Here is a 57,671-nt window from a genome sequence, read left to right as displayed (position 1 = left end):
CGATGTCGCGTTGAACCACATCTTCTTTAAACTTACGGCCAATCAAACGTTTGATACCGTACAGTGTATTGTTTGGATTAGTAACGGCCTGACGTTTAGCAGACTGACCGACCAATACTTCATCATCTTTTGTAAAAGCAATGATTGATGGCGTAGTGCGATCGCCTTCGCTGTTTTCGATAACGCGAGCTTTACCATCTTCCATCACTGCGACACAGGAGTTTGTTGTTCCTAAGTCAATACCAATAATTTTTCCCATTTTTATACTCCATCAATCTTGTATCTTGCTGGCTATTTAAGCCGCCTTCGGATAAGTAATTGGGGGATAAAATTAAAATTTCAAGCCCCGAATCTATTTTTATTGAGAGACCACAACCATTGCCGGTCGAAGTAAACGGCCATTAAAACTGTAACCTTTCTGCATCACGCTAATAACATGATTGGCTTCAATGCCATCGGCTGGCTGCATTGACACGGCTTGATGTAACTCAGGATCAAAAGGTTGCCCGACCGGATCAACCTGCTCCAGCCCAAGCTTGCCAATGTTATCGAGTAGCATTTTCATCGTCATACTCATACCATCACGAACCGCTTCTAATGAGGCTGATTCTGACTTGGCCGCGTTAAGACCCAACTCAAGGCTGTCACAAATAGGTAAAAGCTCATTCACAAACTTATCTAAGGCGTGTTTATGGGCATTTTCCAGGTCCCGAGCATGACGGCGGCGAACATTCTCCAGATCAGCACGAGCCAATAACACTTGATTCCAATTTTCTTCGGCTTGCTGTTGTGCTTCTTCCAGTAACTGCTCTGTCGTCTTTTCTGTTTCTGATGATGCCTCAGTTTCAGCCTGCTCATTCGCTTCTACTTCTGGCTTTTCGATTTCTTCATTGCTCATGATGATAGTATTCCGCTTTGCTTCTAACAGAACGTCAATCTGGGGGTGAAAAATTTGATTTCAAGGAGAACTTTGGAATTTATTGATTTTTTGTGATTCTACTTGTATTCAAAGCGTTATCTAATATCTGAGCTTTGAGGTTTCGGGTTAAGCCCGAATTCATTTATTTTGCTTGTCCAAAATAAACGCACGCCCAAACGACAACGTATAAAAAACAAACCATCATCAATACACAGAGGTTTATCTTCAGAGTTATCAGTCATTAGTTTCGCCTTGATGGCGAGTCAGGGAAATGCTTGCCCATTTCCCTAACAACCCTAGGGCACCCCACCGTGCTGGCCTGCGGCTCCACTGCGTTGCTCACTTTGTCTGGCGTCTGGTTAAAACTCGCTACGCTCACAAATTTGTCTGGAACAAATTTGGACGCCGGAGGCGCCCAAAGGGTGAGTGGCATGGATGCCACGAATCAAACACTAACCAGCCGTTATCCAGACAAAGTTGTGCTACTCGTCAGCACAAACGGGGATTTGAAAAGCTTCCACTCTTCCCGTCTATTGCCGCTAAAAATTCGCTGTATTTTATGGATTAAGTGGACACGTGTTTGAGCGTAGCGAGTTGGTGTCCACGCCATAAAATACAGTGAATTTTTAGAGATAAGGCAATATCGGGTGCCCTTTTGTTTGGTTCGTTTATTTTGGGCATGCAAAATAAATGAACGCCCCGCGGCAGCTTCGATGCTTTAATTCAACGAGCGTGTTGGGTTTCGTTCCTCTACCCAACCTACAAGTCTGACGTTTAGTTAAAACTCGCTATGCTCACAAACTAACCTATGACTTTAACCAAACACACTCCCCACCACTACTTTTCTGCACTTTCTCCAACATCGCCTCATGTGCAACAAGCTCTTCCTCTGAGGCACGGATAACTCTGAGCTTTCTGGAAGGAACAGAAGACAGAGTTTCTTCGACTTCATTATCCGATGATGATTTGGTTTCGACTTCTTCCTCAGCAGCCAGCAGCATGGAGACTTGACCACCGGTCATGGCTAAATAAACGTCAGCTAAGATCTCAGCATCCAGTAAGGCGCCATGTAGCTCACGATTGGAGTTATCCACGTCATAACGTTTACATAGGGCATCGAGATTGTTTTTCTGACCTGGATGTTTATCCCTGGCCATTTTCAAGGTGTCTAATACACTACATAAGGTATTCACCCTACGCTTTTCACCTTTGAGTTTTTTCAGTTCGTGATCAATAAATCCCACATCAAACGGGGCGTTATGAATGATGAGCTCAGCCCCTTCGATAAACTGTAAAAAGTCTTCAGCAACATCTTCAAAACTAGGTTTATCGGCTAAGAATTCGTTAGTAATTCCATGGACTTCAATTGCGCCCGCATCAATTTCACGATGTGGATTAATATATTGATGAAATGTTTGTCCTGTCAGGCGACGGTTAACCATTTCCACACAGCCAATCTCAATAATGCGGTGATCTTCAGCTGTGCTGATACCAGTGGTTTCGGTATCCAGAATCACTTGTCGTTTAACAATATTTTCTGCCATGGTGTCCTCTTATTTTTTACCGGTGATTTGCTCTCTGGCGGCAACAGCTAATTGATCTGCACGTTCGTTTTCAATATGTCCCTGATGACCTCTTACCCATTCCCATTTTACCTGATGTGAGGCTACCGCTTTATCAAGGCGCTGCCAGAGTTCAACATTTTTCACTGGCTTCTTTGCTGCTGTTTTCCAGTTTTTGGCTTTCCAGCCTGATAACCATTCAGTCATGCCTTTAATGACATATTGTGAATCAGTGGTAATTGTCACCTGACAAGGGCGTTTTAATGCTTCAAGACCTGCGATCACAGCCATCATTTCCATCTGATTATTAGTGGTATTTTTTTCGGCACCTGACAGCTCTTTTTCTTGTCCCTTTGCACGCAAGATGACACCCCAGCCGCCCGGGCCCGGATTGCCACTGCAGGCACCATCAGTAAATAACTCAACGTGGTCCATCTGTTCCTTCTCTTGTTATCGGTTTATTGACTAAACCAGCTGACGGAAACAAATTCGGTTGACGCCAGCGTTGTTTAATTGGGTTAAGTGGAATTGTTCTTTTGCAAGCAACCACAATTGTTACGCCGCCAAAACACGGCCATAGACGTTTTCCCCAGCGCTCCAAAAAGCGGCATTTATTTAGCCAACTCAACCGACTAAAAGGTGGCCTGAACATCACTTTATGATGCTCAACCACTTCAAAATTTAATAGTGCTAACCAATCCCGAATACGGGTTTGAGTAAAAAAGTGGCCGTGCCATGGCGCATTATCCTGCCATGAAAACAAACGACGCAGCCCCCAAAAACTCCAGGGATTGAAACTACATAAGATGACTTTGCCATCAGCAGCAAGGACCCTTTCTGTTTCCCGCAGTACCTGATGTGGGTCATGAGCATATTCCAGCACATGTAAAAGTAATAAATTATCTATACTATGAGACTTGAAAGGCAGCGCCTCGGCGCTAGCATTTAAATCCCCCGTTGGTCCCACAATGCTTGTTTTAATAGCGCGATTAGAAGGTGGAAATAAACAATATTGCCCGCCTAATTGAACATAAAAATAGCCGACTAAAGGCTGATTAAGTGATGTCAGGGTATCCTGCTCCTGTTGGATAAGCATCTCACCCAATGGACTATGCCACCATTGATTCAGTCGTCGTTGTTTGTTCTCATTCATACTCTGGGCCTATTACAAGGAGAAACCATGCTGACCGTGCACCGAATTCCCGCATTTGAAGACAATTATATCTGGCTTATTCAAGCGCAAGGCACGAATAAAGTTATTGTCGTTGATCCAGGTGATGCCATGCCCGTTCTGAACACATTAAGATCTAAAGATCTGGACCTCATTGGCATCTTTATTACTCATCACCATGCCGATCATACTGCTGGTATTGTTGAGTTAACAAAAGACCTTACCATCCCAGTTTATGGTCCGGCTAATGAAAACATAAATGGAGTGACTCATCCACTATCAGGCAGAGACACAGTTAAGGTTGACCCCGCATTTCCTGAATTTACTGTACTGAATACGCCAGGACATACCCCCGGTCACATCAGCTATTTAGCTGAAGGAAAATTGTTTTGCGGTGACACGTTATTTGCTGCAGGCTGTGGCCGTTTATTAGGGGGTAGTGCAGAGCAACTACATTCCTCTCTCAAGCTGTTAGCAACGCTACCCGCTACAACAGAAATCTATTGCGCTCATGAATACACATTAGCCAACTTACGTTTTGCTAAAGCAGTAGAGCCAGAAAATGCCTTGCTAAAGCAACGCTTTGAACAAACAGAAAAGGCCCGCCAGCAGCAACAAGCTACGGTTCCTTCTTTGATGGAGGATGAATTGGCAACCAACCCCTTCCTGCGTTGTGAACTAGACAGTATAAAAAAGGCGACCGAAACATTTTCCGGTCGCCCGCTTTCCAATAGCCAAGCCGTCTTTACAGCGCTAAGAGCATGGAAAGATCAATTTTAAGCAGCCTTTTCATCTTCTTTATCAAGGTTGTTAAAGTGAATGTCCATTTGTGGGTATGGAATAGAGATACCATTTTCGTCGAACGCTAATTTAATGGTTTCAATCAATTCCGAACGAACCGGCCAGTAATCATCGGCGGCAACCCATGGACGGACATCAAAATTCACACTATTATCACCTAACTCTGATACCCGAATAACAGGAGCGGGATCGGCCATCACTTTCTCATGTCCAGTGACAATATCGGTCAATAATTTTTTAGCTTTTAACAAATCATCGTCATAACCAATACCAAAAACCATATCGATTCGTCTGGTATCTTTTGCTGAGAAGTTGGTGATAGTGCCGCCATAAATCATGCCATTAGGCACAATAATTTCACGATTATCACCTGTTTTCATAATCGTGTTGAAAATGGTAATCGACTCAATCACACCAGCTGTTCCGCCGGCATCAACAAAGTCACCAATTTTGAAAGGTCTGAATAAAATCAGCATCACACCCGCAGCAAAGTTTTGCAGAGAGTCTTTCAGCGCCAGACCGACGGCTAAGCCCGCCGCACCAAGCACAGCGATCATTGATGTGGTATCGACACCCAGCTGATCTAAAGCTGCAATCAGTACAAATAGTAATAAGATGGCATTAGCAATAGTGCTGAAGAAATTAATCAGAATCGGATCAAGATTTGCTCTGACCATTAATTTACGTGACATTTTTACCAGCCACTTGACCACAATACGACCCACAAAAACGATGATCGCAGCATAGAGAATATTGATCAGCCAGAATGCGACAATACTTCCGGTTGCAGTTTCCATGTTAGTTCCTCTTTGATATGGATTGAATCACTTCTCGAATAAGTTTAGGTCCCTGATAAATCAGACCACTATAAATTTGTACAAGGGATGCACCAGCATCCAACTTGGCTAACGCCTGTTGTGCAGACATGATTCCACCCGCAGCGATGATAGGCAAGTCATCATCGAGTGCTTCCCGGAAAAGTCTGACAATTTCGGTGGATTTTTCAAAAACAGGCGCACCACTCAAACCACCCGCCTCATCAGCATTTTTCAGGCCTGCTACAGTCTCACGAACCATTGTCGTGTTTGTAGCTATCACCGCATCAATCTTATGTTTATTAAATGCTTGTGCGAGTTGAGACACTTCCTCTTTTGTCAGATCTGGCGCAACCTTCACTGCCATTGGTACATATTTTTCGTATTGTTCTGCTAATTCAGCTTGCGCATTTTTTAAGGCAGATAACAAACTGTCCAGCGACTCACCAAACTGCAGCGTGCGAAGTCCTGGCGTGTTGGGTGAAGAAATATTGATAGTGACATAGTCAGCGTGCGGATAAACCTTATTCAGACCGATTAAATAATCATCTACCGCTTTCTCAACAGGTGTATCAAAATTTTTGCCGATATTAATACCAATTAAGGTTTTTGTATCCGCCGCTTGAACTTGTTCAATAAGATGATCAACGCCCAGATTGTTAAAGCCCATACGGTTGATAATGCCCTGTGCTTCAGGAATGCGGAATAATCGCGGTTTCGGATTCCCAGGCTGTGGTCTTGGTGTGACCGTACCAATTTCCACAAAACCAAAGCCCAGTGCTGACATGGCTTCAATATGATCACCATTTTTGTCCAGACCGGCAGCTAGCCCGACAGCATTGGGAAAAGTCAGGCCCATCACCCGTACTGGCTTCATATTCATTTTACGTGTCATCAACCATGACATACCGGTCATTTCCAGACAATCAAGACCGACCAAACCTAGGTGGTGCGCCTTTTCGGCATCAAGACGAAACATCAGATCACGCATAATGCGGTAAAACATTTATACCTCCACTTCGATGTGATAACCGCTAAATTTGCGGAGATTGATAACACCTTTATCTAATATCAGATACTGGCCTTTAATACCTTCCAGTCGCCCTTCAACCGTTGCCGTTTTGTCAAAATTAAACGAACTGACTTTTTTCGGATAAGCATTCACTGGATATTCAATCGTTTGCACAGGCTCAGCTGTTAATACCTGAATAGCTGACTCACCAAACTGCTGTTGCAGCAGGGTTATTTCACTTTCACACAAAGCTAAAAGTCGATCTCTTTCTGCGGCTAAATCAAGCGGTTCCGCTTCGCCTTTTAACATTTTCCGCCAGTCAGTTCGGTCAGAAACATGCTGTTTGAACATAACCTCAACCAAGCCTGATTGATAACGGCTTTTGACCCGGAAAATAGGCACAGCCTGAGTGGCTCCCTGATCAATCCAGCGTGTAGGAATCTGATTAATACGGGTAATACCGACTTTTAAACCAGAACTATTGGCCAGATAGACAATATGATCCTGCATACATACTGCTTCCCCCCACTCAGGCTCACGGCAGGTGCCCTGATCATAGTGGCAAATTTCTGGTTTCATAAAACACAAATCACATTGTGCTAACTTCTGTGAACAGGGGAAACAAAAGCCACCACTAAAACTTTTTTTGGTTAAACGGTTGCAATTCACACAATGTATTTCACCTTGATAATGTAAGGAAATCGGCTGACCGATCACCTCATTTAAAGCGAATAATTGTTCATCGAGCTTTATTGCATAATTTGCTTGTGTGTTGTTAGTCAGGCTGACCTGCATTTTGGACAATTGTCCACTAAGCTTTGCCACTGAATCTCCCTTTAATCTGAGTTTTATGTTGATCTTATCCTAGATGGACTGTTGTCGACAGAGCAGCTATTCCTTGTTATCCATTTTTGGCTTTGGTTCATTATCCGTCACCAAACGAATCGGAAAAGGTTCGGTTACAGAACCGGTATATAAGGATCGATGAGGGAAAGGAATTTCTATCGATTCAGTATCAAACGCTTCTTTAATTTCTTCATGAATACTGTTTTTGAGCTCAATAAAACTTTCACGCTTCACCCATACTGAAAACTGCATATTTAATGAAGAGTCACCAAAGCCCAGAAACACAAATTTCGGTTTAGGTTCATCGAGACAAAGTGGATTCGCTTCCGCCACTTTCTCCAGGACTTTTCTGACCGCCTTAATGTCTTCTTTCAAAGCAACAGCGATGCTTAAATCAATTCTCCTGATAGGAAAACGAGTCAAAGTGGTAACTTCAGATTTAATTAATGTTTCGTTAGGTATCCGTACAAACAGATTATCAAACGTGCGTAACTTCACTGACAATAAATCAATTGAAAGCACTTCCCCGGTCGTCTCACCCACCTTGATTAAGTCGCCCACAGAAAAAGGTCGCTCAGCGACTAAAAACAAACCACTGATAATATTTGAAGCCGATGTTTGCGAAGCAAAACCGATGGCGACGGATAGAACACCGGCGGCACCAATCAAAACGCCCAGGTTGAAGCCAATAGCATTTAAGCCCATCACAACAAACACCAACAGAATCAAATAGGAGGCAACACGTGCCATCAAAAGCTGTTGATGTGTATCAAAGCGGTTTTTACTCCATTGACGTACAGCCCGGCTGGCCATCTTCGCCAAAATAAGCCCGACAATAAAATAAATCAGCGCTTCCAATGCAGACATAAACCATTCTGCATTTAAATTGTTAATCCATTCCGTCATAGATTCTCGCTCAGGTTATTAACCAAATAAGGCTGAAATGGCCTTGGTAATTTTGCTACGTCCAATGTCTTCTCTGGCCGGGCAAACCAGCTCAAGTTCGCTGAGCGGTAATCCACCACTTATCACCTCGTCCAAACTCAAAATCGCATCATCCTGATTACGTCTGACCAAGGTTATACGTGGTGTCCAGAATTGTCCGTGTTTATCGGCATACAAACTTAAATTAGGTGCAGGCACACTAATTTTATCCAGTGTTAACATTTGCTCAGACTGGTTCTGAATACGAACTTCAATAGCGGCCCTCGCTTTATTATTGGCAATAGGCTTCACATCTAATTGCTCACTCACTTGCGAGGCATAACTCAACACACCCTCACGGGTATTTGGACCAAACCAGGAGTCACATACTTTCACCGTTGGAATGTCCAATACTTTTTGTTCAGCTGTGCCAGCACCGAGCTGCAACCATAATGGCAGACACACAAACAGCGTGACCTCCTGAAACGGCAACAAACTTACAGAAACCACTGGCCGACAGACAACTGGACGATCAGCCAAGGCTGGTCGAATCACCATTTTTTCTGGAAGTTCAGCAAAAACAAAACGTTGTTCATGCTTAGGTGGCGACTCAAAAGGACTGATTTCATTTCTTAAGGAAGGCTCAAATTGGTTAATATTTTGTTGCCATTCATAACCAGCCCACCATTGATGAGGAGCAGATCGAAGTTCCAGACAAACATCTGCGCATCGCATAACGAATTGTTTTTCCTGGGGAAAACTAAAAACACCCCACCAATTATTTAGCTGTTCAACCATCAGTAATTACAACTTTTATAAATTATTCGGAGACAGGTCGAAAATCCTTGCTTATAATAGCGCGGATGTTTACTCGAAATATGATAAGAATAGCACTCGTATCGGTATTTACGTTACTTGTCGCTTCCTGTAGCAGCACACCGGAAAAAGTCGCGGCAGCCTCGACTTCGCCGTCTGATACGTATTCTAAAGCGAAGCAAAAACAGAAACACACTCCCTGGGAACAAGCTTACAACGAATCCCTAGAAGAAAACGAAAACCCTCTCTCCTCAGAAAACCCACCAATCACCCTTCCTCCCCAAGACCCAACTGATGTTTGGGAACGCATTCGCAATGGCTTTGTGATTTCTGATTATAAGACCCTAGAGCCGGATACTGAACGCCAACTTCGCTGGTTTATTGATCATCAGGATTATGTAGCACGGGTGGTAGAGAGAGCCAGACCTTATCTTTATTACATTGTTGAAGAAGTCAAAAAACGTAATATGCCGATGGAAGTCGCCTTATTACCCGTAGTTGAAAGCGGGTTTAAACCGATGGCGTACTCACCCAGTCATGCAGCAGGACTATGGCAGTTTATTCCAGGTACTGGTGAGCTTTACGGTCTGGAGCAAAATTGGTGGTATGACGGCAGACGTGACGTAGTTAAGTCAACAAACGCTGCACTTGATTATCTTGAAAAGCTTCATAACGATTTTGGTGACTGGCAACTCGCCTTTGCTGCTTATAATTGTGGTGAAGGTACCGTCGGACGAGCCATTAAAAAGAATCAGGCAGAAGGTAAACCAACTGATTTCTGGTCTTTGGATCTTCCTAGAGAAACCTCTGCGTATGTGCCTCGTTTAATGGCTGTCAGCCATATGGTGAAATATCCAGAACGTTACGAATTAGAGTTAAGCCCAATTGCTAACAAACCTTTCTTTGGTCAGGTCAATATCGGCTCTCAGATTGATTTAGCCATGGCGGCTAAGATGGCTGGCATCAGTGAAAAACAACTGCATCAACTAAATCCGGCATTCAATCGTTGGGCAACAGCGCCACAGGGCAATCATAAATTAGTATTGCCACTTGAAAAAATCCCCACATTTAAAACCGCTTTAGCAAAAATGCCCGCTTCACAACGTGTTCAATGGGCACGCCATGAAATTAAACGTGGTGAATCTTTAAGCGTTATTGCCAGAAATTACGACACCACGGTTGATGTTATTAAACAAGCCAATAAACTCGGCAGTACTCAAATTCGTGCGGGAAGAAATCTACTTATCCCGGTCGCATCACATAACATCAGCCAGTTAGCTGTAAACAAAGTACAAAAAAATGTATCGCCTGAAAAAGTCACTAAATCGACTTATATTGTTAAAGCTGGTGATACCTGGTGGGATATTGCCCGCAAAAATAACACCAATGTAAAAACGCTGACTCAACAGAATAAGAAATCGGCCAAAGACATTCTGCGTGCAGGTGAAAAACTCGTCATCACCAGTGCAGTGGACGTCAGAAAACCGGTCAACTACACCATCAAAGACGGTGATTCACTGTGGGCAATCTCACGAAAATTTAATGTCAGTGTTGCTGATGTAAAAGAATGGAATGGTTTAAGTGATCGCTCAACATTACAACCAGGCCAGAGTTTAAAACTTTACATAGACGAAACCTGATTTACCGTGCTGCACGTTGCTCTGTTTGAGCCCGAGATACCTCCCAACACGGGCAATATTATTCGTTTATGCGCTAATGCTGGTGCCGGTCTTCACTTGATCGAGCCGCTTGGTTTTGCCATAGATGATAAACGCTTACGGCGTGCGGGCTTGGATTATCACGAATTTGCTGATGTCATCGTACATAAGAACTTTGATGACTTCCTAGTATGGAGCAACGCCAGACGAATTTTTGCCTGCACTACAAAAGCTACACAACATCACCATCAAGCCAGCTATAAAGATGAAGACATCCTGCTGTTTGGTCCGGAATCACGAGGTTTGCCTGGCGATGTTCTCAATCAACTCGATGATGGGCAAAAAATACGCATACCGATGTTGCCTGACAGTCGAAGTCTTAATCTTTCTAATGCAACAGCCATCATCTTGTACCAAGCATGGCAACAACTGAATTTTGCTGGTTCAAAACAGCTTGATAATCACTAAATACTGTTGCTCAGCAATATAGCTAATTCAGCTTTGCTGAGGCATATCGATTTTTTTAGAGCCGATCTTTGAAATAGAAATGCGAGTGTCCCCCAGAGCTTCGGGATAACGTCGCTATTCTTATTAGACTTGATTAGGTTATCATCTCCGTACCGACACACAACATCTAAATCTATGTGTGCGTGCTATGGAAAGCTATAAACATAGATGTTTATCCTCTATACAATTCATTGAGCATTATTCATGGGTGTAAATCACTACAAATGATAAGCCATCGATTTTTTTGTGTATGTCTTCTTAGTCTTTTACTGAGTCTGTCGCTATCCAGCTATGCTCAAGTAGAAAGTACAAATGAAGCTGTACCTTTGGAAAAAGTCAGTTTGCAACTGAAATGGAAATATCAATATCAGTTTGCAGGCTATATTGCTGCTGTTGAAAAAGGATTTTATAAAGAGGAAGGCTTGGATGTTGAACTTCGTCCGCGTCAACCTAGCATTAATGTCGTCAATGAGGTCGTCAGCGGAAAAGCCGATTATGGTATCGGTGGTATCGGGATTCTGGCTGAATATGCGAACGGTTTACCTATAAAAGCCTTAGCTGCCATATTCCAGCATGACGCTTTAGTATTTATGTCACGCGCACAATCCGGGATTGTCAGTCCCTATGAAATGGCAGGAAAGCGAGTCATGTTTGACTCAACAAATGGCAATGATGCCATCTTAAGAACCCTGTTGAATGACGCGGATATTCGACTCAAAGATATCAATATTATCCCCCAGAAAATGGGCATTGATAGCCTGGTCAATAATGACGTTGATGTCATTTCTGGATACATCAGCGATCAACCCTACGAATTTCTGCAGAAAAAAATCCCTATCAACATCATCAATCCACGTAATTATGGTTTTGACTTTTACGGCGATATTTTATTTACCAGTGATGACGAACTAAAAAAGTATCCAGGCCGGGCCCAACGTATGCTCAAAGCCTCGTTAAAAGGCTGGCATTATGCGCTCGAGCATAGTGAAGAGATGATTAGAATCATCAAGCAGAAATACGGTGCCGAACAAAGCCTGTCCCGCCTCAGGTTTGAGGCAAGAGAGACAAAAAAATTAATATTGGCGGATTTGATACCTCTCGGCAGTATTGAACCTGGTCGTCTCAAACGCATTGCAGATATTTATGCACAACTGGGGGTCGCGCCTGCTTTACCAGAGAAAACCCTTAACCACTCCATTCATCAACCCAGTACCATGCTATCACTCACTCAAGATGAGCAGGCGTGGTTGCAGGCTCATCCTGTTATCAAAGTCGGTGTAGACAAAGACTTTGCTCCCTATGAATGGATCAATAAGGATGGTGAATATGTTGGTCTGGCAGCTGAATACATCAACTTGCTGGAAGAACGTCTCGGTGTGAAATTTGACATCATCTCTAACCGAAGTTGGGATGAACTGATGACTATGGCCCAAAACGATGAAATCGATATGCTGGCCTGTCTCAATGAAACCCCTGAACGTAAGGAATACCTGAAATTTACCGACCCGTATATTCAAAATCCTGTGGTTATTATTAATACGGATATCAATGGCTACATCGGTTCATTAAACAATCTGGCAGGCAAAACAGTTGCTATAGAAAAAGGTAACTTTAGTAATGCACTGCTGAGCGATGATTACCCTGAAATAACCTTACTGTTTACTGACACCCCACGACAAGCTAAGTGATGTGCTGAATACCTCACCCGTGCCAGAAATCATTATCGATAATTACGGTAAGATTACTTACCTCAATCAGGCTTTTATTAGCTCTTTCGGCTATGAGCTAAGCGATATTCCGACGCTGGATGATTGGTTACTCAGAACCTTTCCCAAAATAGAGACACGTGAACGGTTTATTAGACAAACGGGTATCGCCTTTAGTAAACAATATGTGTCTTTCAACTTTGAATCGATTGAAACCGATCTCATCTGTAAAGATGGGCAACGACGCTCAGTCATTGCCAATGCCCGTAAAGTCACCAGCGATACGAGACCGGATACATTAATCATCCTTTACGATATTACCGAGAGAAAACGCGCAGAAGAGAAGTTAAAACTGTCCGGAAGGGTCTTTACCCAAGCACACGAGGGCATTCTTATCACCGATGCGGATGGCCTGATCGTGGATGTAAACCCTGCCTTTTCAGAAATCACAGGCTATAGCAGGGAAGAAATATTGCACCAAAATCCTTCAATATTACGCTCCAATAAACACGATGCTTTATATTTTGAAGAGATGTGGAATGAGCTCCGCCAGCAAGGCCACTGGCAAGGGGAAATATGGAATAAACGTAAAGATGGTCAACTCTATGCAGAGTTACTGACCATCTCCACATTAGTCGATGATTATGGTGAAACCATTCACTATCTCGGCATGTTCTCTGATATTACCCAGAGCAAAGAGCAACAGCATGCACTGGAAATGATGGCGCATTACGATGTGCTAACTCAACTGCCTAACAGAACCTTATTTGCTGACAGATTCAAACAAGCTATTGCCCATAGTAATCGTAATAAGAGCCTGCTTGCTGTCGTCTTTTTAGATTTGGACGGTTTCAAACCCGTTAACGATACCTACGGCCATGAAGCTGGCGATCAATTACTTATCGAAGTATCAGCTCGCATTCAATCCTGTATCAGGCAAGATGACACCGCATCACGACTCGGTGGTGATGAATTTGCTTTATTACTCAATGACGTCAGTTCAGCAGAGCACTGTGAAACGCTGATAAATCGTATCCGCAATGCCATTGAGCTTCCTTACCATATTGATGGCAATGCCATCAGTTGTAGTGCGAGTATTGGTATCACCCTTTATCCACTCGATAATGCCGATGCGGATACCTTGCTACGCCATGCCGACCAAGCCATGTATCAGGCAAAAGTGTCGGGCCGTCAACGTCATCATATGTTTGATACGCGGCAAGACGAGCAAATGTCTGAACAGCAAAATCAATTTAAATCGATTCAAGATGCGTTGATATCGGAGCAACTTGTCCTGTTCTATCAACCCAAGGTCAATATGCGGTCCGGTGAAATCATTGGCGCTGAAGCATTAATACGTTGGCAACATCCTGAGCGAGGTTTAATCACGCCGGGTCACTTTTTGCCTATCGTTGAAGGCAGTTCGCTGGAGATAAATATAGGAAACTGGGTTATTGAACGCGCCATAAAACAGCTTAGTGACTGGATTGAGCATGGCTGGACTATGGAAATGAGTATTAATATTTCCTCGCGCCATCTGCAATGGCATGGTTTATTTGATCATTTGGATCGTGTTTTAGCCAAGTATCCGAATGTGCCCTCCTATCTGATTCAATTAGAAGTTCTGGAAAGCAGTGTTTTAACCGATCTTAATAATATTTCTTCTATCATTAAAACCTGTCGTCATACGCTTGGTCTTAAGATTTCGCTGGATGATTTTGGCACCGGCTATTCGTCACTGACACATTTACGCCACCTTCCTGTAGATACCGTAAAAATAGATCAGAGTTTTGTTCGTGATCTGATTGATGATCCTAATGACTACACTATTATTGATGGCGTTATCGGTCTGACAGATGCCTTCCATCATCAGGTCATTGCTGAGGGTGTAGAAACAACAGAGCATGGCATGATGCTACTGGCTATGGGCTGTGACTTAGCACAAGGTTATGCTATCGCTTATCCAATGTCCGCCGATGATTGCAATCAATGGTTCACTAATTATCAGCCAAATATGCAATGGATCGAGCTGGCTAACCGACAGCTTAATGCAGAACAGACATTAGTTGAATTGATGACACTACAGATTAATTATTGGCTGAATCGTGTTATTGCCAATTTAGAATCAAACTCTGACAATATTGCTCATTGGCCACTGATGAACCATAAAAAGTGTCACTTCAGTTTATGGCTGGAGCAAGCCAGGAAACAGAATTTGTTTGATAGAGTATGGATAGAGTCGATGAAACTGGCTTATACAGAGCTTTATCATAATGCCAATAGTCTGAAATATCAGTTTCAGGAAGACCAGCATCCTATTAAAGATACTGGTATTGCTGAACTGAAAGCTCACTTTAATATCATTGAACAATTATTGGATGCAAAAAAACAGCAGTAATTAGTCGCCAATAAAGCGGCCCAGACTTCTTGGTCCATCAGGCATAGCGATCTGTTTAATCACTTTCTGAGATTTAATATCAATCACCGACAAAGTATTGCTAAACCAGTTAGTCACATAGGCATATTGACTGTCATCTGTAAAAGAAATACTTTCGGGCATTTCGCCAACGTCAATTTTTGCCACTCTTTGTAAATGTTGTGTATCAAATACCCACACATCGTTAGTGCCTTGATTCGCCACATATAACCACTGATTATCTGGCGTCACAGCAACACCATAGGGTGCGATACCCGCTTCTAGTGTTTTGATGACCTTGTAATCATCACCACTGATCACCGTTACCGTATTGTCCTGAATCGCTGTGACATAAATACGTTTGCCATCAGGACTCACGGTAACAGCATAAGGCGCTTTACCGGTCTTAACTTCAGCGTACTGACGCGGCGTATCGGCATCAAGCACGGTTAATGTGTCACTATTGCGGTTAGCAACATAGATACGTCTTGATTTACTGTCTATGGCTAAACCAGCAGGATTTTTACCCACAGATAGAATATCAACAACTAATTTTGTCTCAGGGTTAATCACAACAACCGCATTACGTTCCCAGTCAGAAACAAAAACCTGATGTTTACCGGATGGATCCACTGCGATGGCAAAAGGTTGTCCACCGGTTCTAATTTCACCCAGTTTTTTATTCGTTTTCGTATCAATCATGGTAACGACCCCCATTTCCGGATGGGTAACGAATAATTGATTACGCTGATTATCTAAGGAAATGCCAACGGGCCCAGTTGCTACATCGACTGCAGCCATTATGTCCTGTTTATCAATATCAACAACGGTGATTTTACTTGCCGCCTGACTACTGATATAGGCATGTTGAGCTGCTAGTGGCATCGCCACTAGCAATAAGCTCAATGAGAGACCTAAACGCAACTTCACTTATTTCTTCCCTTCAAGGGATTCTTTTAGGCTGGCCATTCCTGTCTTGGCAAATGCTTCCATAGCTTTAACAGCCGATTCATCATTGTATTGCTCGGGCGGGAAGTTGCCAGTGTCAGCACGATAGAAGCGTCCCTTCCAGCTCATTTCCGTACCTTCATTTGCTTTGCTTAATTCAATACTGACGGTATAAAAACTCACAGGAAATGCTTCAATATTTTCTTCCAGTAAGCGGTAACTCAGATAATGTTTCGCATCATCTTTTTCATCCAGACTATCGGTAATTTCACCTTTACCTTTCAACTTAAGCACTCGAGTACCTTCTTCTGGTGAAGTCACGGATTCAACCATTGGATGCCAATCTGCAATACCATTAAAATCTGATACTTTTTTCCATACTGTTTCAACGGGTGCATCAATCACGATGGTTTCATCGATTTTTTGTGGTGTTGGTCCATGAGCGAAAGCAAGACTAGTGACGAATAATTGACTTGCCATCAAGGCGGTTGCCCATAATTTCATTAAGTGTTCCTCTTTAAATTTAAAGTATCGTAGATAAGATGTTATTTAGGATCGCGGTTGGTATGCCCCAATGTTTCGACATGACCATTAACGATGCCGAATTGGGTATAGCGATAAATTTTGTCAGAGTGTGCTTGCTGAACGAGATCGCGGTAAATCCAGAATTCAACCGTGCCACTCGCGTTTTCTTTCTTAGAAATGCTGTCAGGTTCACCTAACTCCGTTTTGATAAATTCGGGGGGTTTTCCAGTAAAGTGTTTGAGGAATGCCATTTCCTCATAGGTTTTGTGTGTGCTGGAATCAGCCAGGCTAATTCCGGGAAAAAAAAGTAATACTGAAAGCAGTAGTGGCACGAGTTTCATGTTCTTCCTCAAAGTGAATAGAAAACTCGACCATCGTACTGAGCATTGTGCCGATACCGTTAGAGACATGTCCTTGTATTTCAGCAGGACCTTTTCATCTATGTCTGCGTGATTTGCTCCCCATCTCATCTTAGGCTATGGGTAAATCGCCATCTCTCCTTCATACTTTTCTTTTTTGCTGACGTATGAATACATTATGGAAGGCCTGCAGCTCCAAAAACATCCCAGTACTAATAGTCTGCGTAAACAAAGTATTAAACGCGATGTCGTCTGGATTACCTTATCGTCATTTATTACTTATCTTGTCGCATCGTATTTCGATCTGGCTGAACGTTATATCGATTGGACTGCCCTCGGTGAGCTCTATCAGCTTGATGAAATTATTTTTGTTCTACTGGTTTTTTGTGCAGGCCTTATCTGGTTCAGCAGCCGACGTATTTCAGAACTATCATTATCTCTGAAACATAATTTGGCTATGCAGGCAGAATTAAGCCAAAACAATAAAAAAATCCGCCAGCTGCTCAACGATAAGCAGTCATTAGTACAACGGATAGCCTTAGTCAGAGAATCTGAACGCGATCATCTTGCCTTTGAACTTCATGATGTTTTTGGTCAACACCTGGCTGCAATGGATGCTAATCTGACAGTGGCTTTAAACCAGACCAACAACACCGCTCTCAAGCCCATTCTTGAATCCGTCATGGACAGCACCACGGTGCTGCGTTCAATTACACGCAATAAGCTACGCCATCTCAAACCGCCTAGTCTTGACAGTATTGGGCTGAAAGGCGCCGTACGAGAGCTGGTATCAGAATGGAAGCAATCATTTTCTGGTACTGAAAATATATCGCTCGATATTAATGATAACGAAATCCCCAAACCGGTTGCCCTGACGATGTACCGTGGTCTTCAGGAAGGACTCACCAATATTACCCGGCATGCTGATGCAGAGCAGGTGTTTATTCATTTTCACCAATTCCGCGAACCTGGCAATGCCTGTATTCAATTAAAGCTGGAGGATGACGGTCAGGGCATTAATACCAATATTGAAAGCCAACAAGGCCTTGGTCTCATCAGTATTCGTGAACGTTGCGAAGCACTTGATGGTGAATTTTATATCGCAGCACGACAACCTCAGGGAACCTGTTTAACTATTACGATTCCTTATGACCCCATTGTTTGAGTAAACCATTATGTCCAAAACGACTATTTTACTAATCGACGATCATGCCATTCTTCGAGATGGCTACCAGCATTTATTGAACTCTTCAGGCTTTGACGTTATCGGTCAGGCCAGCAACTCTGAAGAAGGTTACCGACTATATGTCAGTAACAAACCCGATGTCTGCATCATTGATATCAGTATGCCCGGAGCCGGTGGACTTGAATGTATCCGCCGGATTACAGCCAGAGATCCTCAAGCCAAAATTCTTGTCTGTACCATGCATGATGATTCGACCCTTGCTATGCGAGCTATGGATATGGGCGCCCGCGGTTATATCACCAAGTCCTGTCCATCTTCCGTATTGATTGAGGCCGTTAAGACTATCTCCAGCCGTGGTCATTATCTCAGTACTGAAATAGCTCGTTCCATTGCCATGGAAAAACTCATTCATGCCGATCAGAAAGTACATTCTTTATCACACCAGGAGTTTGCCGTATTCCGAATGGTAGCTGAAGGTAAAAGTATCAATGAAATGGCTGAAAATCTGGCTCTGGCACCTAAAACAGTTTCAAATTATAAAACCAATATGATGCGAAAATTAGGTACCAATAATTTAGCTGAGATTATTTTCCTGGCACAAAAAACAGGCCTGATTACTACACCGCCCAATTAAGCAAAGCTAGTGAAAAAGTTCATTATGTTTTTACTCATCCATCCCATCGAAAAATGAAAACAAAACCTAACGCTCTGATAAATAACAATAAGTAGTTATACCTATAAAGCCTCACCATCGTTTTAAGGATAACTTCCCTGAATGTTTAAGGTGTCGCTCTCTATCCCCTGTTACAGCAAAGATAAGAAGATGACCTTTGTGCTCAGCCGTGCTTTTTTACAGCTGATACACAAAGTCAGCATTGACTGACTCTCAAAACAAATAGGAGGATATATGAGAGAAATGCATCATAGCCGGTGGTCAAAAATCGGTACTGCGCTTGCTGTCTCATCCGCACTCGGATTGATGTCAGGCATGTCAGTTGCAAATGATAAGTTAGTAGAATTGTCTAAAAGCAATGAAAACTGGGTAATGCAGGGGAAAGACTTCTCTGGTACCCATTACAGTACTGCCAAACAAATTAATAAAGACAACGTTAAAAAACTGCGTCCATCATGGTCATTCTCAACAGGTGTATTAAACGGACACGAAGGTGCTCCACTTGTTGTGAATGGCACAATGTTTATTCATACACCATTCCCTAATAACACATTTGCTATCGATCTGGATGAGCCAGGCGTGATCAAATGGGAACACAAACCAAAACAAGATCCAGCAGCACGTGCTGTGGCTTGTTGTGACGTTGTTAACCGTGGTCTAGCTTACTGGCCTGGTGATGACAAAGCACCAGCCATGATCGTGAAAAGCTTACTGGATGGTCACGTTGTCGCGTTAAATGCTGAAACAGGTGAAGAATACTGGAAAGTAGAAAACGGTGATATCAGCGTTGGTCAAACAGAAACAGCAGCCCCATTCGTAGCTAAAGATCTGGTTATCCAGGGTTCATCTGGTGCTGAATTAGGTGTTCGTGGTTATGTAACTGCTTACGACATTCATACTGGTGAAATGGTATGGCGTTGGTATGCAACAGGTCCTGATTCAGATGTTGGTCTGGATAAAGACTTCAACAAAGCTAACCCACACTACGGTCAAAAAGGTCTAGGTACATCAACCTGGGAAGATAACGCATGGAAAATTGGTGGTGGTACTAACTGGGGTTGGTATGCATATGATCCACAATTAGACATGTTCTACTATGGTTCAGGTAACCCTGCTCCATGGAACGAAACTATGCGTCCAGGTGATAACAAATGGACAATGACCATTTGGGGTCGTGATCTGGAAACCGGTTTAGCCAAATTCGGTTACCAAAAAACACCTCATGATGAGTGGGATTACGCTGGTGTTAACGTCATGATGCTTTCTGAGCAAAAAGACAAAAACGGCAAAATGCGTAAATTGCTGACTCACCCTGACCGTAACGGCATCATCTACACACTGGATCGTGAAACGGGTGATTTAGTGTCTGCTAACAAAATGGATGACACTGCCAACTGGGTGAAAAAAGTCGACTTAGAAACAGGTCTGCCAATTCGTGATCCTGAATACGGAACACGTATGGGACACCGTTCACGTGATATATGTCCATCAGCAATGGGCTTCCATAACCAAGGTTTCGATTCTTACGATCCTAAACGTGAATTGTTCTACTTAGGTATTAACCACCTATGTATGGATTGGGAACCGTTCATGTTGCCATACCGTGCAGGTCAGTTCTTCGTGGGTGCCAACGTATGGACATACCCTGGTCCTAAAGGTGATCGTCAAAACGGTATCGGTTCAGGCCAAGTTAAAGCCTACAACGCGATTACTGGTGACTTTGCCTGGGAAAAAATGGAGAAATTCTCTGTTTGGGGTGGTACCACTGCAACTGAAGGCGGTTTAGTGTTCTACGGCACATTAGACGGCTTCATTAAAGCACGTGATGCTGACACTGGTAAATTACTGTGGAAATTCAAATTACCTTCAGGTGTTATCGGTCATCCTATGACTTACACACATAAAGGTACACAGTATATTGCTATCAACTACGGTGTCGGTGGTTGGCCTGCAGTTGGTCTGGTGTTTGACCTGAATGACCCATCAGCTGGTTTAGGTGCAGTAGGTGCCTTTAAAGAACTGGCAAGAAACACTCAAATGGGTGGTGGTGTCATGGTCTTCTCACTTGATGGTAAGAGCCCATATGACGATGTGAGCTTAGGTGAATACGGCATGTAAGCAGTAGCTTACAAGTCAATAACTTAAGACTTATTTCGTTAGAAACCTGGCCAGCAACCTGATGGTTGCTGGCCTCCATCAAAGAGACCAACATGATGAAACGAAACATGAAACAAGCCAAATCAGGTCGGATGTTACCTTCTTTTTTGGCACTCCTATTAGGCAGTGGCTTAGCCTTTAATGCACAAGCCAATACCAGCACGCTCAAAGTGTGTGCAGCCAGTGATGAAATGCCTTATTCAAATAAGCAGCAGGAAGGCTTTGAGAATCAACTGGCAAAAATTCTAGCGGATACCATGGATCGGGAACTAGAGTTCGTCTGGTCCGACAAAGCAGCTATTTTTCTTGTTACTGAAAAGCTACTTAAAAACCAATGTGATGTCGTCATGGGCGTAGACAAAGGTGACCCTCGTGTCGCGACCAGTGATCCTTATTACAAATCAGGATATGCCTTTATCTATCCAGCAGACAAAGGTCTGGATATTAAGAACTGGCAAAGTCCGGCATTAAAAGATATGTCTAAGTTTGCCATCGTGCCTGGCAGTCCTTCAGAAGTGATGCTTCGTGAAATTGATAAATATGAAGGCAACTTCAATTACACCATGTCATTAATCGGCTTCAAGTCACGTCGTAACCAGTATGTCCGTTACGCACCTGATTTATTGGTCTCAGAGGTGGTTTCAGGTAAAGCTGATATCGCTCATATCTGGGCACCAGAAGCAGCGCGCTATGTTAAATCAGCATCAATCCCCTTAAAGATGGTGGTATCTGAAGAAATAGCGCCAACTCATGATGGCGAAGGCGTCAGACAACAGTTTGAACAAGCGATCGCTGTGCGCAGTGACGATCAGGAACTGTTGAAAGAAATCAATACAGCTCTGCATAAAGCTGATCCGAAGATCAAAGCCGTATTGAAAGACGAAGGCATCCCACTTTTATAACACTAATAAAAATACTCTTTGTTATTACAGGAAATTTTTTAAATCATGACTAAAAAAACATTTTTGCCAAAGAAGATTCGGGGAATCGCTTTACTTACTGTCTCGGTACTTTCCGTGGCATTGATTCCTGTCGCTCAATCTCAATTGGTTTTCAGAAATACAGTTACAGGTGATGTACTGGACTTATCTTTTGGCAAGAAAGGTGAAAAAACAGAGGCTGTAGAGCATTTCCTCAATACCGGGGAAAACAAGTACAACACTGACGATGATGCCATCAAAGCAGGCGAAAGTCTGTTTATGTCTGCCTGCTCAGGTTGTCATGGGCATTTGGCGGAAGGCAAATTAGGTCCGGCTCTGGGAGATGATTATTACACCTACCCGAAAAACGCTAATGATAAAGGCTTCTTTGAAACTATCTACGGTGGTGCTCGTAGCATGATGGGCCCACAGTACAACAACCTCACAAAAGATGAAATCTTACACATCATGGCTTTTGTAAGAAGTATTTATTGGGGATCGGTTGATAAAGCGGATTGGCTGACTGAAGAAGAAAAAGCCAACTTTAAACCAAAACCAGTGCCGGAAGAATATAAAGAGGCAATGGATAACTTTAATAAAACTCATCATTAATTAATGGGTGGTGTGCCGTCATAGTGGCAGCACACCAATTCATTATGTCGTCGCAAAAATAAGGAGAGAAATATGAAACTAAAAACAATCGCTGTTACTTGTTCAGCCCTGATGATGTTGTCTGGTGCTAGTGCAGTTATGGCTTATGATGGAACAAAATGTAAAGCAGCTGGTAATTGCTGGGAAGCCAAACCTGGATTTCCAGACAAAATCAAAGGATCTAAATACGATCCAAAACACAGCGAAAAAGAACTGAACAAACAAGATGCCGCGTTAAAAGCAATGGAAAAACGCAATGCAGATCGTGTTGAACAGTTCAAAAAAACAGGTAAATGGGTTTATTAATCCACTACTGAAGCTGACCGGCCTTATTCTCAGGCCGGTCTTTTCTTTTTCTTCCATGTGAAACCGCTATGAACCAGCTATCTAAAACCTCAACGATAGCGATGTCAGATTGGCATGCGCTTATTCGTCAGATGGAATCCAGCATCAATAACACTATTCTTGGTCAGGAACATATCGTCAGACTAATGACCATTGCCACCCTGTCGCGAGGGCATATCCTGTTAGAAGGTGATGTGGGTGTCGGTAAAACCACCTTGCTGAAAACGGTAGCTGAATGTCTGGGTGGTAACTTTGAACGTATTGAAGGCACCATCGACTTGATGCCACATGATCTCGTTTACTACACCTATATTGGTGAAAATGGTAAACCAGGTGTCAGTTCTGGGCCGGTACTGAAACATGGCGATGAACTCTCTATTTTCTTTTTCAATGAGATTAACCGAGCACGTCCACAAGTCCATTCTCTATTATTGAGAATCATGGCTGAACGAAGCGTACACGCGTTTAACCAAACACATTTTTTCCCACATTTGCAGGTGTTTGCTGACCGTAATCGTATTGAAAAGGATGAAACCTTTGAGCTACCAGCAGCGGCACGTGATCGCTTTATGATGGAGCTGCATGTTGAGCAGCCAAAGTCAGAAGAACAACTTAAAGATCTGATGTTCAATCCACGTTTTCATGACGCTGACAAACTGGTGGATTCGGCCGATAAAGCGATTGTGCCGTTTCAGCAGCTGAATGATATTGCTGCTGCCATTCAGGATCATGTGCATACAAGTGAAAAAGTACAGGATTATGGTTATCACCTCTGCCGCGCTCTGCGTGAACCGGCTGAATATGGCATTCAAATCACCGATGTTGATACCAGTAATATGATTCGCGGCGGTATGGGCCCTCGCGGTATCAGTTATCTGGCTCGTGGGGCCAGAGTGAATGCCTGGTTGAATGGACGTGATGCACTTGTGCCAGAAGACTTCCATATGATTATTCGTCAAATAGCCAAGCACAGACTGTTTTTAAATCCTGTGTATGACTATAACCGTGATGACATTGTTGAATCACTGATCACGGCTGCATTGAATACGATTCAATCACCATGAATCAAACCTTTGATTACAAAACCACTGGTCTAATCAGTGGCTTAATGCTGGGCTCACATAAAAGCCGGCAACGCGGTACCGGATCGGATTTTTATAAGAAATCATTATTCTTAGATGAACCCGATACTTCACGGCTGGATTTAAATGCCAGCCTGACTGATCCATTTGAATCCCTGCATGTAAAAAGTTTTCGGCAACGTAGCAAAATCGATGTCATCTTACTTATCGATGGTTCATCCTCAATGCTCTATGGTGAAAAAACCTCATTGCTACGCGAGGTCTATGACAGTACTAAAGACTCAGTCAATGCGGCTAATGATCGTTTTTCCTGTTATCTGCTCAAAGAAAAGTTGCTGAAGCTGGATGATGCCGAAGCTTTGACCACTGAGCTGACAAAGCTTCGCCCAGAGTCCAATCAGGCTGAAGCGACTCAGCAGGTTTTTCCGGTATTACCAGGCAAACCTGCACTGGTATTTTTAGTTTCCGACTTTCACTGGCCGGAAGCACAGTTACAGTCATTGATGACTGTTTTGTCAGCACATTTAGTTGTGCCTATGGTGTTATGGCAGTCTAAAGAATTTCTCGATTTTCCCTTATGGCGATTCGTTGAACTCACCGATCTCGAAACAGGTGCTAGTTCTCTGGTATTTATCACCCGGGATCAAAAACAAAAAATTCAGCAGCAATATGAAGATCGAAAAGCGTATCTCACCCAACAATTCCGTCGCTTTAATCAACATCCCTTTTGGTTGATTGATCACTATGATGCCAGACAAATGAGTCGATACTTTTCGATGCAGTAGGAACCATTATGAAGCTTTTTAACACCATTTCACTGATTTTAAGCTTATTTCTGCTGTCTGTCATCTGCTCAGCAGAGACCACCATCCCGGGCCAAATTATCAAAATGGATCAGGGACGAAGCTATGGCTTAATGGTCGGCGACATTATTGAGCACCAATACCTGATCGCTATCGACACAGATTATTCTTTGTCACCCTCATCTCTGCCTGTCGAAGGTGAACTGACCTACTGGCTTGATCTGAACAGTGTCAATATGAGCTCTGAGCAGCGAGGTGGAAAGACGCTCTACCACCTCACTCTTCGCTATCAAACATTTTATGCACCACTAGATGTCCGTGCATTACTTATTCCAGATCAACAGTTAGTATTTACTGACAGCTCAAATCAACGTTTTGAAATCACCTTGCCAGAATGGCATTTCACTATGTCGCCGATTAAAGAAGTTGTCTCAAGTGGTATCGGTAATGATGATGGTAGTAATGGCTTTATGAAAGCCGATATCGCGCCCAGAACACACTCGCTTTCACGGTATCAAACACCCATTATCATTTATGCCGGTTTGTTGATCTTATGTTTGTTAATCTGGTCTGCTCTCACAGGTTTATTACCTAAGTTCAACACCTCCCCATTCCATGTGGCCAAGCGTCACATTAAACGTATCAGACGCCAAAAAAATATGACGTCTGAACAAGTGCAGCGTGGCATGCAAGCAATGCATGATGCGTTTAATGCCCGAGCATCTCACACGGTGTTTGCCGCTCAGATTGATGATTTTATTAAACAATATCCACAGTTCAATGCATGTCGAACGCAAATCGAAGATTTTTTCCAGCAATCCAGAAATGTATTTTTCTTTGATGAAGAACCCAAGCCAAACTTACTGACGGATTGTATTCGTCTATGCGACAGACTCGCTGCTGCTGATAAAGTGGTGCAGAGTAAGCCATGAATCTTGCTTTCCATCTGCCATGGCTGTTGCTGTTATTACCACTCAGCTTATTACCTTTCTTCAGCAGTTTATTTGATCGCCATGCGACGCCCAGCAGACAGCTAATTAAACTGAATCCGCTCACCATCTGGCTAAACCGCTTGATAAAGCTTGCAGCTTCTCTTGCTATTGCTTCAGTCATTATTGGCCTCGCCGGTTTGCATAGCCTTGAGCAAACCGTGACACGCACCGGACAAGGGGCACATATTGTGTTTGTACTGGATCGAAGTGCCAGTATGAATGAAACCTTCGGCGGCCAGACGCCTGATGAAAATGAACAATCCAAAGCCCAAGCGGCCAGGCGTTTACTATCAGAATTTGTTAACCGCCGTCCTCATGATTTGTTTGGGGTAGCAGGTTTTAGTACGCAGCCATTTTATATCAGCCCATTAACTGAACATAAAAGTGCCATTCAGGCAGCTATCAATAGCCTGGAAACACCAGGGTTAGCATTTACTAACGTCGCTAAGGGTTTAGGAATGGGCCTTAGTTATTTCAAAGACCAACCGCACACGGGATCTCGTGTAGTCGTTTTAGTGTCTGATGGTGCGGCAACTCTGGACCATCGTGCTCAGAAAACGCTGCGGGAATGGTTTGAACGTTACCGAGTCAGCTTGTACTGGTTCTTTTTACGTACAGAAAACGGACAAGGCATCTTCAGCGAGCCAAAATCACATCGAGATGATAACCCTAAAGTGATGCCTGAACGCCATTTGCATAAGTTTTTCAATACCTTATCTGTACCTTACCATGCATATGAAGTCGATACCGCTGAATCACTTCAGGCAGCCATCGCGGAACTGGATGAACTGGAAAGCTTGCCATTGATTTATCAGGAAAAACTGCCAAAACAAAGTTTGTCGGCATGGTGTTATGGCTTAGCTTTGTTTTTTGTTCTGTTACTCGTTGCCGTGAAATTTTTGGAGAAACGCTCATGATGTTGCGCCGTCGTTATCTACAACATCTTATGCTGGTGATTAGCTTGGTTTTTCTTACTTTACTAGGTCTGCAAATAGTAGAAAGGCAGCATCAAAAAGCGATTAACGATGCCATAAAGCTTTTACAGTCGCCTCGTCTGGTGGACGCAAGTAAGATTGATCTGACAGAGCCTGAATTACAGTTTGCCTATGCCCATCATTTGCAACAACGCGGCATGTTTGAAGATGCGGTTGATGCTTATGGTAAAGCCGAACGGCTTAGCTCTCCGGCTATGCTGAAACTGGTTTATTACAATATGGGTAACCTCTATCTGCAACAAGCTATTGAAACGGCTGAGAAGATGGGGATTGATCGTGCCACAGCCCTGGCCGATGTCGCCAAAGATCTCTATAAATCGGCATTAAAAAATGACCCCGAGTTTTGGGCAGCGAAATACAACTATGAAGCGGCACAACGACTCTCTCGTGATTTACCGCTAGGCGATTTAAAAGATTCTGGTGAAGCTCAGGAAAGCTCTGAAGAACTGTGGTCAGCGATGCCCGGTTTCCCTCTGGGTTTGCCCTAGGGTGTTGTTATGAAGCGTTTATATGCATTGATAGCTTCCGCGATATTATTGCTTATCGCCATTGTTCTGCCCCCTTTGCCATTCACTGTCAAAAGCTATGATTATGTGTTTGTGCTTGATATCACCCGCAGTATGAATGTGCAGGATTATTCCGATAAACACGGCGGTGCTATCAGCCGTTTAGAAAAAGCAAAAGCAGCTATGCTGCATGCCGCCAGAAGTCTGCCATGTGGTTCAAAAGTGGGCTTAGCTGTATTTACTGAACGTGTTCCAGCCCTACTCTATTCGCCTATTGAAGTCTGTAATGATTACCCGATTCTTGAAGCAAGTATTCATGCTCTCGACTGGCGTATGGCCTGGGTTGCTGACAGTAACATCGGACAGGCCCTCTATAATACCCGTGAACTGATGATGAATGACGTGCTCACCGGAAGTAAATTGGTGTTTTTAACCGATGGTCATGAAGCACCACCTATCAATCCACGTTATGCGCCTGATTTCAGCTATCTGGATACAGAAGATCAAAAAGAAGACTGGAAAGCCGGCATCATCATTGGCGTCGGTGAGCTGGGACTGAGTAAAATTCCCAAGTTTGATGAAGATGGTGTACAGATTGGTTTTTATACAGCGGAAGATGTACCTCATGCCTCCCGCTTCGGTTTACCGGCTGACCCAAGTAAGGTTGAGGGATATATACCACGCAATGGCCCATGGGGCACTGCTAAGGTTGTCGGTACTGAACATCTATCGAGTCTTAAACAAGACTATTTGATGGAACTGGCTAAGCAAAATCATATGCTATATCACCACCTTGAAAACAATGCTGATATGGCCCGTTCACTACAAAACGTTGATTTTGCTTATCAGGCAAAACAACCCACGCACTTTAATAATATAGCGGCGGCTCTAGCCTTATTACTGCTTCTCTATTGCTACCAACCTTTCAGAAAGAAATGGTCTATTTAACTTAAGCAGCCTACAAGCTGAAGCTGATCTTATTGCTTATTCTTCATTTTGTGCCCGATGCTGGCGTCGGCTCTGACAAATCTGTACATGATTGGCATCGGCCCACTCAATAAGCGCTTGCATGGGTACCAGAAAAGAATGACCTAACGGACTCAATGTATATTCCACTTTTGGTGGTACCTCAGCATAAAGCTTCCGTTCAATAAACCCGTCCTGCTCTAAACGTTTTAAGGTGCGAGATAACATCTGCCTTGATATATCACCTATTTCACGATGCAGCTCATTAAAGCGCAAAGTACCGGGCGTCAGCGCGGTCAGGATTAATAAACTCCATTGGTCACCAATTCTATCCAGCACATCTCGTACCGGACAAGGATGGTCAAACTGAGTCTGTGCCTGCGTTTCAACGGAATTAGTGCTTGTCATGGTCACCTCCAGGTAACTAAGTACGCTCAAATTGACTTCTTGTCAGCTCAATTCAAAAAATCTACTCTGCCCCACACAGTCTATTTTTTAGACCTGATATTTTTTTCATACTATTAAGAGGTGCATTATGTCACACATTGCTGTTATTGGGGCTTCTGGTGAAGTCGGTTCAAGAATCGTCAAGGAACTATCAGACAGACATCATCAAATTACCGCCATCTCACGTCATCCTGAAAACATTCCATCATTACCAGGTGTGACAGCATTAAAAGCCGATCTCTACAACACTGATGAGATTGTTCAACTGTTGAAGGGACACGATGCGGTGGTGAGCGCCGTAAAATTTGTCGATGCTGACGCACAGCAGATTATTGATGTCGTTAAACAATCAGGTGTTCAACGCTATTTAGTGGTCGGTGGTGCAGGCAGTCTGGAAGTACAGCCCGGACTCCTTCTGATCGACACGCCCGAATTTCCAGAAGTCTTTAAGACTGAAGCGACTAAAGGTGCTGAATTTCTCGATGAAATACAAAAAGAAACAAACCTGAACTGGACCTTCTTATCCCCTTCAGCCTTACTCGGCCCAGGTGAGCGTACAGGTAAATTCAGATTAGGCAAAGACACCCTTCTTACTACCGGCAGTGGCAGTCACATTTCTTATGAAGATTATGCCGTCGCACTGGTTGATGAGATTGAAAACCCACAACACCCTCGACAACGTTTTACTGTCGGTTATTAAAAATGACTATAAAGGAAACCATCATGACTCTATCCCGCTATTTTTTCTTAACGCTTTTTAGCCTTGGTCTACTGTTCTCAGCAACGAATGTATTTGCAGAACAAATTGTCCAGCGAGATCTGGCTAAAGAAGAGGCTAATCGTCAACTCGTTATCAACTTTTATAATCAATTTTTTAACCAACATCAGGTTCAGCAAGCTGCCGAGGTGGTTGCAGATAATTATATTCAGCACAATCCTCATGTGCCTGATGGCAAAGCACCTTTCGTTGGCTATTTTGAAGGTTATTTCAAAAATAACCCTCAATCAAAAGCAGATATCGTCAGAAGTACTGCAGATAATGATCTCGTTTATCTGCATATTCACTCTACGCAAAATGCTGAAGATCCTGGACAAGCAGTTGTTGATATCTTCCGCGTTAAAAACGGAATGATTGTTGAACACTGGGACGTTATACAGGACGTGCCACAAAAGTCCGCTAACGATAATACGATGTTTTAAATCAGAAGGGATTGGTTGGACTGATTTTATGATTGACCTTTTGCTCTAAGGCTTTACCGTAGACAAATTCAATACAGCGAAGAGGGAATATCAATGTTAAGTGCTGTAAAAACACAAACTGGAGGCAAAAAAAGCCGGAGTAGAACTCCGGCTTTTTTTGAATCTGTTGGTGGCTATACCTAGATTCGAACTAGGGACCCCATCATTATGAGTGATGTGCTCTAACCAGCTGAGCTATATAGCCACACGAAGCGCGAAATAATACGATATAAATGCTTAAGTTTCAAGTGAAAAGATCATATTTATAACCAGTCACTCAGTTGAATACCGAAACCAATACTATTGGAGTGTGCATCATAGTCAATCAGACTTTCTCCGTAGCCATTAAACCATTGCACATAGCCTTTTACCCGATCGGTGAGCGAAAAGCTCCAACCTAACTGAACAGCACCATAATTATCATGAAAATTCAGGTTGTTCCGCAGCATAATATCGAAGCTGTGGTTATCCATTTTATATACAGCGCCAAATTCAAAGTTACCCATAAATTCTTCGATATCAGGGTTATCATCATCACTGCTGCTATCTGGGATACGCCACCATGGTTTGAGTGAGTAGTACCAGTCATTGTGCTCAAATACAAAGTCTGCATAAACCCGATTCCAGCTACGCGATAACTCGCCTGCCTGACCGTTTGACTGGTGGACAATACCAGTACGAATAAGCGAGTTCTTTATACCGAATACTTCATAGTCTGTTTTGAAAGATAACCAGGCCTCTGGTTCATGATCGGATTCACGGAAAGGTGATGAACTGTGTTTATTAAACTGCTGCCAGAATGAGCGGTTGGTATAAGCCACATACGCATCTGCACGACCGTTAAATAAATCATAGGCCACAGGCAGTTTTAAGCTGATTTGGAATTTGGTTTCCCACGGTTGCAAGTGAATATTGTCATCTGGATAAGCGGCTTCAAATGGTGCTTCATTAGGCGCCGCCATATTATTACTTAAAATAATGTAATTTGGTTTATGCGGTAACAACACAAATGGGTTTTTGGCTTCTTTCTTTTCCAGAAATAAACGGCGGGTAATCGCTGATTTGTCTTCCGTTTCCACACCACTACTGGTGACTTTGATATCAACAGGTTCAGGGTTGGGCGAAGCATCTTCAATGGTTTTTTGAGTAATCTTAGAATCACATAGTTGTTTGATATCGCCGACTGACATCGTATCGTCAGCCGTTGCCAGTTGGGTGAGCAAACATTGATTTAATTTATCATCCGCATTGACCAGGGGTGTGAAGCCAATAGCTAACAATGATAAGAGGTAGGAGAATGATGCCGTCTTCATGGTTTGCCTATGCCAGGATGAATAACAATTCACGACATCATATCCCAGAATTCTAGACGTTGAAGCGGAAATGCATCACATCACCGTCTTTAATGACATATTCTTTACCTTCCAGACGCCATTTACCGGCATCTTTAGCACCTTGCTCACCGTTATACTGAACAAAATCATCGTAACTGATGACTTCAGCACGAATGAATCCTTTCTGAAAATCTGTGTGAATAACACCAGCGCCTTCTGGTGCTGTTGCGCCTACTTTGACTGTCCAGGCGCGAACTTCTTTTACACCGGCAGTAAAATAAGTATGTAAACCAAGTAATTGATAACCGGCACGAATTACACGATTCAAACCTGGCTCGTCCTGGCCGATTTCGCTCAAAAATTCGACTTTTTCATCATCTTCAAGGCCAGCAATTTCTGATTCAATCGCTGCACAAATCGCGACTACATTAGCGTTTTCTTGCTCGGCAAATTGTTTAACAGCATCTAAAGCAGCATTATTCTCAAAGCCATCTTCAGAGACATTGGCGATATACATGGTGGGTTTAATCGTCAGCAGGTGTAAATCACGAATCAAAGCCAGTTGATCTTTATCAAAGCCCATGGCTCGCACAGGTTTGCCACTGTCTAAGTCTTCACGCATTTGTGTGAGTAGCTCTAATCGTGCTTTCGCTGTTTTATCACCGCTTTTGGCATCACGCGTGGTTTTGGTAATGGCTTTTTCAACACTTTCCAAATCAGCGAGGGCTAACTCGGTATTAATCACTTCAATATCATCCAAAGGCGATACTTTACCCGCCACATGGACGATGTTATCGTCTTCAAAACAACGGACGACGTGTGCAATAGCATCTGTTTCGCGGATATTAGCTAAGAATTTGTTACCAAGCCCTTCGCCCTTTGACGCGCCAGCCACCAGACCGGCAATATCGACGAATTCCATAGTGGTTGGCAAAACACGTTCTGGATTAACGATAACTGCCAGTTTATCCATACGTGGATCTGGCACAGGAACGATGCCGACATTAGGTTCGATGGTACAAAAAGGATAGTTCTGCGCATCGATACCGGCTTCAGTCAATGCATTAAACAAGGTTGATTTGCCAACATTAGGTAAACCGACGATACCGCACTTAAATCCCATGAGAAATCCTATTGTGAATGTAGCCAGTTCATGGCCTTATCCATATTTCCGGATAACACCTCTGGCAAAATACGTAAAACATTATCGATGGCTTGCTCGATCTGTTGACGATCGGTCGGTGAGGGTTTACTGAGTACATAATCAGAAACCAGCTTGCTATGACCAGGATGTCCTATCCCCAAACGACAGCGCAGAAATTGTTTGCCCCCCGTCTGAGCAATAATATCCCTGAGTCCATTGTGCCCACCATGACCACCATCGCGTTTTAATTTAACCGTTCCGGGAGCCAAATCTAATTCATCGTGGATAACGAGAATATTCTCTAACGGAATTTTGAAGAAATTCGCTAATAGGGCAACAGACTGGCCGCTTCTGTTCATAAATGTCAGCGGTTTAAGCAAATAAACTTTATGACCATCCAGAGAGCATTGAACCAGCTCCCCGTGATAGCGGTTTTGAACAGTAAAGTTCACACCGAGATCACGAGCAAGCTGGTCCAAAAGCCAGAACCCGACGTTATGTCGGGTTCCTTCATATTGGGAGCCGGGATTACCTAAACCGACGATGATCCAGCTCCCCATCTAAAGATTACTCTTCAGTTGCTTCTTCATCACCTTCTGCATCTTCAGCATCATCTTCAACTGCGTGTACACGAGGCATATGAATGTTAACCACAGCTTGGTCATAAGCAGAACGTTCACCTTCTTCAAGATGCTCTTCCTGACCATGTGACAGTGCAGGCAAGCTAACACCTTTAGGCAGAGTCAGTTCTGATAAGTGAATAGCGTGATCTAATTCCAGCTTACTGATATCCACTTCGATGTACTCAGGCAGATCAGCTGGTAAACAAGCAATTTCAACCTCAGTCATTACGTGAGAAACAACACCACCGCCTTTCACACCAGGTGCTTTTTCTTCACCGACAAAGTGAAGAGGAACAGTCATTGTCATTTCATGTTTAGCATCAACACGCAGGAAGTCAGCATGAATGATTTTGTTGTCATTAGCAGGATGACGTTGCAGGTCTTTTAATACAACTTGCTCTTTTTTCTTGCCAATGTTCAGCGTCAGAATGTGAGCATAAAATGCTTCTTCAGCTAAATGACGAATGAATTGGTTGTGATCAACAGAGATCGAAACTGGCTCTTTTTCAGCGCCATAAACAACAGCTGGTACTTTACCCGCATGACGAAGGCGGCGGCTCGCACCTTTCCCCTCATCAGTACGCGCTTCAGCTTGTACTTCAAATAAGTTTTCCATTTTTTTCTCCAAAAACAATGGACCTTAGCCCATCAAAAATGCCGCTAATAAAAGCAGCGTAAGCCTCCCCCGCGACCAGGTTCGGCACGTAAAAGTCAGTCGTAGCTGACTAATCCATATACAAGGAGCTAACGGACTCCTCGTTACTAATTCGATACATCGCTTCTGCCAGCATCTCTGCGATGCTTAACACGCGAATTTTTTCACATTCCTGTGCATGCGGTTGTAACGGAATCGTATCCGTCACCACCAATTCATCAAGCACTGAATTGCTGATATTTTTTATCGCCGGACCCGATAAAACAGGATGCGTAGTATAGGCAACCACTCGGGTAGCACCATGTTCTTTCAATGCAGCCGAGGCGGCGCACAAAGTACCCGCGGTATCGACCATGTCATCAATCAATACACACACACGTCCATCTACGTCACCAATAATATTCATAACTTTGGCTTCGTTAGCACGTGGACGACGTTTATCGATAATGGCTAGCTCAACACCAAGGTGTTTTGCTAAGGCGCGCGCTCTGACCACACCACCCACATCAGGTGAGACCACGACCAGATCTTCATATTTATGCTTCCAGATATCACCTAATAACACAGGTGAGGCATAAACATTATCAACAGGACAATCGAAAAAGCCCTGGATTTGGTCTGCATGTAAGTCGACGGTTAAAACGCGGTCAGCTCCTACGCCCGTCAGCATATTAGCAACAACTTTTGCCGTAATAGCGACACGTGCGGAGCGGGGACGACGATCTTGTCGAGAGTAACCAAAATAAGGCACAACCAAAGTAATACGCTTTGCCGATGCACGACGGATAGCGTCGGTCATCACCATCAGTTCCATCAGATGATCATTGGTTGGCATACAAGTCGGTTGAACGATAAAGACGTCTTTACCACGTACATTATCAAGAATTTCAACCATGATTTCGCCATCACTGAATTTTTCCACAGTGGCTTTGCCAAGTGAAATATTGAGGAAATTGGCGATGCTTTGAGCCAGCTTACGATTGGCATTACCAGTGAATACCATCATTCGGCTATCGGCTGTTCGTTGTTGTAGCTGGAGGAGTCGGTTTTGTGTCACGGTAGAGGCGCCGAGTTTTCTATCAAAAAAACAAAAGAGTGGCTGGGGTACCAGGATTCGAACCTGGGAATGCTGGGATCAAAACCCAGTGCCTTACCGCTTGGCGATACCCCAACTGACAAAACTCATTCTATCATCTTGCAGTCACATCTGGCTTATTTTTCTGCCAGTGCTCTTGCAGTGAGTGGCGACTGATTACAGCCTTTTGCCACAAAACCCTGCCAGTGTGAAGGCAGTTTATCTATGACGTCTTGTGCTTCTTGCTGACTTTGAAAATCAGCGAAAACACATGCTCCTGTACCAGTCATTCTTGGAGGCGCGTATTGTGCCAACCATTCTAGTGCATTTGCAACTGCCGGATAGTGTTTCACCACCACCGCCTCGCAGACGTTTCTGCCTTCCCCAGAAAGGAAGCGCGATATTGTGATAGGTTCGCAGTCGCGTGTCAATTCCAGCGATGAAAATATTTCTGCAGTAGACACATGACAATCCGGACAAATCACCGCAAACCAAGGTTCTATCGGGGATATTGGCGTTAAGTCTTCACCGACACCTTCAGCCCAGGCAGCATACCCAGCGATAAAAATAGGCACATCAGCCCCTAAACTGAGTCCGATTTGCGCTAATTTTTGCTGTGACAAACCACATTGCCAAAGCTGATTTAGAGCAACTAAGGTTGTCGCGGCATTAGAACTTCCGCCACCTAATCCGCCGCCCATCGGCAGACGTTTGGTAATAGAAATATCAACGCCCTGCTCATCATTGGTGAAAGGTTTTAATAGTCTTGCCGCTTTAACAATCAGATTATCTTCGCTTGGCACATCCGCAAATTCTGTCTTGAGCTGGATTTGGCCTGAGTCATTCGTCTCAAAAAATAAACTATCGCCAAAATCCAGAAACTGAAATGCGGTCTGAAGATTGTGATACCCATCTTCCCGCCGTCCGGTAATATGCAAAAATAAATTTAATTTTGCCGGCGCTGGCCATGCTTTCACTCAGCTTGACTCCAATCAGAAATGATTAATCTGATATTCAAATCAGGATGTTTGATAAAAATCTTGGAAGGCACAACCAAACCATTAAATGGTACATAACGCAGATATTCCACCTGCCAACCTGCTTGTTGTAAGGTTTTTAGGCGTCCATTTTCGTCGAGTTGATACTTATCAACCGCAGCATCTTTATATGGCACACCTCTGACCCAATCGCGTAATGCACTGACCGGTAAAAACCAGCCTAAAGTTTTGGCTAATAATTGCTCAGGTGTCTGTGCGGAATATTGCTCGCCATTATCTAAGGTGAGTGTGACTTGTTCAGCATCACCAATTAACTCAGCACCACCTTGCGAAAAAGGGCCTGACAGTTTGATGTCAAACCCCTCGCCTTGTTGTTGCCAGGTAATGCCAGCATTCCAGCCTTCACGCCCTTGTGTAATGGCGGTACGACCTCTGAAACGCCAATCTTTAAGTGCGGCTATTTCTTGCTGCTGCTGTTGCCATCGTTGCTCTGGCGATTCAGTTGTTTTCGGTTGCCATAAAGGTGCACACGCGGTCAGCAAGAGACTCAGTCCTGCCAGCCAAACTAACCTCATAGGCCAAACCTGCGCATAGTTTCAATTAACAAGGTATTGTCCGGATCTTGTAGCAAACCTTTATCCCAGAATTTTTTAGCTTCCTGTTTCTTACCACGCTGCCATAGCACTTCACCTAAATGTGCAATGAATTCCGGATCAGGATTGGCTTCCGTTGCTTCGCGCAGGTATTTTTCCGCCTTTTCTAAGTCACCCAGACGATAATAAGCCCAGCCCAGACTATCCAGATAGAAAGGGTCGCCCGGCTTAAGTTCTAAAGCACGTTGAATTAGTTTTAATGCTTCCTGATGACGATCAGTACGATCCGTCAATGTATAACCCAGCGCATTTAATGCTTGAGAGTTATTAGGATCATTGGCCAGAATTTGCCCCAAATCCGCTTCCAGCACATCCAGCCTATCCATCGACTCAGCTACCATCGCTCTGCTATACAGCGCATCTTCATTTTTTGGATACTGTTTAATGGCTTGTGTTAATAAGTCAAAAGCCTCTTGCTTCATGCCTTGGTCACGCAATAAGCTGGCTTCAAACAAATAATATTGCAGTGCTTTCTGTGGTAATTGTTTTCTTAGCTGTGCTAAATGTTCACGAGCTTTATCAATGTCGTTCCGGCCCAGTAATAGATTAATGTAATGTGTCTGCGCCAAATCAAAACGACTGCTTTGCACGGGTACTGAGGCAAACCAAACCAACGCGGCATCCACATTGGCATTTAATTCTTCAGCAATCCCCATGAAATAAGCGGCCTGATTAGTCGGATCACCCAGTTTTAATAAATCACTGAAATACGATTTGGCTTTCACGCCGTCTTTTTCTTCCAGCGCTAACAGTCCTAAGGCAAAAAGCACATCGCGATTTTCAGGATTATTTGCCTGAATCGACTCAAAAATAGTGCGCGCTTTATCCAGTTGACCGTCATCACCTAATAATTTGCCGTAAGTAAAACGCAGCTCATCACTGGCATCGTCTTTTGCTGCGGGTTTAGCAAGTAGTTTGAGACCTTCTTTAGTTTTACCTAATCGCTGTAAGGTGTCGGCTTTCAATATAAGATAACTTTCATTATCCGGATCCGCTTTTAATAAAGGGTCGATTTCAGCCAGTGTTTGTGGATACTGCTGATAGAAATAAGCCAAGCGTGCATAGGTATAATGCGCATCTGGATGCCCTTGCTTATAGAGATCTAATTTCTTCAGCGTGGCGAGCGCTTCTTCTGGTGAAGCCACTTCAGCCAGATTTTCTGTCGCTCTGGCTAAATAAACTTTTTGCTTCTCGGGCGCTAAAGATAGCGCTTTATTAATGGCTTGAGCCGCGCCGTCGTAGTCTTTTTCCATCATCAAAAATGGCGCGCGCATCATATAGACATCAGCATTATTGGGATCAACTTCTAACCAGCGATCCAGCGCATGATTGATTTTTTCTTCATTTCTGGAAAGTGTCGCCACCTGCGCACTTCGGCCGGCAAGTTTGGGCGACTTGACCATATCCGCAGCACGCTCGTAAAGTTCAACTGCTGCACCCACTTCACCGCGCTGTCCCGCCACTTCCGCAGTAAGGATGTAATACATCAGTTCAGGTGACATTGGCATAGTGACTTCGGGCTTTTTGTCCTCTTTCACTTCCGGTGCTACTTTGACGACTTTCTGCGCCTCATCAACTGTGGCTTTACTTTGCTGTGCGGGCGTTGCAGCACAGGCAGTCATCAGCGAGGTAAGTCCGATCAGAGCAAAATATTTTGTACGTTGCCCTACATTCATCATGAATGATTGCATTGAATCCATATTAAAACGACCTGAACGTTTGATTTTGATAGAATGGCGAATTGTTTTCACTTAATAACAGACGATTGTAATAATGGCTGTAAAGTTTAACAGCATTTAATAACGACTTTTTCTTAATATGCATCTTGTCACCTATGGCATCAACCACAATACCGCTCCGGTTCATATCCGTGAGCTATTTGCGTTTGATGCGAGCATGCTTCCGGCAGCTTTATCCACTTTACATGAAGATGATTCCATACTTGAAGTCGTTATCTTGTCGACCTGCAATCGTACTGAAATCTATTGCTGTGTTGATGGAGAGTCTGACAATCAGATCCTCGCTTGGTTGCATGAGTATCATCAACAAGAAGATGGCATCATCACTCCTTATCTATATCACTACCAGCAAGCCGATGCGATTCGTCATCTGATGCGCGTGGCCTGTGGCCTAGATTCCATGGTGCTGGGTGAGCCGCAAATACTCGGACAATTAAAAGACGCATACAGCCAGTCCCTTAATGCAAACACGTTGGGAAAATCATTAGGCCGTATGTTCCAACACGCTTTCGCTGTTGCTAAACAAGTCCGCACCGATACCGCTATCGGTAACAGTCCGGTCTCGGTCGCCTTTGCTGCGGTCAGTCTGGCAAAACAAATTTTCAGTGAACTGGCTGACTCCACTGCCTTATTAATAGGTGCAGGTGAAACCATCGAACTGGTCGCACGTCATCTTTATGATAACGGTATCAAGCGCATCATCATTGCTAACCGCACTATTGAGCGGGCCCATAACCTCGCCACACAGGTTGATGGTTATGCTATCAGTCTCAGTGAACTACCTGCTCATCTGTCAGAAGCCGATATCGTGGTCAGTTCAACCGCCAGCCAACTGCCTATTCTTGGTAAAGGCGCTGTGGAAAGAGCCTTAAAAATCCGTAAACGCAAACCCATTTTCATGGTGGATATCGCCGTACCACGGGATATTGAAGCGGAAGTCGGATTATTAGAAGATATATACCTTTATTGTGTTGATGATTTAAAAGAAATCATCGAAGAGAACTTACAATCTCGTCGCGACGCGGCCTTACAGGCTGAAGAAATTATCGACACGCAGGTGGATCATTTTCAGGCATGGCTCAGAACACAAGATGCCGTCCCTGTTATTAGAGCCATACGTGACAATGCTGAAGAGATAAGTAAGCATTCACTGGAAAGAGCAATAAAACAACTTGAGCACGGCATGCCTGCTGAACAGGCCATGGCCGAACTCGCACGTACACTGACCAACCGTTTGCTGCATGAACCGAGTCGCCAACTCCGTCAATCCGGATTTGATGAAGAAGGCCATTTACTCAGTACAGCGCGGCGTCTGTTTAATATCAAGGATCCAAAGTGAAAGATTCGATCAAACATAAATTAGAATCACTCGTTGATCGTCATGAAGAAATTAGTGGTCTGCTCGCTGATCCTGACACCATGGCCGATCAGAATAAATTCCGGTCACTGTCACAGGAATACGCTCAATTAGAACCTGTTGTCAGCAATTTCAATGCATATCGCCGCACAATCAGCGCATTAGAAGACGCCAAACTGATGTTAGATGAAGACGATGCCGATATGCGCGAAATGGCGAAAGAAGAAATTAATGCAGCAGAAGATAAAATCGAAGAACTCGAATTAACCCTGCAAAAATTATTATTACCTAAAGATCCGAATGATCAGCGCAATATCTATCTGGAAATTCGTGCCGGAACAGGTGGCGATGAAGCAGCTATTTTCTCAGGCGATTTATTCCGCATGTACACAAAATATGCTGAATCACGTCGCTGGAAAGTGGAAGTCATCAATGCGCAGGAAGGTGAACACGGCGGCTATAAAGAAGTTATTTGTCGCATCGTTGGTGAAGGCGCTTATTCACGTCTGAAATTCGAATCAGGCGCTCACCGTGTACAACGTGTACCGGAAACAGAATCACAAGGCCGTATTCACACCTCAGCCTGTACTGTCGCTATTCTGCCGGAAGCGGATGAAATCGATGAAGTCGATATCAACCCAGCTGACTTGAAAGTCGATACCTATCGATCTCAAGGTGCCGGTGGTCAGCACGTTAACACCACCGATTCTGCGGTACGTATCACCCATCTTCCAACTGGCATTGTGGTTGAGTGTCAGGAAGAACGTTCGCAGCATAAAAACCGGGCAAAAGCGATGTCCGTTTTACAAGCACGCATTATGGCTGCGCAGGTAGAAAAACAAGCCGCCGAAGAAGCACAAACGCGTAAATCACTAGTGGGTTCAGGCGATCGAAGTGAACGTATCCGCACTTATAACTATCCCCAAGGACGTGTGACTGATCACCGTATCAACCTGACCTTATACAAACTGGTTGAAATCATGGAAGGTGAACTGGAACAAGTCATTGAACCATTGATCAACGAATACCAGGCGGATCAGCTCGCCGCTTTATCCGGCGAGTCTTAAATCCAGTCGCGTGGCGGCAGAAAGTCCGTATATAAACGGGCTTCTGCTGATCCGACTTCCGGAATCCAGTGATAACGCCATTTCACCAGTGGTGGCAATGACATCAGAATCGACTCTGTGCGGCCACCAGACTGTAATCCAAACAATGTTCCGCGGTCATACACCAGATTAAATTCGACATAACGGCCACGACGGTATAACTGAAAATCACGTTCGCGTTCACTAAATTCACTGTCTTTATGTTTTTGTACAATCGGTGCGTAAGCCTTGATATAACTGTTGCCAACAGACTGCATAAATGCAAAACAGCGGTCAAAACCCCATTCATTAAGATCATCAAAAAACAGACCACCGACGCCACGGCATTCATCGCGATGTTTCAGATAAAAATACTCATCACACCATTTTTTAAAGCGTGAATAAACATCATCGCCAAAAGGATCACAAGCGGCTTTAGCCGTGGTATGCCAGTGAATCACATCCTCTTCATTACCGTAATAAGGCGTTAAATCGTAACCACCGCCAAACCACCAGATAGGATCTTCACCTTCTTTTTCTGCGATAAAAAAGCGCACATTGGCATGTGATGTTGGCACATAAGGATTATGAGGATGAATCACCAGTGACACACCCATGGCCTGAAAGCTTCGACCGGCTAATTCGGGTCGGCTGGCAGTCGCTGAAGCAGGTAAATCATCGCCACTGACTTCAGAAAAATTGACACCACCCTGTTCAAACACAGCGCCGTTAGTTAAAACCCGTGTGCGGCCACCACCGCCAGTTTCACGTGTCCAGTCATCAATTTCAAACGATGCTTCACCATCTACTAATTCAAGTTCACTGCAAATACTTTCTTGTAGACGAAGTAGATACTCACGAACGGCATTAATATCGGGTGTACTCATCGTAAAATTTCTCCTGTTTGTGCATCTCTGATTTGGCTGGGTTTACTCGCGCCACCTAAGCTGCCGGGTAAAACATAATCCAGCTCTGGCAATTGCCAGTGGACTTGGTGCACATTCATCGCTGGTCTAAGTCCATTTAAATTGGCACTGGTCGACACAATCGCGCCGCCGAAAGCCTCACATAAAGCACGAGTTTGCGGGTGTGCAGTTATCCGCACGGCAATGGTATCGTGTAAGCCCGTCAATAACATTGAGACTTCTTCACGAACAGGCAGTAACCACGTTACCGGGCCGGGCCAGGTTTTATCCAATTCTGCTAAAACTGAGGCTTCAACGGGCTTAATAAAATCTTGTAACTGATTAAAGTCCGATGCAATCAGAATAAGTCCTTTATGCCAGGGTCGCTGTTTAATCTCTAATAAACGCAACAAGGCTTCTTCATCCCAGGGATCGCAGCCCACGCCAAACACCGCCTCTGTCGGGTAGCCGATAACGCCACCTGCATTCAGTGTTTTTACCGCTTCTCGTAATCGCCAAGTATTTGTCATGTTCTCGCCTCTATTCAGACCACATTGATTGCATACCCTAATGCCGCTTAATAAAAAGGGGTTAACCAGTAACCCCTTTTTTACATTCTCAAAATGTGAATCTAGCCCTGTTCACGTGCCACAGCGCGGTAAGCAATATCAGTACGGAAATACGCATCATCCCACTTAATATGGCTCAATGCTTGATAAGCTGACTTTTGCGCTTCTGCCACAGTATTACCCAGTGCAGTCACACATAAAACACGGCCACCAGCAGTGACAATATCATCGCCCTGGCTGGCTGTACCGGCATGAAATACTTTGCTGCCGTTTTGCTCAGCGTCTGCAATGCCAGTAATCACGTCACCTTTACGGTAACTATCTGGATAACCACCCGCTGCCATCACTACACCGATAGCTGCACGCGAATCCCACTCAGCTTCAACTTCATTTAAACGTTTATCTAATGCCGCTTCACATAATGTGATGAGATCAGATTGCAAACGCATCAAGATCGGCTGTGTTTCCGGATCACCAAAACGGCAGTTATATTCAACCACACGTGGAGCGCCTGCTTCATCAATCATCAGACCGGCATACAAAAAGCCTGTGTAAGGACGACCATCAGCCGCCATGCCTTTTACTGTTGGCTCAATGACTTCTGCCATAATGCGTTGGAATACATCATCAGTCACCACCGGCGCTGGAGAATAAGCGCCCATGCCACCTGTGTTAGGGCCTTTATCACCATCGTCACGTGCTTTGTGATCTTGTGACGTTGCTAATGGCAAAATATGTTCGCCATCGACCATCACAATAAAGCTGGCTTCTTCGCCAGTCATAAATTCTTCAATAACCACACGGCTACCGGCATCACCAAAAGCATTGCCAGACAACATATCTTCTACCGCAGCAATGGCTTCGGCTTCAGTCATCGCCACAATCACGCCTTTACCAGCAGCGAGACCATCGGCTTTCACCACAATCGGTGCGCCCTGCTGTTGAATGTAGGCTTTAGCTTCATCTACCTGAGTAAATACTTGATATGCCGCTGTTGGAATCTGATGACGGGCAAGGAAGTCTTTGGTGAAAGACTTTGAGGCTTCTAATTGTGCCGCTGCTTTCGAAGGGCCAAAACAACGTAAACCTGCTGCTTCAAATGCATCCACAACACCCATGGTTAATGGCACTTCCGGCCCTACCACGGTTAAATCAATCGTGTTGTCCTGAGCAAATTTCACCAGTCCGGCGATATCTTCGACTTTGATATCCACATTGCTGATATTGCTTTCGCTGGCTGTGCCGGGATTACCGGGTGCCACAAAAACCTGAGAACAGTTTGGAGATTGATTCAGTTTCCAGGCGAGAGCATGTTCGCGCCCACCGCTACCGATGACTAATACTTTCATAGATGATTGCCGGAGATGCTTAAAAAAGAGGCTAATAATACCGTAGATAACGGCTTTTCCAAACCACCAAAATGGATGATTTATATAGGCAAAGCGATTCTTTTTCTTAAGCAATCAGTCAGCAGCCAGCGCCAGCTTTGATCCAGGTCAAGATCTGTTCGGATAATAAAACAGCATAAATCCTCGCTGGTTATACTTTGCGCACATTATTTAGGAATAAAACCATGACTGATGCGATTGAATTTAATGAAGGATTAATCCGCCGTTACGACAAAGCCGGTCCGCGCTATACCTCCTACCCGACCGCTGTCGAATTTCATCAAGGTTTTACTGCCGAAACTTATGCTGAGCATATTGCTTTATCGAATCAGCGTGGTGGCCCGCTTTCTCTATATTTCCATGTGCCGTTCTGCGATACCGTTTGTTTCTATTGTGCCTGCAATAAAATCATCACCAAAAACCGCCAGCATGCCGAGCCTTATCTGGAAAACCTCTATGAAGAAATTCGCATGCAAGCAGAGCTGTTTGACTCAAACCGCGTAGTAGAACAACTGCATTGGGGCGGCGGCACACCGACGTTCTTAACACATCAACAAATGCGTGAACTGATGGCGCATACCCGTCAGCACTTCACCTTAGCGGACGATGATAAAGGCGAGTTTTCGATTGAAATTGATCCCCGCGAAGCTGATGACGCCACCATAAAATTATTAAGAGAACTAGGCTTTAATCGCATCAGCCTTGGTTTGCAGGACTTCAACCCTAAAGTGCAGAAAGCCGTTAACCGCATTCAAACCGAAGAACAAACATTCTCGGTTTTAGATGCAGCGCGTCGTGAAGGCTTTCGCAGTATCAGTCTGGATCTCATTTACGGTCTGCCGCATCAAACAGTGGAAAGCTTTAGCGAAACGCTGGATAAAGTTATTGCCGCCAGCCCAGATCGTTTATCTGTGTTCAACTACGCTCACATGCCCGATCTGTTTAAAACTCAGCGTCAGATCGCCACTGCCGATATCCCAGCGCCACAAGTGAAATTACAAATTCTGCACCGCACCATTGATAAACTCACAGCTGCGGGTTATGTCTATATCGGTATGGATCACTTCGCCAAACCCAATGATGAACTCACGCTAGCCCAGCAAAACAAACAGCTTTATCGCAACTTTCAGGGGTATTCAACCCGTGCAGAATGCGATTTAATTGGCTTTGGCGTCACATCCATCGGCAAAGTCGGTGATGCTTATGTGCAAAATGTGAAAACACTACCGGAATATGATGAAGCGATTAAGGCAGGCAAGTTGCCGGTATTACGTGGTGTTGAGCTGGATGACGATGATAAATGTCGTCGTGACATCATCACCCGACTGATTTGTGATTTTGCTCTCGATATTCCCGTTATAGAAAAAACTTACAACCTTAACTTTAACGACTATTTTGCCGACGCCATTGAAGACCTAGAACAATTTGCCCAAGACGGTCTGTTGCAGTATAAATGGGACTCTATAGAAGTCTTACCCGCTGGCCGCTTATTGATACGTAATATCTGCATGGTGTTTGATAAATACAGTCAACAAGCAAGGCAGCGATTTTCCAAAGTTATATAGGGAATATGCTGGAAAAACTCCGACAGTATTTCATCTTCGGTCGATTGGGTGTCAAGCTTTATGTACTTGCAGTCATCACCGGTTTACTCTCGAGTCTCGCCATCACCTTATTACGTCTGACCATTGATTTTGGTCAGATGGCCTTATTTCCTTCCGGAGAAGTAGAAAGCTACGACACCTTACCTTGGTACTGGTTACTCACCATGCCTATTCTCGGTGGCTTATTGATCGGTCTATTATTTCGTGGACTCAATGCAGAGCAACGTAATACTGGTATTTTGCACGTTATCGAACGGCTGTCTTCCTATGAGGGCCGGCTTCCCTGGCAAAATGCCGTCCGCCAATTTATCGGTACCAGTATCGCCATCATCACAGGGCATTCTGTTGGACGTGAAGGGCCGGGGGTCCATTTGGGTGCTGCCAGCGGTAGTATTCTTGCCCGAGGATTAGAGCTTCCGAATAACAGCGTCCGGATTTTAGTTGCATCAGGTTCCGCTGCGGCCATTGCAGCCTCATTTAATACACCCATTGCTGGTGTGATTTTCGCAATGGAAGTCATTATGATGGAATACCACATCGCCAGCTTTATTCCTGTCATTCTAGCGGCTGTGACCGGCGCTGTAGTCTGCCGTCTGACCTTTGGCGACGATACGGTATTCGTTAATCTAGCCACACAAATGCAATCCTTGTGGGAACTGCCCTACATTATCTTTCTGGGTGTCATAATCGGTTTTTTAGCGACCTTATCTCTGAAAAGCCTGCAATTATTTTCCGGTATATTCAGTCACCATCCCTCATGGTTACGCCCAACCTATGCTGGAATATTAATGGGCGTTTTTGGTATGGCTGTGCCAGAAGTAATGGGTATGGGCTACGGCATTATCAGCAGTATCTCTGCCAATGAAATTGCCATTGGTAGTCTTATCATCATTCTAATACTTAAACTTCTACTATCTTCAGCTTGTGTCGGCTTTGGTATCCCAGCAGGGATGGTTGGACCGACTATGGTGGTGGGTGCTTGTGCCGGTGCTATCCTCGGTTATCTCGGTAATTCTGTCTTGCCGGAGTATTCATCATCCATGACTTTTTATGCCGTTATTGGCATGTGTGCGATGATGTCTGCCACACTCAAAGCCCCTCTTGCCGCCTTAATGGCCATGCTTGAGTTAACGGGTAATCCAGAAATCATCCTGCCGGGGATGCTGGCTATCGTTTTTTCCAGTTTGATTATTCATGACTACTTCAAACTGGATGCCTTATTTGTCAGCATTCTTCGTTACCGTGGTCTCGACTTTCAAAATGACCCTATCTCACAAGCCTTACGCAAGATCAGTGTAGGTGCGGCTATGCAGCGTAACTTTGTCACGTTAAACCAAGTAATCAGCGCTCAAATGGCCATGCAGACCTTAAAAAACAGCCCTGAATGGATCATTATTACTCGCGATCGTATTCCAGTAGTGATGATGCCTGCCAGCGATCTGGCAAGAGCCGTCAGCGTCAAAGACATGGGCGAAAATACCGACATAGACTTAATGCAGATTCCTGGCACACGTCGCGACGTACACAAGATATCCTTACATACCAGTTTATTTGAGGCCTTTCAGGCTCTGAACGAACATCATGTGGAAGCCCTTTATGTCAGCCGCCAGAATGCCCCTATGATCGAGCGAATCTACGGTATTCTGACTCGTGAAATGATTGAAGCCCACTATCAATTACCCAAATCTGTAACAAAATAGTAAAAAGGGTAGTGAACAAATCGAAAATCTTCGTTATAATGTGCGGCTTGTTGCCCAGGTGGTGAAATTGGTAGACACAAGGGACTTAAAATCCCTCGCCCTAATCCGGCGTGCCGGTTCGATTCCGGCCCTGGGTACCATAAGAATACGAAAAGCTATATAACCCATTGATGACTCAGTGGGTTATATTAGTTTAACGCTCCTAAAAATGATCATTCTACGTATATCTCTACATACGCTTTTCTCAAACCATCCCCACTTTACTTTCACCACTATAAAAATAGTCTGCGCATTTTCTGTCAACTGATGGATATACCCCATTGCATGGAAACAAAAGCATGATAAGTAAAGGGAAAACTCATGTGTATGGCAGATTCATGACACTTTTATTAAATCTGCTTCCACAACATTCTCGGCAAAAGCCTGATAATACTGGGCTATTCGTTTTGAGTAGGCATCTGGAAAAGCATGGAAGTCTCCGTTTCTTAATGCCTCGATAATGCTGTCTGCAACCTGAGAAGGAGGTTCAGCATCATTGACGAGCCCTGTTACTCCTGCCATATCCGTTGCTATCGGGCCAGGATGTACACTAAGAACGTGCGTGCCCTGCGGCTTCAGTTTCTCTCTCAGACCTTGTGTTACCGCGTAGGCAGCCGCTTTGGAAGCAGAATAAGTGGTATAGTCTGAACGACACCTCAATGACGCTGCTGAATTTATTTGTACAAATGCCCCACCACCTTTACCTGCCAGCACGGGTGAGAATGCCTGAGCCATGTAAATCAAACCAAACACATTGATGTTGATTTCATCAGTCAGAGCATGAACCGCCTCGACAGACAAGGGCGACTCCTTGTGAAGAATGCCGGCATTATTGATGACCAGATCAACATCACTGGCAGAGACAGCGGCGGCAGCGATAGTTTCTGGTTTGGCCAGATCGAGATGTACGGGAACAACGCGATCACCATACTCATTGACCAGCGACATGGCTGAATCAAGACTCCGCACAGCGGCATAAACCTTGGTTACGTTGGCGGCGAGTAAACTTGTCACAATTGCCTTACCGATCCCTCGATTCGCTCCTGTGACCAATGCTACTTTGCCTTCAATATCAAAATGCATTTTTTCTCCTTATACTTGTAGCTATCTTTGCGTATCTGGCTGAGTCAATATCAGGAATGCCTTGCCTGAAGCCTTTTGATGAAAAACAGATCATCGGCTTTGCAGAACAAGGCCCCTTTATTCAACCCATCAAGCATTTGAACACTGACGAACTATTGCCCCATATTCCAGATATGAGATTGTGTCACCCAATCACCCTCGGCATTTTTCTCAATCACGGTCATCAAGACACCACCAAAAGTAATAGTTTCCTGCTTGTCATTGGAGCTCTGCGCCTGCCATTTACCCAGTTGTACAATCTGGTTTGTTGGTGATAGACTTTGATGGTATCGATACTGTGGTTGTAAACACCATTATCGATAAAGCTTTTATAGAGTGAGGCAATAGCCTCACGCCCGTTAAGTACCGTACCGTTACCCGGAGATACTGTGGCAGTATCAGCATAAAGTTCAGCAAGGGCAACGCTGTCACCACTGTTGAATGCCTCGTTCCAACGGGTATTGACTTCAGCCACTGCCTTCATCGCATCGACATCATCAGCAACCGCTGAGCCTGTGGTACCTAACGCAATAAATCCTACAAATGCCAACATACTGAATAATTTTTTCATGATTTTCTCCAAATGAATTAAGTCACTAATTAAAGTTTGTTTAGACTTAGGCCAGCTGATCTTTGCCTTCAATCAAAAAGTGTTGACTGACAGAACCCGCCAGACGAGCTTTCAGATGTGGCTGGTAATCAGGATCATTAGTAAAATCCAATGCTGCCTGCTTGGAAGGCCAGCCAATAATGATGCGCAATGCCGCATCCTGTTTTTCGCCTTCCAATTGTTCATGATTGGGGGTACGTGCCAGGAATTGACCACCATGTCTGTTTACCAATCCGACGACCGATTCCAGATATGCAGGAATCCAGTCTTCACTGGTTGGCGTGACTGTAATTACAGAGTAATAATTCATTATTTTCTTCCTCATTTATGAATGGGAACCCCCATCCGTGTTGTATTGCTGTTAATGCGCATTGCCAGTAACAGCGCTTCGAGATGGTAGACGCAGCGTTTGATAAACATACGTCTACCATACGTTAAAACATCAGTTGCTATTAACTACCTATTCTCAACAACCACTTTCCCCATAGCTTGTCCACTTGTCAGACGGTCATAAGCCAGACCCACTTCTTCCAGAGAAAAACGTTTTTCATCCAATACAGGCTTGAGTCCATCCGCCTCAGCGATAGTGCGTAACGCTTTTAATATCTCGGCATGTTCCTGACGTTTGACGTTATGAATCATCGGGATCAGCATAAAAACTACGTGCAGTGACAGTCCCTTGAAATGGGCTACAGATAAGTCGAGTTCGACCATGGACACGGTTGAAGCTACCTGACCATTTAAAGCGGCAGCATCGAAAGAGTTGGCCATATTGGCTCCGCCGACGGAATCGAACACCACATCAAAACCTGCACCGTCAGTGTGTTTTTCGATATAGTCAGCAACCGTTTCGGTTTTGTAGTTGATACCTGTGGCACCCAGGGATTCAATCAATGCCAGCTGCTTATCGCCGCCCCCAGTAGCATATACGTCCGCACCAAAGTGTTTAGCCAGTTGCAGTGCTACATGACCCACACCGCCAGAACCACCATGTACCAGCACTTTTTGACCTGATTTGATACCTGCCCGCAATAAACCTTCGTAAGCCGTAATCCCGACTAATGGCAGTGCCGCCGCTTCCTGCATAGAAAGGTTGTTAGGTTTATGTGCGATTAAACGACTATCGGCGGCAATGTACTCAGCCAGCGTACCTTGTAATTCTCCAAGACCACCAGCACAGCCATAGACTTCATCGCCAACGACATAGTCAGTGACGCCCTCACCCACCGCTTCAACGATACCGGCGAAATCCATACCTAATACAGCAGGCAGTGCAGGTGAAATAGGTAATTCAGACCCCATTTCACGAATCATGGTATCGACGGTATTCACGCTGCTAGCCGCGATACGTACCAGCACCTGGCCGACCTTAACGTCTGGCATGTCGATATCCGAAACCTCGAAATTTTCTGAACCACCGAAGTTATTAATGATCATGGCTTTCATTTGTTTGTCCTCGTAATAAGTATTTTTTTACTTAGCTATTGCCAAGCTACGAGGGCTATTGTATTTACCTACAAACTAAATGATAATCAGGCAAACAATACAATCTGTTTATATTTTTTATTGATAATCTATGAATATTGAGCACCTGAAGTTATTTATTCGCATTGCCGCCACGCAGAACATCAGTGCTGCTGGCAATGAACTAGGCTTATCACCGGCGGTGGCTAGCGCCTATATTAATAAGCTGGAAAAAAACCTGGGTGTGCGTTTGCTACACCGCACAACACGGCAGGTCTCGCTCACAGAAGAAGGCAAATCTTTTCTACCTCATGCAGAGGACGTATTGGCCAGCGTAGAAGCAGCGCGCTCTGCGGTAGGTGCGGGGGAGACGATCCCCTCGGGTACATTGCGCATAGCCGCTCCGGCTTCCTTTGCCCGCATGCATTTAGTACCCGCTCTAAAAGGCTTTACTGAACGCTACCCCAATTTGATTTTGGATCTGCGACTTTCCGATAGCATTGTGGATATGGTTGAAGGTGGATTTGATGTGGCGATTCGCAACGCTGAACTTAAAGATTCTAACCTGATTGCTCGTAAGCTAGCGCCTGACAGTCGCGTCTTGTGTGCATCGCCTGACTATATTGCCGAGCATGGGATTCCTTCATCACCCGAGGATATTAAAAACCACCACTGCATTACATTAACGGGCCTGGATACTTGGCACTTCCAAACACCGACCGGCCCTATATCCATCAGACCTAATAGTCAGGTTCGTGTGGATAACGGTGAAGCAGCTCGTGATGCCTGCGCGCTAGGTCTCGGACTCACTATCAATGCCAAATGGAGTACCTACGAATTGCTCGCTGAGGGCAAACTCGTCACCGTACTGGATGAATTCCCTTTAGTCTCTAAAACGGCTATCTGGGCGGTATATCCCAGCTCAAGATTGTTGGCACCTAAAGTCAGCGTATTTATTGAATATCTTATTCAGCAATTTGGCCCACCCCCTTACTGGGATATCCCAAAAACAGAATAATCACCCGTAAAAATCAATAATTATTAACAAAATCAGTAAACTGTTTTGACAACTTTCTACTTTTTCAGTTGTTAACGTATCACTAAACTTCTCCCTCATAAGACGAATTGTTAATGATATGGGAACCTGCTATGACCACACTAAGATCACTATTACTCGTTGCTACGAGCTTGTTTACACTACCGGCCATAGCAGAGCCACCAAGCTGGCGCTCCACTAATATTCAGTTTCTACACGGAAACCAATACGAATTAGGCCCAAAAACACGTGAATCGATAACGATTGAACATGCCAGCTCATGGCGCTATGGCGAAAATTATTTTTTCTCGAATATTTTCAATCGTCGTGATGTTGGCACAGAATTTTATGCTGAGTTCTACCCACGTATGAACTGGACAGCCGTTACCGGCAAACCGTCGCCAATCTCGTTACTTGATGACTTTTCAGTTGTGGCGGGCATTAATATCGGGAACTTGCCTCGCCATGATCCGTTTAAAGCCTATCTGCTTGGCGCGGGCGTCAAGTTTCACGCCCCCGGTATGGGCTTTCTCCGTTTAGATGTCATGGCATTTAAGTCCGAGAATGCCAGTACAACCGGTATTCAGATTTCGCCGATCTGGGGGATGAAGTTCAATCTGGGCAAGCACCGCTTCTGGTTCAAAGGTTTTATTGAATGGCAGAGTGCTGATGCGACAGGCAAAAAAGCCAGTTTATCAGCACAGCCTCAATTACTCCTTGATATAGGCCACTATTGGCAACATGATCATCAACTTTATGCGGGTATCGAGTACGCCTACTCGCACAATAAATTCGGGACGAACGGCGTCATAGAGCAAGTGCCCCAAGCTATGCTGCTCATCCCTTTCTAATCGTTTTAGGACAAATCACTCTCTCTTAAAACCTATTATCAACATTATCAATAAACTGTTTTTTCCGTCTGCCTGTTTTTCCCATCCCTATCCAAGACTAGACTGGTCAACCATTCGCCACCTAATCCCTAACTGAAAAAGGAACCAAGAAATGTCTATAATCAAAACGGCCACTTTCGCGGCGGGCTGCTTGCTGGCTTCACAGGTCATGGCGGCCCAGCCTGTTGCCGAGATTGTTTCAGCTGATGAGGTTGACTGGGGTTATCTGAACCCGCTTCGTGGCGATGCCAGCCCGGGGGCTGCCGATCTCTGGGGCGATCGCACAAAAGACGGGCCCACTGGCATGCTGGTTAAGTTTAACGCCGGATTCTCATCGCCACCCCATATTCACAACATCACCTACAAGGGCATCGTCATCGAGGGACTCATGCATAATGATGATCCAGATGCCGCTGAAATGTGGCTACCCACAGGTTCTTACTGGAAACAACCCGCAGGGGAAAACCACATCACCGCCGCCAATGCTCAGAATAATCTGATCTACCTTGAAATTGATAGCGGCCCCTATCTGGTTATGCCTTCAGCACAGGCCTTCGATAATGGTGAACGGCCACTGAACCTGCACCGTGACAATATGGTCTGGGAAAATAACCACGACAGTCACAGACTGCTCGCTGACGGCGTTGAGTCGACTTTTCTCTGGGGAAGCACCGATAAAGCGCAGTTAAATGGTTCTCTGGTGAAACTCCCCTCCGGTTTTGAAGGAGAAATCGTGACGTCAGCCAACGAATTCAAAGCCATTGTCATACAGGGAAAAATCGCTTATCAAGATTCCCAAACGAACATGGGAAAAGCCCTGAGTGCTGGCAGTTACTTTGGTTCAGCAGGTGAATATCATCACCTTTTTTCTGTAGCCGATAGTGATGAAGTCATCCTCTATATTCGCACCAATGATACCTATACCATCAGATAATACTGTTTCGGGTTAAGCTCACTCTACACTTCTGGTCAACTATGACACATCAATATAACATCGGGTACAACACGTTATTTTCTCAAGGACGGCTCAGTATCGGACTGACCTTTCCGCTTGAGGCCTATCAGGGTGACAGCCCGACAATGGAAAATCAGGAGACACTGGCTCAACTGGCAGAAAACCTCGGTTTTTCAGCACTCTGGTTTCGAGATGTGCCGCTACGCGATCCGACATTCGGCGATGTCGGACATATTTATGACCCCATTGCCTATATGGGCTGGATGGCAGCACAGACACAGCATATTGCCTTGGTGACGGGTTCATTGATTCTGCCTTTACGTCATCCTATCCATGTAGCCAAGTCATTAGCCTCAGTAAATGCCTTGTCCAACGGTCGGGTGGTTGCCGGCATCGCCTCTGGCGATCGAGCTATCGAATTTCCTGCCTTCGGTGTTAACCGTGACCAGCGTGAACAGCTGTTCAGGGAACACTTTACAACCCTCAAGAAACTGCTGTATAACGATTTTCCGCATTATGATAATCATTATGGAGCCCTTGCTGGGGAAGCGGATAGCCTGCCCAAGCCGGACACCATGATTCCGCTGCTGGTCACGGGGCATAGCCAGCAAAGTCTTGAATGGATTGCTGAGCAGGCTGATGGCTGGATTACCTACCCGAGACAACTGCCTCATCATGAAAAATTTGTGACAGGTTGGCATCAGACTGTGTCGGGAGTCGATCAGGGCTTCAAGCCCTTTGCCCAGTCGTTGTATGTGGATTTGACAGAAGATGGGAATGCCACCCCTACGCCAATTCATCTTGGTATTCGTACAGGGCGTAAAGCACTTGTCGATTATTTACAGCAATTGAAAATTTTCGGGGTTAACCATGTTGCGATCAATCTCAAATATGGCAAACGCCCAGCCAACGAAGTAATGCAAGAACTGGGAGAGATGGTTCTCCCTCATATTCAGCAGTAAGAGCTTAAAAAAATTTTTGACTAACAATTAATACACATAGAAAGGTAGAGCTATGCAAGCAATCAAAGTCAAGCAGTCAGGTGGTTTAGAAACCATTTTTGTCGATAATATTGAACAAGCCTCTTCTCCTAAAAAGGGAGAAATCACAGTCCGTATCCATGCGGGCTCTCTGAACTATCATGATTATCTGGTTGCAGCCGGCCATCTCAAAACGGACAGTGACCGCGTATTACTGTCCGATGGTGCTGGTGTTGTGGAACAAGTTGGTGAGGGCGTGACAGAATTCAAAGTCGGCGATCATGTTGTTTCAACCTTCTTTCCACAATGGCTGTCTGGTGAGGTGGTGCCCTCTGCCGGTGACTTTCATCAAACACCTGGGGATGGCACGGACGGCTATGCCATGGAGAGTGTCACCCGCCCTGTCGAGGCGTTCACACACGCTCCAGCAGGTTGGTCTCACGCCGAAGCAGCAACAATTACCACTGCAGGTCTGACCGCCTGGCGTGCACTGGTAGCTGATGGCAAGCTGAAAGCAGGCGATACCATTCTGACTTTAGGAACGGGTGGCGTATCTATTGCTGCTCTTCAAATTGGCAAAATGTTTGGCGCCAACGTGATTATCACCTCATCATCGGATGACAAACTCGCCAAAGCCAAAGCGCTGGGAGCTGATGCCACGATCAATTACCGTGAACATCCGGACTGGGCCCGAGAAGTAATGGAGATCACGAATGGCCTTGGTGCAAAACATATTCTCGAGTTAGGCGGCCCAGGCACTTTGGAACAATCTATTAAAGCCGCTGCGGTCGGTGGCCATATCTCCCTGATCGGAGTCATGTCAGGGCTCTCAGGCCAAGTGCCAACCGGCTTACTAATGATGAAACAAGTGCGTCTGCAAGGGCTACTTGTTGGTACTCGTCGTCAACAGCAAGACTATGTCAAAGCACTTGAAATGAACGACTTCCGACCTGTGATAGACAAAAGTTTCAAATATCAGCAGCTTGCTGAAGCTTTCGAGTATCAAACCAACGGTGCGCACTTTGGCAAGATTTGTGTCGAGTGGTAGTTGATCAATACTAAAATGTATTTCAATATCCAACAGGCTCTCTCGATTAATTCGAGAGGGTCTCAGGATATTTACTAAAATCCAGAAAACTTAACTCCAGGCCTGTACTCGGATCTTTCAGATAGAAGCGGAAGCATCCCGCTAGAACAAACATCCAAAAGCAAGGGAATAAGATCGACGTGGCATTATTACCAGTCAATGTTTTAACAAACATCCGTCACGTTATTTAACCCCAATGAGACACATATTAAAGAACTGGATAATCGTATTCATCCGTTCCATTCCGTCATGGGTTCATCTTTCATTGATAATTTGATAGGTAATTGACCTAGCCACCTAACACATCTTGGTTGTTTTATTTAAAACTCTGGGCCTCATCACTCAGAGTCAATTACCGTCATTGGTTCTCATTCACTATCCGTTATCTGCTGCACCGAGTTTGTTTTGTTGTGCTTTATTGGCCCTTACTCGGCACCTTTAGTCCGATCTAAATATTGATGATGTGGATTTACAGAATTATTCACTTTTTAGTGATTCGTCCTGCTTCTTGGATTTTGAGTAAACTGCGTTAAATGTTAACGTAGAACTTCTACCTGATTAAGCCTGCACTACTGGTAAAATCATACACTCTGACACTATTACTAAGCCCCCGACACTATGACTTCAGAAGTCTCGACACTCGACGACCTGGCACAACTGACGAGCTATTCACTCATGGACGCACTCAACCGCGATCCTGACACAACGGTAAATGGCGAAGATCACGCTCCGAGACAAGTTTTCTCGGGGCATTATGTCCCGGTAAAACCCACGCCAATCGAAAACCCCGTTTACGTCACACACAGCAAAACCTTTTTCCATGAACTCGGTTTCGCTGACAGCATGGCGACGTCACAAGATTTCCTTCAGATGTTCTCCGGCGATCTCACTCATGTTCCTGAGCCTATTCGTCCATTCGGTTGGGCGACGGGTTACGCGCTGTCTATTTACGGTACGGAATATACTCAACAGTGCCCCTTCCAAACGGGTAACGGTTACGGTGATGGTCGAGCTATTTCCGTATTAGAAGCCGTTATCAAAGGCCAACGCTGGGAAATGCAGCTAAAAGGTGGCGGCCGAACCCCCTACTGCCGTGGTGCAGATGGTCGTGCGGTTTTGAGATCCAGCATTAGAGAGTTTCTTGCTCAAGAACACATGCACGCACTAGGTGTGCCCACATCGCGTTCATTAAGTTTGTATGCCTCAACCACCGAGCAAGTCAGACGTCCTTGGTATTCGGATGGTTCGACGTCAAGTGAACCGGACATCGTTATCAATGAACCCGTTGCCATCTCAACGCGCGTCGCTCCCTCATTTATTCGAGTCGGTCAACTTGAGCTATTTGCTCGTCGCGTTGTGAATCATGCACATGAAAACGCTATGGATGAGCTGGAAAAGATCGTTTTGCACGTCATCGATCGAGAATATGCTGACGTTATCAATAACAACCTGAATATCGAAACCAAAGTCATTTTACTTGCCAAGGCGTTTCGTGAACGCCTGACCTCGCTTATTGCTAATTGGATACGTGTCGGTTATTGCCAAGGCAATTTTAACAGTGACAACTGCGCGGTCGGTGGCTTTACGCTTGACTACGGTCCTTTTGGCTTCTGTGAAGCGTTTGACCCTGTATACCAGCCATGGATCGGCGGCGGACGTCATTTCTCATTCTTTAACCAACCCGCCGCGGCAGCACGTAACTTCGCTATGTTTTGTAAAGCCTTACAGCCTTTGCTTAAGGGCGATCAGCATTACCTATCAGAGCTTGAAGACGTTCAACAGGGTTTTGCCAACGTCATCCAAATGCAATTAGAAAAAATGTGGGCAGCTAAACTCGGGCTTGAAGATTATAACGAAGCCTTATTTAGTGAACTCATCAGCCTGATGACACTCACAACCGTCGATTACACCATTTTCTTTCGTGAACTCTCAGCGTTGCCAGACAACATCGAGCCACTGAAAAAAAGCTTTTATGGTGATCTGAATGCTTCTGAAAATGGCACTAAGTTGGCAAACTCAAACGCTCAGGATATTGAACAACACTGGTCAGCGTGGCTTGATAAATGGCAAATGCTGTTAGGCATCAGTGACAAAACCGACACGAACCAGGCTCGTCCTCGTGAAACGATTTCCAATCAAATGAAACGGGTTAATCCGAAATATATTTTGCGAGAGTGGCAGCTCGTTGCAGCATACAAAAAAGCAGCTGAAGGTGAATATACCCTCCTTCATGAGTTACAAAATGTGATGACACAACCCTACGCCGAACAATCAAAAGACATTGAGGAAAAATATTACCGGCTGATGCCAACAGAGCTGAGCGATATCGGCGGCGTATCACATTATAGTTGTTCGTCTTGATTTAAAATCAAACGCTCTGACCCTGTACGATCCCCACAAAAATTATAGCGTTTCAAACAAGTAAGCACTTGATAAATGAAGTGCCCTGACAGACTTCATAAATTCTCTTATCTTCAATTTCGCATATTTATCAGCAATGACTCTAAAACCAATAAAAGGTAATGATAAAACCGAATCCGTTTTCAAACTATTAGCTTGATATTGACGATGATGCTGTGTTTGCCGGGCAGCTAATCCAATCACCATCAGTATCCAGTGGGCAATCGTTGTCAGCAGGATTAACACAGATAATCTCTCTTTATGTGTCGTTTTATTGTATTCAAATCCCTGTCCAAATCGGTGGCTTTTCAT

Annotated in this window: 58 protein-coding genes, 3 tRNA genes and 1 pseudogene (1 of these 62 running past the window's edge); 30 read left to right on the top strand and 32 right to left on the bottom strand. The window is 44.5% G+C overall.

Translation table 11 applies throughout. The features are described from left to right. The 5 genes from dnaK to BM232_RS13165 all read right to left on the bottom strand — a co-directional run. A protein-coding gene (gene dnaK / locus BM232_RS13185; protein ID WP_091715569.1) for a molecular chaperone DnaK crosses the window boundary here: on the bottom strand, positions 1-259 show its 5' portion. Its footprint begins 1,664 nt before the window's first position; 259 of the gene's 1,923 nt are visible here — the first part of the coding sequence; it begins with the start codon at positions 257-259; the stop codon falls past the left edge of the window. Positions 260-358: 99 nt separating this feature from the next. Beyond that, positions 359-898, bottom strand: a complete 540-nt coding sequence (gene grpE / locus BM232_RS13180; protein WP_091715566.1) for a nucleotide exchange factor GrpE — start codon at positions 896-898, stop codon at positions 359-361. An 827-nt stretch (positions 899-1,725) separates the two neighbouring features. Further along, entirely contained in the window at positions 1,726-2,463 is a 738-nt protein-coding gene (dnaQ, locus tag BM232_RS13175) for a DNA polymerase III subunit epsilon (protein WP_091715564.1), read from the bottom strand. A 9-nt stretch (positions 2,464-2,472) separates the two neighbouring features. Then, positions 2,473-2,916 (bottom strand): ribonuclease HI, encoded by a 444-nt coding sequence (gene rnhA / locus BM232_RS13170; protein ID WP_091715562.1) that lies wholly within the window; start codon positions 2,914-2,916, stop codon positions 2,473-2,475. Beyond that, positions 2,903-3,634 carry a class I SAM-dependent methyltransferase gene (locus tag BM232_RS13165; RefSeq protein ID WP_091715559.1) on the bottom strand — a complete coding sequence of 244 codons (732 nt, stop codon included), beginning with the start codon at positions 3,632-3,634 and terminating at the stop codon, positions 2,903-2,905. The genes rnhA and BM232_RS13165 overlap by 14 nt, the downstream gene beginning before the upstream one ends. Positions 3,635-3,661: 27 nt before the next feature. Here BM232_RS13165 and gloB point away from each other — a divergent pair, with 27 nt between their 5' ends. Beyond that, the gene (gene gloB / locus BM232_RS13160; protein ID WP_091715557.1) at positions 3,662-4,432 is read left to right on the top strand and encodes a hydroxyacylglutathione hydrolase; all 771 of its coding nucleotides are present in this window, start codon (positions 3,662-3,664) and stop codon (positions 4,430-4,432) included. Here the strand turns inward: gloB and BM232_RS13155 are convergent. From BM232_RS13155 to BM232_RS13135, 5 genes are all read right to left on the bottom strand, one after another. Continuing rightward, positions 4,429-5,250, bottom strand: a complete 822-nt coding sequence (locus BM232_RS13155; protein WP_091715554.1) for a mechanosensitive ion channel family protein — start codon at positions 5,248-5,250, stop codon at positions 4,429-4,431. The two genes, gloB and BM232_RS13155, sit on opposite strands and share 4 nt — an antisense overlap. A 1-nt stretch (position 5,251) precedes the next feature. Further along, entirely contained in the window at positions 5,252-6,274 is a 1,023-nt protein-coding gene (locus BM232_RS13150) for a quinone-dependent dihydroorotate dehydrogenase (protein WP_091715552.1), read from the bottom strand. Then, entirely contained in the window at positions 6,275-7,075 is an 801-nt protein-coding gene (locus BM232_RS13145) for a DUF2797 domain-containing protein (RefSeq protein ID WP_177207334.1), read from the bottom strand. It lies immediately after the preceding gene. Between the two features lie 96 nt (positions 7,076-7,171). Then, the gene (locus BM232_RS13140; protein WP_091715547.1) at positions 7,172-8,032 is read right to left on the bottom strand and encodes a mechanosensitive ion channel family protein; all 861 of its coding nucleotides are present in this window, start codon (positions 8,030-8,032) and stop codon (positions 7,172-7,174) included. An 18-nt stretch (positions 8,033-8,050) separates the two neighbouring features. Continuing rightward, on the bottom strand, positions 8,051-8,785 hold the full coding sequence (locus tag BM232_RS13135; RefSeq protein WP_245752955.1) for a hypothetical protein: 735 nt from the start codon (positions 8,783-8,785) through the stop codon (positions 8,051-8,053). Between the two features lie 143 nt (positions 8,786-8,928). Between BM232_RS13135 and BM232_RS13130 the strand changes: the two genes are divergently transcribed. The 4 genes from BM232_RS13130 to BM232_RS15145 all read left to right on the top strand — a co-directional run bounded on the left by BM232_RS13130 (position 8,929) and on the right by BM232_RS15145 (position 15,135). After that, complete coding sequence (locus BM232_RS13130; RefSeq protein WP_245752953.1) at positions 8,929-10,506, top strand: lytic transglycosylase; 1,578 nt, start codon at positions 8,929-8,931, stop codon at positions 10,504-10,506. A 6-nt stretch (positions 10,507-10,512) separates the two neighbouring features. After that, positions 10,513-10,992 (top strand): tRNA (uridine(34)/cytosine(34)/5-carboxymethylaminomethyluridine(34)-2'-O)-methyltransferase TrmL, encoded by a 480-nt coding sequence (gene trmL / locus BM232_RS13125; protein WP_091715539.1) that lies wholly within the window; start codon positions 10,513-10,515, stop codon positions 10,990-10,992. Positions 10,993-11,255: 263 nt separating this feature from the next. Continuing rightward, positions 11,256-12,719 (top strand): ABC transporter substrate-binding protein, encoded by a 1,464-nt coding sequence (locus tag BM232_RS15150; RefSeq protein WP_245752951.1) that lies wholly within the window; start codon positions 11,256-11,258, stop codon positions 12,717-12,719. A 1-nt stretch (position 12,720) separates the two neighbouring features. Further along, complete coding sequence (locus BM232_RS15145; RefSeq protein ID WP_245752950.1) at positions 12,721-15,135, top strand: sensor domain-containing protein; 2,415 nt, start codon at positions 12,721-12,723, stop codon at positions 15,133-15,135. On the opposite strand, the gene BM232_RS13115 is transcribed toward BM232_RS15145, so the two are convergent. From BM232_RS13115 to BM232_RS13105, 3 genes are read right to left on the bottom strand one after another with little or no spacing between them, the layout of a single operon-like run. Further along, positions 15,136-16,083, bottom strand: coding sequence for a YncE family protein (locus tag BM232_RS13115; RefSeq protein ID WP_091715537.1), 948 nt, complete (start codon positions 16,081-16,083; stop codon positions 15,136-15,138). Continuing rightward, entirely contained in the window at positions 16,084-16,605 is a 522-nt protein-coding gene (locus BM232_RS13110) for an SRPBCC family protein (RefSeq protein ID WP_091715535.1), read from the bottom strand. Positions 16,606-16,646: 41 nt separating this feature from the next. Beyond that, positions 16,647-16,967, bottom strand: a complete 321-nt coding sequence (locus BM232_RS13105) for a hypothetical protein (protein ID WP_091715585.1) — start codon at positions 16,965-16,967, stop codon at positions 16,647-16,649. 196 nt (positions 16,968-17,163) lie between these two features. On the opposite strand from BM232_RS13105, the gene BM232_RS13100 reads away from it, so the two are divergent. The 12 genes from BM232_RS13100 (at position 17,164) to BM232_RS13045 (ending at position 28,243) form a co-directional block, all read left to right on the top strand. Further along, complete coding sequence (locus BM232_RS13100; protein ID WP_091715533.1) at positions 17,164-18,150, top strand: sensor histidine kinase; 987 nt, start codon at positions 17,164-17,166, stop codon at positions 18,148-18,150. 10 nt (positions 18,151-18,160) lie between these two features. Further along, positions 18,161-18,805 (top strand): response regulator transcription factor, encoded by a 645-nt coding sequence (locus BM232_RS13095; protein WP_091715530.1) that lies wholly within the window; start codon positions 18,161-18,163, stop codon positions 18,803-18,805. Positions 18,806-19,078: 273 nt separating this feature from the next. Then, positions 19,079-20,962 carry a methanol/ethanol family PQQ-dependent dehydrogenase gene (locus tag BM232_RS13090; protein WP_091715527.1) on the top strand — a complete coding sequence of 628 codons (1,884 nt, stop codon included), beginning with the start codon at positions 19,079-19,081 and terminating at the stop codon, positions 20,960-20,962. 92 nt (positions 20,963-21,054) lie between these two features. Then, the gene (moxJ, locus tag BM232_RS13085; RefSeq protein ID WP_245752948.1) at positions 21,055-21,903 is read left to right on the top strand and encodes a methanol oxidation system protein MoxJ; all 849 of its coding nucleotides are present in this window, start codon (positions 21,055-21,057) and stop codon (positions 21,901-21,903) included. A gap of 45 nt (positions 21,904-21,948) precedes the next feature. Beyond that, positions 21,949-22,533 (top strand): cytochrome c(L), periplasmic, encoded by a 585-nt coding sequence (gene moxG, locus BM232_RS13080; protein ID WP_091715524.1) that lies wholly within the window; start codon positions 21,949-21,951, stop codon positions 22,531-22,533. A gap of 72 nt (positions 22,534-22,605) precedes the next feature. Further along, positions 22,606-22,878 carry a methanol dehydrogenase gene (locus tag BM232_RS13075; RefSeq protein WP_091715521.1) on the top strand — a complete coding sequence of 91 codons (273 nt, stop codon included), beginning with the start codon at positions 22,606-22,608 and terminating at the stop codon, positions 22,876-22,878. 68 nt (positions 22,879-22,946) lie between these two features. Further along, positions 22,947-23,981 (top strand): AAA family ATPase, encoded by a 1,035-nt coding sequence (locus tag BM232_RS13070; RefSeq protein WP_091715518.1) that lies wholly within the window; start codon positions 22,947-22,949, stop codon positions 23,979-23,981. Continuing rightward, positions 23,978-24,784: a DUF58 domain-containing protein gene (locus BM232_RS13065; RefSeq protein WP_091715515.1), complete on the top strand. Its 807-nt coding sequence runs from the start codon at positions 23,978-23,980 to the stop codon at positions 24,782-24,784. The genes BM232_RS13070 and BM232_RS13065 overlap by 4 nt, the downstream gene beginning before the upstream one ends. 8 nt (positions 24,785-24,792) lie before the next feature. Continuing rightward, positions 24,793-25,734, top strand: coding sequence for a hypothetical protein (locus BM232_RS13060; protein WP_091715513.1), 942 nt, complete (start codon positions 24,793-24,795; stop codon positions 25,732-25,734). Continuing rightward, complete coding sequence (locus tag BM232_RS13055) at positions 25,731-26,711, top strand: vWA domain-containing protein (RefSeq protein WP_091715511.1); 981 nt, start codon at positions 25,731-25,733, stop codon at positions 26,709-26,711. The genes BM232_RS13060 and BM232_RS13055 overlap by 4 nt, the downstream gene beginning before the upstream one ends. Next, positions 26,708-27,277: an MxaK protein gene (locus tag BM232_RS13050; RefSeq protein ID WP_091715509.1), complete on the top strand. Its 570-nt coding sequence runs from the start codon at positions 26,708-26,710 to the stop codon at positions 27,275-27,277. Before BM232_RS13055 ends, BM232_RS13050 begins: the two co-directional genes overlap by 4 nt. 9 nt (positions 27,278-27,286) lie before the next feature. After that, complete coding sequence (locus BM232_RS13045; protein WP_091715507.1) at positions 27,287-28,243, top strand: VWA domain-containing protein; 957 nt, start codon at positions 27,287-27,289, stop codon at positions 28,241-28,243. Positions 28,244-28,279: 36 nt separating this feature from the next. Here the strand turns inward: BM232_RS13045 and BM232_RS13040 are convergent, their stop codons facing one another. Beyond that, positions 28,280-28,669, bottom strand: a complete 390-nt coding sequence (locus BM232_RS13040; RefSeq protein ID WP_091715505.1) for a winged helix-turn-helix transcriptional regulator — start codon at positions 28,667-28,669, stop codon at positions 28,280-28,282. 127 nt (positions 28,670-28,796) lie between these two features. On the opposite strand from BM232_RS13040, the gene BM232_RS13035 reads away from it, so the two are divergent. Continuing rightward, positions 28,797-29,408 carry an NAD(P)-dependent oxidoreductase gene (locus tag BM232_RS13035; protein ID WP_091715503.1) on the top strand — a complete coding sequence of 204 codons (612 nt, stop codon included), beginning with the start codon at positions 28,797-28,799 and terminating at the stop codon, positions 29,406-29,408. A 23-nt stretch (positions 29,409-29,431) separates the two neighbouring features. Beyond that, the gene (locus tag BM232_RS13030; protein WP_091715501.1) at positions 29,432-29,908 is read left to right on the top strand and encodes a nuclear transport factor 2 family protein; all 477 of its coding nucleotides are present in this window, start codon (positions 29,432-29,434) and stop codon (positions 29,906-29,908) included. A 167-nt stretch (positions 29,909-30,075) separates the two neighbouring features. On the opposite strand, the gene BM232_RS13025 is transcribed toward BM232_RS13030, so the two are convergent. The 10 genes from BM232_RS13025 to BM232_RS12980 form a co-directional block, all read right to left on the bottom strand. Beyond that, positions 30,076-30,152, bottom strand: a tRNA-Met gene (locus BM232_RS13025). Positions 30,153-30,210: 58 nt separating this feature from the next. Further along, on the bottom strand, positions 30,211-31,260 hold the full coding sequence (locus BM232_RS13020; protein WP_091715498.1) for a phospholipase A: 1,050 nt from the start codon (positions 31,258-31,260) through the stop codon (positions 30,211-30,213). 52 nt (positions 31,261-31,312) lie between these two features. Further along, the gene (gene ychF / locus BM232_RS13015) at positions 31,313-32,404 is read right to left on the bottom strand and encodes a redox-regulated ATPase YchF (protein WP_091715495.1); all 1,092 of its coding nucleotides are present in this window, start codon (positions 32,402-32,404) and stop codon (positions 31,313-31,315) included. A gap of 8 nt (positions 32,405-32,412) precedes the next feature. Then, entirely contained in the window at positions 32,413-32,985 is a 573-nt protein-coding gene (gene pth, locus BM232_RS13010) for an aminoacyl-tRNA hydrolase (protein ID WP_091715493.1), read from the bottom strand. Positions 32,986-32,992: 7 nt separating this feature from the next. Next, positions 32,993-33,664: a 50S ribosomal protein L25/general stress protein Ctc gene (locus BM232_RS13005; protein ID WP_091715490.1), complete on the bottom strand. Its 672-nt coding sequence runs from the start codon at positions 33,662-33,664 to the stop codon at positions 32,993-32,995. Positions 33,665-33,773: 109 nt separating this feature from the next. Then, entirely contained in the window at positions 33,774-34,709 is a 936-nt protein-coding gene (locus tag BM232_RS13000) for a ribose-phosphate diphosphokinase (RefSeq protein WP_177207333.1), read from the bottom strand. Positions 34,710-34,799: 90 nt separating this feature from the next. Next, positions 34,800-34,874 (bottom strand) — tRNA-Gln (locus BM232_RS12995). A gap of 41 nt (positions 34,875-34,915) precedes the next feature. Continuing rightward, the gene (ispE, locus tag BM232_RS12990; protein WP_091715488.1) at positions 34,916-35,755 is read right to left on the bottom strand and encodes a 4-(cytidine 5'-diphospho)-2-C-methyl-D-erythritol kinase; all 840 of its coding nucleotides are present in this window, start codon (positions 35,753-35,755) and stop codon (positions 34,916-34,918) included. Next, a complete protein-coding gene (gene lolB, locus BM232_RS12985; protein ID WP_091715485.1) occupies positions 35,752-36,351 on the bottom strand; it encodes a lipoprotein insertase outer membrane protein LolB in 600 nt (199 codons plus the stop codon). Before lolB ends, ispE begins: the two co-directional genes overlap by 4 nt. Beyond that, positions 36,348-38,129: a tetratricopeptide repeat protein gene (locus BM232_RS12980; RefSeq protein WP_091715482.1), complete on the bottom strand. Its 1,782-nt coding sequence runs from the start codon at positions 38,127-38,129 to the stop codon at positions 36,348-36,350. Before BM232_RS12980 ends, lolB begins: the two co-directional genes overlap by 4 nt. A gap of 118 nt (positions 38,130-38,247) precedes the next feature. Between BM232_RS12980 and hemA the strand changes: the two genes are divergently transcribed. After that, positions 38,248-39,507 carry a glutamyl-tRNA reductase gene (hemA, locus tag BM232_RS12975; protein WP_091715480.1) on the top strand — a complete coding sequence of 420 codons (1,260 nt, stop codon included), beginning with the start codon at positions 38,248-38,250 and terminating at the stop codon, positions 39,505-39,507. Then, positions 39,504-40,592 (top strand): peptide chain release factor 1, encoded by a 1,089-nt coding sequence (gene prfA, locus BM232_RS12970; RefSeq protein WP_091715477.1) that lies wholly within the window; start codon positions 39,504-39,506, stop codon positions 40,590-40,592. Before hemA ends, prfA begins: the two co-directional genes overlap by 4 nt. Here the strand turns inward: prfA and hemF are convergent. The 3 genes from hemF to purD form a co-directional block, all read right to left on the bottom strand. Next, entirely contained in the window at positions 40,589-41,497 is a 909-nt protein-coding gene (gene hemF, locus BM232_RS12965) for an oxygen-dependent coproporphyrinogen oxidase (protein WP_091715475.1), read from the bottom strand. The genes prfA and hemF overlap by 4 nt on opposite strands. Continuing rightward, positions 41,494-42,045 (bottom strand): L-threonylcarbamoyladenylate synthase type 1 TsaC, encoded by a 552-nt coding sequence (gene tsaC / locus BM232_RS12960; RefSeq protein WP_091715472.1) that lies wholly within the window; start codon positions 42,043-42,045, stop codon positions 41,494-41,496. Before tsaC ends, hemF begins: the two co-directional genes overlap by 4 nt. A 101-nt stretch (positions 42,046-42,146) precedes the next feature. Continuing rightward, the gene (gene purD, locus BM232_RS12955; protein ID WP_091715469.1) at positions 42,147-43,433 is read right to left on the bottom strand and encodes a phosphoribosylamine--glycine ligase; all 1,287 of its coding nucleotides are present in this window, start codon (positions 43,431-43,433) and stop codon (positions 42,147-42,149) included. A 224-nt stretch (positions 43,434-43,657) separates the two neighbouring features. On the opposite strand from purD, the gene hemN reads away from it, so the two are divergent. The 3 genes from hemN (at position 43,658) to BM232_RS12940 (ending at position 46,916) form a co-directional block, all read left to right on the top strand. After that, a complete protein-coding gene (gene hemN / locus BM232_RS12950) occupies positions 43,658-45,037 on the top strand; it encodes an oxygen-independent coproporphyrinogen III oxidase (RefSeq protein WP_091715466.1) in 1,380 nt (459 codons plus the stop codon). A gap of 5 nt (positions 45,038-45,042) precedes the next feature. Continuing rightward, a complete protein-coding gene (locus tag BM232_RS12945; protein ID WP_091715463.1) occupies positions 45,043-46,776 on the top strand; it encodes a chloride channel protein in 1,734 nt (577 codons plus the stop codon). 52 nt (positions 46,777-46,828) lie between these two features. Further along, positions 46,829-46,916: transfer RNA gene (locus BM232_RS12940), tRNA-Leu, on the top strand. 235 nt (positions 46,917-47,151) lie between these two features. Here the strand turns inward: BM232_RS12940 and BM232_RS12935 are convergent. The 4 genes from BM232_RS12935 to BM232_RS12920 form a co-directional block, all read right to left on the bottom strand. After that, complete coding sequence (locus BM232_RS12935; RefSeq protein WP_091715460.1) at positions 47,152-47,898, bottom strand: SDR family oxidoreductase; 747 nt, start codon at positions 47,896-47,898, stop codon at positions 47,152-47,154. A 223-nt stretch (positions 47,899-48,121) separates the two neighbouring features. Further along, positions 48,122-48,508, bottom strand: coding sequence for a YybH family protein (locus tag BM232_RS12930; protein WP_091715458.1), 387 nt, complete (start codon positions 48,506-48,508; stop codon positions 48,122-48,124). A gap of 46 nt (positions 48,509-48,554) precedes the next feature. Continuing rightward, complete coding sequence (locus BM232_RS12925; protein WP_091715456.1) at positions 48,555-48,857, bottom strand: DUF1330 domain-containing protein; 303 nt, start codon at positions 48,855-48,857, stop codon at positions 48,555-48,557. Positions 48,858-49,003: 146 nt separating this feature from the next. Continuing rightward, the gene (locus tag BM232_RS12920) at positions 49,004-49,993 is read right to left on the bottom strand and encodes a zinc-dependent alcohol dehydrogenase family protein (RefSeq protein ID WP_091715454.1); all 990 of its coding nucleotides are present in this window, start codon (positions 49,991-49,993) and stop codon (positions 49,004-49,006) included. A 130-nt stretch (positions 49,994-50,123) separates the two neighbouring features. Here BM232_RS12920 and BM232_RS12915 point away from each other — a divergent pair, with 130 nt between their 5' ends. The 6 genes from BM232_RS12915 (at position 50,124) to BM232_RS12890 (ending at position 57,320) form a co-directional block, all read left to right on the top strand. Then, a complete protein-coding gene (locus tag BM232_RS12915) occupies positions 50,124-51,029 on the top strand; it encodes a LysR family transcriptional regulator (RefSeq protein WP_091715451.1) in 906 nt (301 codons plus the stop codon). A 131-nt stretch (positions 51,030-51,160) separates the two neighbouring features. Next, positions 51,161-51,898 (top strand): hypothetical protein, encoded by a 738-nt coding sequence (locus tag BM232_RS12910; RefSeq protein ID WP_091715449.1) that lies wholly within the window; start codon positions 51,161-51,163, stop codon positions 51,896-51,898. A gap of 151 nt (positions 51,899-52,049) precedes the next feature. After that, positions 52,050-52,871, top strand: a complete 822-nt coding sequence (locus tag BM232_RS12905; RefSeq protein ID WP_245752947.1) for a DUF4437 domain-containing protein — start codon at positions 52,050-52,052, stop codon at positions 52,869-52,871. 41 nt (positions 52,872-52,912) lie between these two features. Further along, positions 52,913-53,854, top strand: a complete 942-nt coding sequence (locus tag BM232_RS12900; RefSeq protein ID WP_091715446.1) for an LLM class oxidoreductase — start codon at positions 52,913-52,915, stop codon at positions 53,852-53,854. Between the two features lie 52 nt (positions 53,855-53,906). Continuing rightward, positions 53,907-54,920 carry a zinc-dependent alcohol dehydrogenase family protein gene (locus tag BM232_RS12895; RefSeq protein WP_091715444.1) on the top strand — a complete coding sequence of 338 codons (1,014 nt, stop codon included), beginning with the start codon at positions 53,907-53,909 and terminating at the stop codon, positions 54,918-54,920. 657 nt (positions 54,921-55,577) lie between these two features. Beyond that, entirely contained in the window at positions 55,578-57,320 is a 1,743-nt protein-coding gene (locus BM232_RS12890) for a protein adenylyltransferase SelO (RefSeq protein WP_091715442.1), read from the top strand. 42 nt (positions 57,321-57,362) lie between these two features. Here the strand turns inward: BM232_RS12890 and BM232_RS14920 are convergent. After that, positions 57,363-57,671, bottom strand: a pseudogene (locus BM232_RS14920) (hypothetical protein); the annotation flags it as partial.

Origin of the sequence: Methylophaga sulfidovorans, from assembly GCF_900114205.1 — a bacterium.
GTDB classification, from domain to species: domain Bacteria; phylum Pseudomonadota; class Gammaproteobacteria; order Nitrosococcales; family Methylophagaceae; genus Methylophaga; species Methylophaga sulfidovorans.
This window is presented reverse-complemented; position numbering and strand designations above follow the sequence as displayed.

What these genes read in the sequence shown, in the direction of transcription:
- moxJ (WP_245752948.1), top strand. Translation starts at nt 21,055, where the DNA reads ATGATGAAACGAAACATGAAACAAGCCAAATCAGGTCGGATGTTACCT.
- tsaC (WP_091715472.1), bottom strand. Translation starts at nt 42,045, where the DNA reads ATGACAAATACTTGGCGATTACGAGAAGCGGTAAAAACACTGAATGCA.
- BM232_RS12920 (WP_091715454.1), bottom strand. Translation starts at nt 49,993, where the DNA reads ATGAAAGCCATGATCATTAATAACTTCGGTGGTTCAGAAAATTTCGAG.
- BM232_RS12915 (WP_091715451.1), top strand. Translation starts at nt 50,124, where the DNA reads ATGAATATTGAGCACCTGAAGTTATTTATTCGCATTGCCGCCACGCAG.
- BM232_RS13090 (WP_091715527.1), top strand. Translation starts at nt 19,079, where the DNA reads ATGAGAGAAATGCATCATAGCCGGTGGTCAAAAATCGGTACTGCGCTT.
- moxG (WP_091715524.1), top strand. Translation starts at nt 21,949, where the DNA reads ATGACTAAAAAAACATTTTTGCCAAAGAAGATTCGGGGAATCGCTTTA.
- grpE (WP_091715566.1), bottom strand. Translation starts at nt 898, where the DNA reads ATGAGCAATGAAGAAATCGAAAAGCCAGAAGTAGAAGCGAATGAGCAG.
- purD (WP_091715469.1), bottom strand. Translation starts at nt 43,433, where the DNA reads ATGAAAGTATTAGTCATCGGTAGCGGTGGGCGCGAACATGCTCTCGCC.
- BM232_RS13100 (WP_091715533.1), top strand. Translation starts at nt 17,164, where the DNA reads ATGGAAGGCCTGCAGCTCCAAAAACATCCCAGTACTAATAGTCTGCGT.
- BM232_RS12890 (WP_091715442.1), top strand. Translation starts at nt 55,578, where the DNA reads ATGACTTCAGAAGTCTCGACACTCGACGACCTGGCACAACTGACGAGC.
- pth (WP_091715493.1), bottom strand. Translation starts at nt 32,985, where the DNA reads ATGGGGAGCTGGATCATCGTCGGTTTAGGTAATCCCGGCTCCCAATAT.
- BM232_RS13045 (WP_091715507.1), top strand. Translation starts at nt 27,287, where the DNA reads ATGAAGCGTTTATATGCATTGATAGCTTCCGCGATATTATTGCTTATC.
- BM232_RS13000 (WP_177207333.1), bottom strand. Translation starts at nt 34,709, where the DNA reads ATGATGGTATTCACTGGTAATGCCAATCGTAAGCTGGCTCAAAGCATC.
- lolB (WP_091715485.1), bottom strand. Translation starts at nt 36,351, where the DNA reads ATGAGGTTAGTTTGGCTGGCAGGACTGAGTCTCTTGCTGACCGCGTGT.
- dnaQ (WP_091715564.1), bottom strand. Translation starts at nt 2,463, where the DNA reads ATGGCAGAAAATATTGTTAAACGACAAGTGATTCTGGATACCGAAACC.
- BM232_RS13005 (WP_091715490.1), bottom strand. Translation starts at nt 33,664, where the DNA reads ATGGAAAACTTATTTGAAGTACAAGCTGAAGCGCGTACTGATGAGGGG.
- BM232_RS13130 (WP_245752953.1), top strand. Translation starts at nt 8,929, where the DNA reads ATGATAAGAATAGCACTCGTATCGGTATTTACGTTACTTGTCGCTTCC.
- BM232_RS13050 (WP_091715509.1), top strand. Translation starts at nt 26,708, where the DNA reads ATGATGTTGCGCCGTCGTTATCTACAACATCTTATGCTGGTGATTAGC.
- BM232_RS12935 (WP_091715460.1), bottom strand. Translation starts at nt 47,898, where the DNA reads ATGCATTTTGATATTGAAGGCAAAGTAGCATTGGTCACAGGAGCGAAT.
- BM232_RS13065 (WP_091715515.1), top strand. Translation starts at nt 23,978, where the DNA reads ATGAATCAAACCTTTGATTACAAAACCACTGGTCTAATCAGTGGCTTA.
- hemF (WP_091715475.1), bottom strand. Translation starts at nt 41,497, where the DNA reads ATGAGTACACCCGATATTAATGCCGTTCGTGAGTATCTACTTCGTCTA.
- BM232_RS13040 (WP_091715505.1), bottom strand. Translation starts at nt 28,669, where the DNA reads ATGACAAGCACTAATTCCGTTGAAACGCAGGCACAGACTCAGTTTGAC.
- BM232_RS13165 (WP_091715559.1), bottom strand. Translation starts at nt 3,634, where the DNA reads ATGAATGAGAACAAACAACGACGACTGAATCAATGGTGGCATAGTCCA.
- BM232_RS12945 (WP_091715463.1), top strand. Translation starts at nt 45,043, where the DNA reads ATGCTGGAAAAACTCCGACAGTATTTCATCTTCGGTCGATTGGGTGTC.
- BM232_RS13095 (WP_091715530.1), top strand. Translation starts at nt 18,161, where the DNA reads ATGTCCAAAACGACTATTTTACTAATCGACGATCATGCCATTCTTCGA.
- BM232_RS13135 (WP_245752955.1), bottom strand. Translation starts at nt 8,785, where the DNA reads ATGCGATGCGCAGATGTTTGTCTGGAACTTCGATCTGCTCCTCATCAA.
- BM232_RS13110 (WP_091715535.1), bottom strand. Translation starts at nt 16,605, where the DNA reads ATGAAATTATGGGCAACCGCCTTGATGGCAAGTCAATTATTCGTCACT.
- gloB (WP_091715557.1), top strand. Translation starts at nt 3,662, where the DNA reads ATGCTGACCGTGCACCGAATTCCCGCATTTGAAGACAATTATATCTGG.
- hemA (WP_091715480.1), top strand. Translation starts at nt 38,248, where the DNA reads ATGCATCTTGTCACCTATGGCATCAACCACAATACCGCTCCGGTTCAT.
- BM232_RS13035 (WP_091715503.1), top strand. Translation starts at nt 28,797, where the DNA reads ATGTCACACATTGCTGTTATTGGGGCTTCTGGTGAAGTCGGTTCAAGA.
- BM232_RS13055 (WP_091715511.1), top strand. Translation starts at nt 25,731, where the DNA reads ATGAATCTTGCTTTCCATCTGCCATGGCTGTTGCTGTTATTACCACTC.
- BM232_RS12905 (WP_245752947.1), top strand. Translation starts at nt 52,050, where the DNA reads ATGTCTATAATCAAAACGGCCACTTTCGCGGCGGGCTGCTTGCTGGCT.
- BM232_RS12930 (WP_091715458.1), bottom strand. Translation starts at nt 48,508, where the DNA reads ATGAAAAAATTATTCAGTATGTTGGCATTTGTAGGATTTATTGCGTTA.
- BM232_RS13105 (WP_091715585.1), bottom strand. Translation starts at nt 16,967, where the DNA reads ATGAAACTCGTGCCACTACTGCTTTCAGTATTACTTTTTTTTCCCGGA.
- BM232_RS13070 (WP_091715518.1), top strand. Translation starts at nt 22,947, where the DNA reads ATGAACCAGCTATCTAAAACCTCAACGATAGCGATGTCAGATTGGCAT.
- BM232_RS13060 (WP_091715513.1), top strand. Translation starts at nt 24,793, where the DNA reads ATGAAGCTTTTTAACACCATTTCACTGATTTTAAGCTTATTTCTGCTG.
- BM232_RS13150 (WP_091715552.1), bottom strand. Translation starts at nt 6,274, where the DNA reads ATGTTTTACCGCATTATGCGTGATCTGATGTTTCGTCTTGATGCCGAA.
- ychF (WP_091715495.1), bottom strand. Translation starts at nt 32,404, where the DNA reads ATGGGATTTAAGTGCGGTATCGTCGGTTTACCTAATGTTGGCAAATCA.
- BM232_RS12980 (WP_091715482.1), bottom strand. Translation starts at nt 38,129, where the DNA reads ATGGATTCAATGCAATCATTCATGATGAATGTAGGGCAACGTACAAAA.
- BM232_RS13145 (WP_177207334.1), bottom strand. Translation starts at nt 7,075, where the DNA reads ATGCAGGTCAGCCTGACTAACAACACACAAGCAAATTATGCAATAAAG.
- BM232_RS13030 (WP_091715501.1), top strand. Translation starts at nt 29,432, where the DNA reads ATGACTCTATCCCGCTATTTTTTCTTAACGCTTTTTAGCCTTGGTCTA.
- BM232_RS13140 (WP_091715547.1), bottom strand. Translation starts at nt 8,032, where the DNA reads ATGACGGAATGGATTAACAATTTAAATGCAGAATGGTTTATGTCTGCA.
- rnhA (WP_091715562.1), bottom strand. Translation starts at nt 2,916, where the DNA reads ATGGACCACGTTGAGTTATTTACTGATGGTGCCTGCAGTGGCAATCCG.
- BM232_RS12900 (WP_091715446.1), top strand. Translation starts at nt 52,913, where the DNA reads ATGACACATCAATATAACATCGGGTACAACACGTTATTTTCTCAAGGA.
- BM232_RS13020 (WP_091715498.1), bottom strand. Translation starts at nt 31,260, where the DNA reads ATGAAGACGGCATCATTCTCCTACCTCTTATCATTGTTAGCTATTGGC.
- BM232_RS13155 (WP_091715554.1), bottom strand. Translation starts at nt 5,250, where the DNA reads ATGGAAACTGCAACCGGAAGTATTGTCGCATTCTGGCTGATCAATATT.
- BM232_RS12895 (WP_091715444.1), top strand. Translation starts at nt 53,907, where the DNA reads ATGCAAGCAATCAAAGTCAAGCAGTCAGGTGGTTTAGAAACCATTTTT.
- hemN (WP_091715466.1), top strand. Translation starts at nt 43,658, where the DNA reads ATGACTGATGCGATTGAATTTAATGAAGGATTAATCCGCCGTTACGAC.
- BM232_RS13075 (WP_091715521.1), top strand. Translation starts at nt 22,606, where the DNA reads ATGAAACTAAAAACAATCGCTGTTACTTGTTCAGCCCTGATGATGTTG.
- BM232_RS15150 (WP_245752951.1), top strand. Translation starts at nt 11,256, where the DNA reads ATGATAAGCCATCGATTTTTTTGTGTATGTCTTCTTAGTCTTTTACTG.
- BM232_RS12925 (WP_091715456.1), bottom strand. Translation starts at nt 48,857, where the DNA reads ATGAATTATTACTCTGTAATTACAGTCACGCCAACCAGTGAAGACTGG.
- BM232_RS12910 (WP_091715449.1), top strand. Translation starts at nt 51,161, where the DNA reads ATGACCACACTAAGATCACTATTACTCGTTGCTACGAGCTTGTTTACA.